The 57671-nt window shown below is 63.4% G+C and carries 31 protein-coding genes and 1 pseudogene (1 of these 32 running past the window's edge); 25 read left to right on the forward strand and 7 right to left on the reverse strand.

Features of this window, described 5'->3' with window-relative positions; genetic code table 11:
- A partial coding sequence (locus tag AC1A0G_RS05705) for a hypothetical protein (protein ID WP_476528232.1) occupies nt 1–610 on the reverse strand: 610 nt, incomplete at its 3' end.
- A gap of 225 nt (nt 611–835) precedes the next feature.
- Here AC1A0G_RS05705 and AC1A0G_RS05710 point away from each other — a divergent pair.
- The 4 genes and pseudogenes from AC1A0G_RS05710 to AC1A0G_RS05725 form a co-directional block, all read left to right on the forward strand.
- A pseudogene (locus AC1A0G_RS05710) lies at nt 836–1579 on the forward strand (lipoate--protein ligase family protein); the annotation flags it as partial.
- Nucleotides 1580–1712: 133 nt separating this feature from the next.
- Nucleotides 1713–2432 carry a Crp/Fnr family transcriptional regulator gene (locus AC1A0G_RS05715; protein ID WP_476528326.1) on the forward strand — a complete coding sequence of 240 codons (720 nt, stop codon included), beginning with the start codon at nt 1713–1715 and terminating at the stop codon, nt 2430–2432.
- Nucleotides 2433–2626: 194 nt separating this feature from the next.
- Nucleotides 2627–4981: a transglycosylase domain-containing protein gene (locus AC1A0G_RS05720; protein ID WP_476528233.1), complete on the forward strand. Its 2355-nt coding sequence runs from the start codon at nt 2627–2629 to the stop codon at nt 4979–4981.
- A 127-nt stretch (nt 4982–5108) separates the two neighbouring features.
- Nucleotides 5109–6242: an NADH:flavin oxidoreductase/NADH oxidase gene (locus tag AC1A0G_RS05725; RefSeq protein ID WP_476528235.1), complete on the forward strand. Its 1134-nt coding sequence runs from the start codon at nt 5109–5111 to the stop codon at nt 6240–6242.
- Nucleotides 6243–6519: 277 nt separating this feature from the next.
- On the opposite strand, the gene AC1A0G_RS05730 is transcribed toward AC1A0G_RS05725, so the two are convergent.
- Nucleotides 6520–7668, reverse strand: a complete 1149-nt coding sequence (locus AC1A0G_RS05730; RefSeq protein ID WP_476528237.1) for a quinone-dependent dihydroorotate dehydrogenase — start codon at nt 7666–7668, stop codon at nt 6520–6522.
- Nucleotides 7669–8068: 400 nt separating this feature from the next.
- Here AC1A0G_RS05730 and AC1A0G_RS05735 point away from each other — a divergent pair, with 400 nt between their 5' ends.
- The 12 genes from AC1A0G_RS05735 to AC1A0G_RS05790 all read left to right on the forward strand — a co-directional run bounded on the left by AC1A0G_RS05735 (nt 8069) and on the right by AC1A0G_RS05790 (nt 25914).
- Nucleotides 8069–8872 (forward strand): DeoR/GlpR family DNA-binding transcription regulator, encoded by an 804-nt coding sequence (locus tag AC1A0G_RS05735; RefSeq protein WP_476528239.1) that lies wholly within the window; start codon nt 8069–8071, stop codon nt 8870–8872.
- A 5-nt stretch (nt 8873–8877) separates the two neighbouring features.
- Nucleotides 8878–10128, forward strand: coding sequence for a galactose-1-phosphate uridylyltransferase (galT, locus tag AC1A0G_RS05740; protein WP_476528240.1), 1251 nt, complete (start codon nt 8878–8880; stop codon nt 10126–10128).
- A 33-nt stretch (nt 10129–10161) separates the two neighbouring features.
- On the forward strand, nt 10162–11412 hold the full coding sequence (galK, locus tag AC1A0G_RS05745; RefSeq protein ID WP_214373705.1) for a galactokinase: 1251 nt from the start codon (nt 10162–10164) through the stop codon (nt 11410–11412).
- Between the two features lie 265 nt (nt 11413–11677).
- Nucleotides 11678–12463, forward strand: a complete 786-nt coding sequence (locus tag AC1A0G_RS05750) for an MFS transporter (RefSeq protein WP_476528242.1) — start codon at nt 11678–11680, stop codon at nt 12461–12463.
- A complete protein-coding gene (locus AC1A0G_RS05755) occupies nt 12418–13194 on the forward strand; it encodes an MFS transporter (protein ID WP_476528244.1) in 777 nt (258 codons plus the stop codon). Before AC1A0G_RS05750 ends, AC1A0G_RS05755 begins: the two co-directional genes overlap by 46 nt.
- Before the next feature lie 150 nt (nt 13195–13344).
- A complete protein-coding gene (locus tag AC1A0G_RS05760; RefSeq protein ID WP_214373704.1) occupies nt 13345–13617 on the forward strand; it encodes an ACT domain-containing protein in 273 nt (90 codons plus the stop codon).
- Nucleotides 13618–13649: 32 nt separating this feature from the next.
- The gene (locus AC1A0G_RS05765) at nt 13650–15014 is read left to right on the forward strand and encodes a DUF711 family protein (protein ID WP_476528245.1); all 1365 of its coding nucleotides are present in this window, start codon (nt 13650–13652) and stop codon (nt 15012–15014) included.
- A gap of 524 nt (nt 15015–15538) precedes the next feature.
- The gene (locus AC1A0G_RS05770; protein WP_476528246.1) at nt 15539–16189 is read left to right on the forward strand and encodes a tRNA (cytidine(34)-2'-O)-methyltransferase; all 651 of its coding nucleotides are present in this window, start codon (nt 15539–15541) and stop codon (nt 16187–16189) included.
- Nucleotides 16190–16222: 33 nt separating this feature from the next.
- Nucleotides 16223–17122, forward strand: a complete 900-nt coding sequence (locus tag AC1A0G_RS05775; RefSeq protein WP_476528248.1) for an HhH-GPD family protein — start codon at nt 16223–16225, stop codon at nt 17120–17122.
- Between the two features lie 86 nt (nt 17123–17208).
- Nucleotides 17209–17868 (forward strand): hypothetical protein, encoded by a 660-nt coding sequence (locus tag AC1A0G_RS05780; protein WP_476528249.1) that lies wholly within the window; start codon nt 17209–17211, stop codon nt 17866–17868.
- 297 nt (nt 17869–18165) lie between these two features.
- On the forward strand, nt 18166–21696 hold the full coding sequence (gene rpoB / locus AC1A0G_RS05785) for a DNA-directed RNA polymerase subunit beta (RefSeq protein WP_476528327.1): 3531 nt from the start codon (nt 18166–18168) through the stop codon (nt 21694–21696).
- A 207-nt stretch (nt 21697–21903) separates the two neighbouring features.
- Nucleotides 21904–25914 (forward strand): DNA-directed RNA polymerase subunit beta', encoded by a 4011-nt coding sequence (locus AC1A0G_RS05790; protein WP_476528251.1) that lies wholly within the window; start codon nt 21904–21906, stop codon nt 25912–25914.
- A gap of 160 nt (nt 25915–26074) precedes the next feature.
- Here AC1A0G_RS05790 and AC1A0G_RS05795 read toward each other — a convergent pair whose 3' ends face one another.
- The 5 genes from AC1A0G_RS05795 to AC1A0G_RS05815 all read right to left on the reverse strand — a co-directional run bounded on the left by AC1A0G_RS05795 (nt 26075) and on the right by AC1A0G_RS05815 (nt 38520).
- A complete protein-coding gene (locus AC1A0G_RS05795) occupies nt 26075–28588 on the reverse strand; it encodes a transglutaminase-like domain-containing protein (RefSeq protein WP_476528253.1) in 2514 nt (837 codons plus the stop codon).
- 401 nt (nt 28589–28989) lie between these two features.
- Nucleotides 28990–30252, reverse strand: a complete 1263-nt coding sequence (locus AC1A0G_RS05800) for a DUF58 domain-containing protein (RefSeq protein WP_476528255.1) — start codon at nt 30250–30252, stop codon at nt 28990–28992.
- 8 nt (nt 30253–30260) lie between these two features.
- Complete coding sequence (locus AC1A0G_RS05805; protein ID WP_476528256.1) at nt 30261–31496, reverse strand: AAA family ATPase; 1236 nt, start codon at nt 31494–31496, stop codon at nt 30261–30263.
- Nucleotides 31481–37096, reverse strand: coding sequence for an Ig-like domain-containing protein (locus AC1A0G_RS05810; RefSeq protein ID WP_476528258.1), 5616 nt, complete (start codon nt 37094–37096; stop codon nt 31481–31483). The genes AC1A0G_RS05805 and AC1A0G_RS05810 overlap by 16 nt, the downstream gene beginning before the upstream one ends.
- A gap of 23 nt (nt 37097–37119) precedes the next feature.
- Entirely contained in the window at nt 37120–38520 is a 1401-nt protein-coding gene (locus tag AC1A0G_RS05815) for a serine/threonine-protein kinase (protein ID WP_476528328.1), read from the reverse strand.
- Between the two features lie 222 nt (nt 38521–38742).
- On the opposite strand from AC1A0G_RS05815, the gene AC1A0G_RS05820 reads away from it, so the two are divergent.
- The 9 genes from AC1A0G_RS05820 to AC1A0G_RS05860 all read left to right on the forward strand — a co-directional run.
- Nucleotides 38743–42813: a PD-(D/E)XK nuclease family protein gene (locus AC1A0G_RS05820; RefSeq protein WP_476528329.1), complete on the forward strand. Its 4071-nt coding sequence runs from the start codon at nt 38743–38745 to the stop codon at nt 42811–42813.
- On the forward strand, nt 42810–47003 hold the full coding sequence (locus AC1A0G_RS05825; RefSeq protein WP_476528259.1) for an ATP-dependent DNA helicase: 4194 nt from the start codon (nt 42810–42812) through the stop codon (nt 47001–47003). The genes AC1A0G_RS05820 and AC1A0G_RS05825 overlap by 4 nt, the downstream gene beginning before the upstream one ends.
- A gap of 146 nt (nt 47004–47149) precedes the next feature.
- Complete coding sequence (locus tag AC1A0G_RS05830; RefSeq protein ID WP_476528260.1) at nt 47150–47800, forward strand: GNAT family N-acetyltransferase; 651 nt, start codon at nt 47150–47152, stop codon at nt 47798–47800.
- A gap of 110 nt (nt 47801–47910) precedes the next feature.
- Nucleotides 47911–49092, forward strand: a complete 1182-nt coding sequence (locus tag AC1A0G_RS05835) for an MFS transporter (RefSeq protein WP_476528330.1) — start codon at nt 47911–47913, stop codon at nt 49090–49092.
- Nucleotides 49093–49299: 207 nt separating this feature from the next.
- Nucleotides 49300–50052: a 4-hydroxy-tetrahydrodipicolinate reductase gene (dapB, locus tag AC1A0G_RS05840; RefSeq protein ID WP_476528262.1), complete on the forward strand. Its 753-nt coding sequence runs from the start codon at nt 49300–49302 to the stop codon at nt 50050–50052.
- A gap of 144 nt (nt 50053–50196) precedes the next feature.
- Complete coding sequence (gene dapA / locus AC1A0G_RS05845) at nt 50197–51087, forward strand: 4-hydroxy-tetrahydrodipicolinate synthase (protein ID WP_476528263.1); 891 nt, start codon at nt 50197–50199, stop codon at nt 51085–51087.
- A 220-nt stretch (nt 51088–51307) separates the two neighbouring features.
- The gene (locus AC1A0G_RS05850) at nt 51308–53239 is read left to right on the forward strand and encodes a ribonuclease J (protein WP_476528331.1); all 1932 of its coding nucleotides are present in this window, start codon (nt 51308–51310) and stop codon (nt 53237–53239) included.
- An 87-nt stretch (nt 53240–53326) separates the two neighbouring features.
- Nucleotides 53327–55936 carry an aminopeptidase N gene (gene pepN, locus AC1A0G_RS05855; protein WP_476528265.1) on the forward strand — a complete coding sequence of 870 codons (2610 nt, stop codon included), beginning with the start codon at nt 53327–53329 and terminating at the stop codon, nt 55934–55936.
- Nucleotides 55937–56592: 656 nt separating this feature from the next.
- A protein-coding gene (locus AC1A0G_RS05860) for a hypothetical protein (RefSeq protein WP_476528267.1) crosses the window boundary here: on the forward strand, nt 56593–57671 show its beginning. It continues 1330 nt past the right edge of the window; 1079 of the gene's 2409 nt are visible here — the first part of the coding sequence; its start codon is at nt 56593–56595; its stop codon lies off the right edge, out of view.

The raw sequence follows: 57671 nt of genomic DNA on the forward strand, positions 1-57671 counted from the left end.
CGCTTCGTCGCCATGCTGATCCTGTCTTCCATAAGACAAGCCAAACAGGACCGATACCGTTCGCGCTCATTCCCGATGAGGCACCACCACACCCTACGCGCTCAAAAAACGTGAGGCACGTCGTACAGCCCCGCCGGTGACGGTGGGGCTTTATTATTGCCGCATGAGGATATTGCGGGGCGAATGCAAGACGCCGGGCGGCAAACTGGTCGCGGTCAATGTGACGGTCGATGGCGGCGGGGATATTGCCGGCGGGACGGTGACCGGATGCCGGCTGGATGGGGACTTCTTCGTCGACGGCGACGACGTGGCCGCGCGAAAGCTGATCGGGGCGATCGAACGTGCGTTGATGGACGGAGAGTCGGCGGGGCCGGTGATCGAACGATACGAGCGGACAGCCGGCGTGCGGTTGGTCGGCACCGATGCGGCGGCGATCGACACGGCGTATGCGCGGGCGGTAGGCGGCGATGCGGCGATGGGTGCGGAAGATTGCTCGACTCGGCTGCGCCTCGCTCGAAATGACAATAACGGGGAGGCGCTCGCTCGAAATGACAGTAATGAGGGAATGCTCGCTCGCAATGACGGTGGAAAGGCTGCGTTCGATAGGCATGACGATGGGACAGACCTATTGACCCCCTCAGTCGGACGCCGTCCGACAGCTCCCCCTGTCAGGGGGCGCAAGGCAAATCAGCCTGATTACCTATCAGCGGATAACCCAGCTTCCCTTATCAGGGGGCGCAAAGAGGCTTCGGGTGTTGATCGAACCGATAGGTCGTCGGGTGTTCTCTCCCTCAGTCATGCTGTGCATGACAGCTCCCTCATCAGAGGGAGCCGAGAACATGAGCGGCGCTGGGCGGTGCTGCGGCCTGACATAATCCATGATGTACCGCGCGAACCGGCCGAACAGATGATCATCGACGAACAGTGGGCTCGCGAGGTCGCATCCGGCGAACGCCCCGCGACCATCCGCTTCTGGGAATGGGCATCGCCGGCCGTGGTCGTCGGCCGCTACCAGTCCATTCCGGACGAAGTGCACGAGGACGTCGCCGCGCGCGACGGATTCGCCGTCGTGCGCCGTTGCACGGGCGGCGGGGCGATGTTCATCGAACCCGGCAATACGATCACCTACTCGCTGTACGCGCCATTGTCGTTCGTCGCCGGCATCGGCATCGAGGAATCGTATCGACTGTGCGATCACTGGCTGATCGAATCGCTGCGCGCCATCGGCGTCACCGCCACCTTCTCCGGCATCAACGACATCGCCGCAACCGACCCGGCGACCGGCAAACCGGCCGGCAAGATCGGCGGCGCAGCGCAACGCAGATTCCCCGCCAAACCGGCAGCGAACGGCAACGCAACAGCCGGCCCCGGATCGGTACTGCACCACGTCACGCTCGCCTATGACATCGACGCGGGGCACATGAGCCGCATCCTCAACACATCCGCGGAAAAACTGTCCGACAAAGCCGTCAAATCCGCGAGAAAACGCGTCGACCCGCTGCGCTCGCAGACCGGACTGCCGCGCGACGAGATCGTCCGCCGCATGATCGCGTACCTGCGTTCGACATATCGTTCGTGAACGTGGCAGGACGAACCGGAACCGACCGATTACAATATGAACAGTCGCGACCGGTCGGAGTCGACCGTGATCGGTGACGGCGGTCGCGTACGGCGGTGACATGGCGGAAAGCGGACAAGGCAAGGATGGTGCGATGAGCGCGAAAAGCCCCAACGAAATACCCGGCGAAGGCAACACACTGCTGCACACCGCGTTATTCGCGCAGGTCTCGCCCGAGCAGGCCGAGGAGCTGTTGCCGTTCCTGATGGAGGCGCACTACGACAAGGGCGAGTGCATCTTCCACGAAGGCGACACCGACCATCGCATGTACCTGCTCGAATCCGGCAAGGTCAAGCTGATCCGCACCTCGTCCGACAACCGCGTGCAGCTGCTGTCCATCCACGCCCGTGGCGAAGTGCTTGGCGAAATCCCGGTGTTCGACCCGAACGGAGGGCCTCGCACCGCATCCGCGATCGCGATGACCGACAATACGCGCGTGGTCTGGCTCGAACATGACGCGCTGTTCGCATGGCTCGACAAGCATCCGCGCGTCGCCGTCGACATGCTGCAGGTGCTGGCCCGGCGCATGCGCGACAACAACGAGCGCATCAGCGATCTTGTGTTCATGGACGTGCCCGCCCGGCTCGCCAAAACACTCGTCAACCTCGGCAGCCGCTTCGGAGAGCCGGTCGAGGAGGGGCTGCTCGTGCCGCACGATCTGACGCAGGAGGAGATGGCGCAACTGGTCGGTTCCTCGCGCGAGACGGTGAACAAGGCGCTCACCGATTTCTCGAACCGCGGCTGGATCGCCCGCAAGGGACGGTCGGTGATCATCTACCAGCCGGGCATGCTGATCCGGCGCTCGCGCAGATAGGGGCATATTGGACGTTGAATGGGCCGGAGTGTTCCACCCCTCAGTCCGCTTCGCTGCCAGCTCCCCTTCAGGGGAAGCAAAGCGAGAGCACGAGTCCAGCGAATATTCAGCAATTGTCATGATGTTGCGGGTTTTGTGACGATCGTTCGCGGGCGAGGGATAGGGGTGAGGCCCGGTAGACCCACACCTTTAGAATGAGCACCATGCCCAAGAAGAATCCTCTGACAGTATCACGTGTGTTTGCGTTGGTCCTGGCTTACCTGTCGCTGTGCGTTGCTGGTGGCGTCGTCGGCAGCGTGCTGCTCATCCCTGGCGTGTTCGCCGCCAACCGTGTGGCGCAGGCCGTCATGCCCTCGCTGCAGGTCGAAGGCATCGATTTCGATGTGACCAGCCTGCCGCAGAAGTCCACGATGTACGCGAAGGACGCCACCACGCAGATCGCCCAGTTCTACGAGGACAACCGCATCGTCGTGCCGATCAAGGACGTTTCGCTGACCATGCGCCAGGCCGTCGTCGCACGTGAGGACCGTCGATTCTTCGAGCATGCCGGCGTCGACGTGCAGGGCGTGCTGCGCGCGTTCGTCACGAACTATCTCAAGGACACCAACCAGGGAGGCTCGTCCCTGACCCAGCAGTACGTCAAGAACGTGCTCATCACCACGGCCGAAAGCAACAACGACCCGATCTCGCAGTACCACGCCTCCGAGGACACGTACGCGCGCAAGATCCGCGAGATGCTCATCGCCGTGCAGATGGAGAAGAAGTACTCCAAGCTCGAGATCCTGCAGGGCTACCTCAATATCGCGCAGTTCGGCGCGAACCGGCTCTACGGCGTCGAAACCGCCGCGCAGTACTATTTCGGCGTCTCCGCGAAGGATCTGAATCTCGTGCAGTCGGCCACGATCGCGGCCATCACGAAGAACCCGGAGAACTACGACCCGTCGATCGAGAAGAACCAGAAGGAAGCGCAGAAACAGCGCAACATCGTGCTCGACCTGATGTGGGAACAGGGCTACATCAAGGACAAGAACGAGTACGAGACGGCGAAGAACACGCCGATCGCGGACACGCTGAGCATCCATCCGATGACCTCCGGCTGCGTGAACGCCGGCGACTACGCGTTCTTCTGCGACTACGTGACCCACCGCATCCTCAACTCGTCGGAATTCGGCAAGACGCAGGCCGACCGTGAGGCGCTGCTCAAGGAGGGCGGCCTGTCGATCGTGACCACGCTGGACGTGGACGCGAACAAGCTGCTCATGGACACCGCGCGCGCCACGATCCCGCCGACCGACCCGACCGGATTCGAGATCATGATGGCGTCGGTCAAACCTGGCACCGGCGAGGTGCTCGGCTTCGGCCTCAACCGGTACTACGCCGTGGGCGACACGAGCAACGACCAGACGAAGACCTCCATGAACTACATGGTCGACCAGGTCGACGGCGGCGGCGCCGGCTTCCCGGTCGGCTCGTCGATCAAGCCGTTCAACATGGTCGCATGGCTGCAGGCCGGCCGGTCGATCAACGAGAACCTGCAGACCAGCACCGTGTACACGACCAACGAATTCGCATGCGACAACTACAACGGCAAGGCGACGATGTACTACGGCACCACCGAACCGTGGAAGGTGACGAACGCGGACGGCGGCAACGTGAACCCGGAAAGCCCGCTCAACGGTCTGGTCCGCTCGCACAACACCACGCAGGCGTCCATGGGCGCGGTCATCGGCCTGTGCCGCGTGGCCGACGCGTTCTCCGCGGTCGGCTACCATGACGCGTCCACGCTGGAGTCGATCGACAAGACCGACAAGTTCTACAGCCCGTCCATGATGATCGGTACCGTCAACGTCTCCCCGCTGACGATGGCCAACATGTACGCGACGCTGGCCGCGGACGGCGTCGAATGCACGCCGATCGCCATGACCAAGGTCACGCGCAAGAACGGCGAGGAAATCGCCGTGCCGAAGGCAAACTGCCATCAGGCCATCGACAAGGACATCGCGCAGACCGTCGCCTATGCGATGAACCAAGGCACGATCCGCTCCGACGGCGCCGGCCAGTTCGCGAAACTGACCAGCGGCCGCAAGACGTTCGCGAAGACCGGTACGAACGAGACGACCTACATGGCCACGGGCGGCTTCATCCCGAACGAGATCGCCACGTTCGTGCTCATGGGCGACGTGCAGGCCCCGTACCAGAACCAGGTCGCGAACGTCGCCATCAACGGCGTGTACCGCGGCTACTGGGATGGTGGTACGATCGCGGCCCCGGCATGGAAGTCGTTCATGGACGCCTACGCCGACAAGAAGGGCATGAGCAAGGACGTCGGCAAGGATTACGGCAACGCGGCGAGCAAGTACACGACTTCGAGCGGTGGCGTGACTTCCATCCAGGGCACCACGGTGTCCGGGTCGACCTCCAGCCGCAGCTCGTCGAACTCGAGCGGCACGACCTCGAACAACAATTCGAGCAACACAACCACGCAGGGTACGACCAGCGAAGGCACCACGTCGCGCGACAACAACAGCACCACGACCTCCGGCCAGTGAGCCGGACCACGGTCCTGGCCGTGCCGGCCTAGCCGCAGCGGTTCACCCGCCGTTTACCGAACGCCCGTCTTCGCGACGGGCGTTCGTCGTACAATGGCGTCAAAGTGGCGTTCGGAAAGGAACCGACATGAGCGATGAAGACGGCAAGGCCGCCAAGAAGACGAAGAAAAGCAAGAAGGGCGCGGATCTGTTCTCCCCGATGCCGTTGCGCGGACTGACCGTGCGTAACCGCATCTGGATGCCGCCGATGGACACCTATTCGGCCGTGGGCCGCGACGGCAAGCCGACCACGTTCCACTATCAGCATTACGTTTCACGCGCGATGGGCGGCTTCGGCATGATCATCGCCGAAGCAACGGCCGTGGCCCCGGAAGGGCGCATCTCGCCGTGCGACGTGGGCCTGTGGAACGACGATCAGGTCGAGGCGTGGCGCTGGATCGTTGACGGCGTGAAGGCGACCGGCGCGGTGATAGCCGTGCAGCTCAACCATGCGGGCCGCAAGGGGTCCACCGGCTGCTTCGGCGTCGGCTTCTCCGGCGACAGCGTCCCGTTCGAGGACGGCGGCTGGCAGACCGTGGCTCCCAGCCCGATCGCCTACGGCCACTACGCGATGCCGCGCGCGCTGGGCGTGGATGAGATTCACGGCATCGTCGCGCAGTTCCGCGACGCGGCGGCCCGTGCGGTCTCGGCCGGGTTCCAGGCCATCGAGATCCATGCCGCGCATGGCTATCTGATCTCGCAATTCCTCGACCCCTTAAGCAATGAGCGTGAGGACGAATACGGCGGCGATCTGGCCGGCCGTATGCGGCTGCTGGTCGAGGTCGCCGATGCGATCTGTTCGGTGATCCCCGGCGACATGCCGTTGCTCGTGCGTATTTCCGCGACCGATTGGGCCGCGGGCGGCTGGGATCTCGATCAGACCGTGGAGGTCGCGAAGGTGCTCAAGGAGCACGGCGTCGATCTGGTGGACGTGTCGACTGGCGGCATCGTGCCGAATGTGACGATTCCGGTCAAGCCGAACTATCAGGTGCCGTTCTCCACGCAGGTGCGCGAGCGCGCCGGCGTGCCGGTGACGGCGGTGGGCCTGATCACCAAGCCGAAGCAGGCCGCGAAGATCGTCAAGCGCGGCGAGGCCGACGCGGTCGAGATCGGGCGTGCGGCGTTGCGAGACCCGTATTGGCCGTTGCGCGCGGCCGCCAAGCTCGGCGTGCCGGTGGCCGACGCGCCGTATCAGCCGCAGTACGTGCGTGGCGCGTACTGAGTATCGCGTTGCACATATTGGGCGTATCGGAGCGGTTGTACCGAGCGTATCAAGTCTAGGGCATTGGCATCGATGCGCTGCCCATGTGCACGCGGAGCGTGACGGGGAGCGCTTGCTCCCCGTCATCAATAACCGAACATCGTTGCAATGTCAAGGTTTTTACGGGTGGCGCTGTCGGGTATGGCCGCTCCCTGTCACGCTCCGGGTGATAACAATGACGCTGGAGCGTGACAGGGATCGGGAGTGCGCTCCGATGTTTGCCTGCGGGGAGGGGGAGTTACGCGTCGGCGCCGACGGCTTCGGCGACGCTGCCGTAGCCGTCGCGGCGCAGCAGTTCGGCCAGACCGCGCTTCAACACGGTGATCTGTTGCGGGCCGCGGTACATGAGCGCCGAGATGAACATCACGAGGCTCGCGCCGCAGCGGATCTTCTCATACGCCTGCTCGGGCGTGAACACGCCGCCGATGCCGGCGATCGCGAACCGGTCGCCGTATTCGCGGTAGACCTGACGCACCAGCGCGTTGCTCGCACGGTAGGTCGGGCCGCCCGAGAGCCCTCCCTCCCAATCGCGAGGAATCTCCATGCCGGTGCGGTCCTTCTGCAGGTTCGCGAAGCTCACGCCCTGCACGTTGTGCTCGGCCAGCACGTCGAGCAGGCCGCGGAACTCATCCCAGCTCTTGTTGAGCGGCATCTTTACGAGCGTCGGCTGCGGACGGTCGATCTTGTCGAGCGCGGTGAACAGACGATCCAATGCCTCCGGCGTTTCGGTGAACGGTTCGCCGGCGTGCGTGTTCGGACAGGACACGTTCACTTCGACCATCGCGGTGCGTCCGGCGGCGCGGCGCATCGAGATGCAGTAATCCTCGATGCCCTCGTCCAGATCGCCGCATTGGTCGTCGTTCGTACGCGCGATCGACACGGAGATCTGCATGTCCTTCGCCTTCGTCCACGCCTTCTCCGCGCGCTCGATCACCTTGTCGGAACCGTCGTTCGCAAGCCCCACGTGCACCATCATCGAATCGTATTCGGGCAGACGGTGGAACCACGGCTTCGGATTGCCCTTGCACGGGCGGGCCGTGGTCGAGCCGACCGTCTCGAATCCGAATCCGGCGTTGTCCATCAGCACCGGCATGTCGCAGTTCTTGTCGAGGCCGGCGGACAGGCCGAACGGGTTGGCGAAGCTCACGCCCATCACGTTCGTTTCGAGGATCGGATCGGTGTAGTCGAGCATCTCGTTGAGCAGCCACATGAGCGGCGGGATGTTCTTGGTGACGCGGCAGAACTCGATCATCTGGTCGTGCGCCACGTCGGGTGTGTGGTTGAACACGAAATACGGCTTGACGATGTGCTTGTAGCCGAAGGTGAAGAGGTCGGTGGTGGCTTTGTTCACGGCGTCGTGCCAGAAGCTTTCAGATACATAGGTCATGCGTCCCATTGTGGCACCGGCGGGGGAGAAGCGGAACCGTGTTGTGCGGGTACGGTTTACGCGGCCGTGCGCATAAACCGTACTTGCGCGGCGCGTTCGAGTACGTTTCATGTGCGTGGACGCATGAAACGTATCGGTAGGGGGCGTGTCCAAGTACGTTTCATGTTCTCGGCCGCATGAAACGTACCGGTAGAGGTGCGTTCGGATACGGTTGATGCTTCCGATCGCATGAAACGTAACGGAAGGATGTGCTCGCGTACGGTTTATGTGGATGGTCGCATAAACCGTACGTGCTGTTTTGTGCGGTTCGGATGAATGATTTGTGTGATTGTCAGCGTGTTGTGGCGCGAAACGCTCATTTCGGTTTGGTTTGTGAGCTTATGTGTGCGATAATGTTCGAATGATTTCCTCACAACGTCAACATCTGATACTGAGCAGGCTGCGCACCCGCGGTGCGGTGCGCATCACCGCGCTGAGCAAGGAACTCGGCGTTTCCGCAATGACCATCCGCCGCGACATCGCCGAACTGTCCGACAAGGGACTGCTCAAGCGCGTCCACGGCGGCGCCGTGACCACCAGCACGTTGCTGAGCGAACCGCTGTTCTCCGTAAAGTCGCAGATGGACATCGGTTTGAAGGACGCCATCGCGCAGGAGGCCGTCAAATATGTGGCCCCCGGCGACGTGATCGCCATCGGCGGCGGCACCACGGCATACGTCTTCGCGCAGCATCTGCTCGAATCGCAGCAGTCCAGCGGCATCACGATCCTCACCAACTCGATTCCGGTGGCCGAACTCGTGCAGGCCCTCGAATCGAAGGACGTCGAGGTGATCGTCACCGGCGGCGTCATCACGCGTTCCAACTCGCTCGTCGGCCCGATCGCCGACAAGGTCGTCGCGTCCCTGCGCGTCAACACCGTGTTCCTCGGCACGCATTCCGTGTCGCTGCCGCGCGGCTTCCTCATGCCCAATTCGCTGGAGGCCGCCACCGATATGGCGATGATGGACATCGCCGATCGCACCATCATTCTTACCGATCACACCAAGTGGAGCTGCACCTCGCTGTCGTTGTTCGCGCGCTTCGACCAGGTGGATACGGTGATCACCGACGACGGGCTCGACCCCGACTCGGCGAGCAAGACCAAGGAATTGGTAAAGGAGCTCGTGCTGGCCCGCCAGAGCGAGCAAACGGAGGAAAGTGAGTGATTCACATGGCAGATTTTGCCAACTACGAACCGGGTGCATACGCGAAGGAGCACATCCGCATCACGCCGACCACGCTGGCCGACGGACGTGACTTCTTCTACCTCGACGACGATCCGGAATACGTGTCCGGCAAGAAGACGCGCGAGCTGCACGATCCGCGTCATCTGGCCTACCGCTTCGCCAACCAGCTGAACGCCGCCGGCGAGGAGGTGCCGTACGCGGCCCCCGAAATGCGCCGCGACCCGCTGACCGGCGACTGGATTCCGATGGCGACCGCGCGCATGAACCGCCCGATCACCGCCGGCCCCGGCGCCACCGCCAAGGGCAACCCGCTGGCCGCGCGCAAGCCCGGCGACCCGTATCAGGACGGCGAGGTGCCGGACACCGACTACAACGTCGTCGTGTTCGAGAACCGCTTCCCGTCGATGGTGCGCGTACCCGGCCGCTCCGAGGACGTGACCTACGTCGACGGCAACCCGCTGTGGGAGAAGAAGATGGCCGTCGGCCGCTGCGAGGTCATCTGCTTCGACCCGAACGAGCACGGTCTGCCGGCCGACCTGCCGGTGTCGCGTCTGCGCACCGTCGTCGAGGCATGGGCATTCCGCACCGCCGAGATCTCCAAGATGGACGGCATCGAGCAGATCTTCCCGTTCGAGAACCACGGTCAGGAGATCGGCGTCTCGCTCGCCCACCCGCACGGCCAGGTCTACTGCTACCCGTTCATCGCGCCGAAGATGGAGCAGGAGCTCAAGCACACCGAGGCCTATCATGACAAGACCGGCGGCAACCTGCTCAAGGACATCATGAACGCCGAGATCGAAGCGGGCGAGCGCATCGTCATGCGCAACCACAGCTGGGTCGCCTACGTGCCGGCCGCCGCCCGCTGGCCCCTCGAGGTGCATGTCGCCCCGGTGCGCGACGTGCTTACCATCGACCAGCTCAACGACCAGGAGCGCTGGGACCTCGCCTCGATGTACTCGCACCTGCTGAAGCGCGGCAACGCGTTCTTCGACAAGGGCGACGGCAAGGGCATGGACCTGCCGTACATCGCCGCATGGCATCAGGCCCCGATCCACGACCCGCGCCGCGAGAACTACCGTCTGAACCTGCAGTTCTTCTCGTTCCGCCGCGCCGCCAACAAGATCAAGTACCTCGCCGGTTCCGAATCCGGCATGGCCGCCTGGATCTCCGACACCACGCCGGAACTCATCGCCAAGCGCTTCCATGAGCTGGGCGACGTGGACATCGCCGACTGACGTTCCCGATCACACATACAGAAAGAAACACCAATGACCGCTGTTGAATTCATCGAACCGATTTCCCACGAGGCCGGCGTCGAGCAGGCCACCGCGCTGTTCACCAAGACCTACGGCGTCAAGCCGGAAGGCGTGTGGGCCGCTCCGGGCCGCGTCAACCTGATCGGCGAGCACACCGACTATAACGCCGGCCTGTGCCTGCCGATCGCGTTGCCGCACCGTACGTTCATCGCACTGTCCCCGCGCGACGACACCAAGGTGCGCCTCGTCTCGGACGTGGCGCCCGACAAGGTCGCCGAAGCCGACCTGTACGAGCTGCAGGCGCGTGGCGTGGACGGCTGGGCCGCCTACCCGACCGGCGTGGCGTGGGCGCTTCGAGAAGCCGGTTTCGACAAGGTGCAGGGCTTCGATGCCGCGTTCGTCTCCTGCGTGCCGCTCGGAAGCGGCCTGAGCTCGTCCGCCGCGATGACCTGCTCGACCGCGCTCGCCCTGGACGACGTGTACGGCCTCGGCTACGGCTCCTCCGACGCGGGCCGCGTGACGCTCATCAACGCCGCGATCAAGTCCGAGAACGAAATGGCCGGCGCGTCCACCGGCGGCCTCGACCAGAACGCGTCCATGCGCTGCACCGCCGGCCACGCGCTGCTGCTCGACTGCCGTCCGGAGCTCACCCCGCTCGAGAACGTCTCCCAGCAGGAGTTCGACCTCGACAAGTACGGCCTCGAACTGCTCGTGGTCGACACGCAGGCCCCGCACCAGCTCAACGACGGCCAGTACGCCCAGCGCCGCGCCACCTGCGAGCAGGCCGCGAAGATCCTCGGCGTCGCCAACCTGCGCGTCACCGCCGACGGCATCGCCAAGGCCGACGATCCGTTCCAGGCGCTCAAGGAGACGCTCGACGCGCTGCCGGATGAGACGATGAAGAAGCGCGTGCGCCACGTCGTCACCGAGATCGAGCGCGTGCGCTCCTTCGTGCACGCCTTCGCCAAGGGCGACATCGAGGCCGCGGGCCGCCTGTTCAACGCCTCGCACGACTCGCTGGCCGCCGATTACGAGGTCACCGTGCCCGAACTCGACGTGGCCGTGGCGGTCGCCCGCAAGAACGGCGCCTACGGCGCGCGCATGACCGGCGGCGGCTTCGGCGGCTCGATCATCGCGCTCGTCGACAAGGGCCGCAGCCACGAGGTCGCCCAGGCCATCGCCGACGAGTTCGAAAAGCAAGGCTTCCACGCGCCGAGGGCGCTGGCGGCCGTGGCGGCGCCGAGCGCGAGCCGCGAAGCGTAAGCGATTCCGCGCGACACGCCCGGGCGTACTTACGAAAAATCGAAAAACGTATTACGATCGCGTCTCGTCTTGATAATCGCATGCCATATGGTGTTTTTCCGCCGCATGGCATGCGATTTTTTGTTGCCGATCGTGACCCGGACGTTAGGGGTTGTCGGCGCTCGCCAATGAAGTCGCACACCGCAATCCCGCGGCATCGATCACGGGAACGGCGGCGCGCGATCGCATGTTCGGTCGGGTGCCGCGCGACGGCAACGACGTCGATATGAAGAAGAGGATTCCGTTGTCCGTCAACCAGACAACCATTCGTAAGAACCAACTGTCCGACGACGCGTTCGTGCCGGACGCGCACCAGCATTTCGATCATCCGCACAAGGTCATGCTCGGCCTGTACATCAGCGTGTTCCTGGGCATGCTGTCGGAAACGTCGATGAACATCACCCTGCCCGATCTGATGGCCGACTTCGGCATCTCGTCCGGCACCGCGCAGTGGATGGTCGTCGGCTATATGCTCGCCATCGGCGTGGTGCTGCCGTGCGTGGGCTTCATGCTCAAGTGGGTCAAGGCCAAGACGCTCGTGCTGTTCGCGCTGGTCTGCTTCCTGATCGGTGCGATCGTATGCACCATCGCACCCACGTTCCCGATCCTGCTGGCCGGCCGCATCATGCAGGGAATTAGCACCGGCATCGTGCTGCCCACCATGTACGCGGCGATCATGCGCGTGTTCCCGCCGCACAAGATCGGCGCGGCGAACGGTGTCGCGGGACTGGTCATCATGTTCGCTCCCGTCATCGGACCGACCATCGCCGGCGCGCTCATCGGCGCGTTCTCGTGGCGTGCGATCTTCGCGCTGTTCGCGATCGTCGCCGTGGTTGCGATCGTATGCACGGCGATGTTCTTCGTCACGCCGATCGAACGCACCCGTCCGAAGGTCGACGCGGTCTCCATCCTCGCCTCGGCGGTCGGCTTCGGCTGCCTCGTCGCCGGCGGAGCCTCATCAGCGACATGGGCTTCGCGCCGGCCGTCATCATCCTGCTCGTCGTCGGCGTGATCGTGCTCGCGTTCTACGCCTGCCGTCAGCTCACGATCGCCGACCCGCTGCTCGACCTGCACGCGCTCGGCATCGCCGCGTTCCGCACGCCGGCCATCATGATCAGCTGCTCGTTCTCCTGCACGCTCGCGTTCATGTACCTCGTGCCGCAGGAACTGCAGCGCGGCATGGGCCTGAGCTCCACCGTCGCCGGCCTGCTCATGCTGCCCGGCGGCGTGATCAACGCGCTGTGCACGCTCGCCGCCGGCCGCATGTTCGACCGTCACGGCGCGAAGCGTCTCGTCTGGATCGGCTCGGCGCTCACCGTCATCGGCGGCGCGCTGTTCTTCATGATCGGCGTCTCCACACCGGTCGCGCTGTTCCTCGCCGCGCACATCATCGTCATGGTCGGCATCCCGTTCATTCAGCAGTCCGCACAGTCCGCGGCGCTCAAGTCGCTGCCCGGTCGCATGGCCGCCGACGGCAGCACGATCATGAACACCATGCAGCAGGTGTGCGGCGCGATCGCCACCGCCGTCGCCACCTGCCTGCTCGGCCTCGGTCAGGCGAACTACACGGCCGCCGGCGGCACGAACCCCGCCCAGGGCTTCGTGGACGGCTCGCGCTACGGCTACCTGTTCGGCATGGTGCTCGTGGTGATCGTGCTGGCGTGCTCCTTCCTGCTCAAGGAGCACCACGAGGAACCGAAGCTCGTGCCGGTGCAGGTCGAGGTCGAGAAACTGGCCGCGTGACGTCGGTCGCCGGACCGTCGGACAGACGATACGGTGAGATGAACCGCATCTCGTAACGGGTGTTCCCCTATACTGGGGAGCACCCGTTTTCCGTATGCTTTCCGTATGCCCGAAACCGATTTTTCGACCATCCACCAATCAGGGAGCGCCATGAACAAGGCAATCATCACCGTCGTCGGCAAGGACACCGTCGGCATCATCGCACGCGTCTGCACCTACCTGTCCCAGCACAACGTCAACGTGCTCGACATCTCCCAGACCATCATCGACGGCTTCTTCAACATGATGATGATCGTCGACTACGCGAACTCCGACAAGGAATTCAGCGCGATGGTCGGCAACCTCGAGGATCTCGGCGATGACATCGGCGTGCGCATCCGCTGCCAGCGCGAGGAGATCTTCACCAAGATGCATCGCATCTAGTCTCGACGGACCGAACCGAAAGGAACGCAACCATGCTGAATATCATGGAGGTCCACGAGACCAACCAGATGATCGAGCAGGAAAAACTCGACGTGCGAACCATCACCATGGGCATCTCGCTGCTTGACTGCGCGGCCGACACCGTCGACGAGACCTGCGACAACATCTACCGCAAGATCACCACCTACGCCAAGGATCTCGTCGCTACCGGCCAGGCCATCGAACAGGACTACGGCATCCCGATCGTCAACAAGCGCATCACCGTCACCCCGATCTCGCTCGTCGGTGCCAGCTCGTGCAAGACGAGCGCGGATTTCGTCAAGATCGCGCACGCGCTCGACCGCGCGGCCAAGGAAGTCGGCGTCGACCTCATCGGCGGCTATTCGGCGCTCGTGAGCAAGGCCATGACCCCGGCCGAACGGCTGCTCATCGAATCGCTGCCGCAGGCCCTGACCGAAACCGACATCGTCTGCTCGTCCGTGAACGTCGGCTCCACGAAGACTGGCATCGACATGAACGCCGTCGAGCTGCTCGGCCGCGTCATCAAGGACATCGCCTACAACACGCGCGACAACGACTCGTATGGCTGCGTCAAGTTCGTCGCGTTCTGCAACGTGCCCGACGACAACCCGTTCATGGCCGGCGGATTCCACGGCGTGACCGAAGGCGACGCGGTCATCAACGTGGGCGTCTCCGGGCCGGGCGTCGTTTCACGGGCTTTGGACGCGGCCAAGGGCAAGGATTTCGAGTTCCTGTGCGAGACGATCAAGCGCACCGCGTTCAAGATCACGCGCGTGGGCCAGCTCGTCGCGCAGGAGGCGTCGCGGCGGCTCGGCGTGCCGTTCGGCATCATCGACCTGTCGCTCGCACCGACCCCGGCCGTGGGCGATTCGGTAGGCGAAGTGCTCGAGAAGATCGGCCTCGAACAGGTCGGTGCGCCCGGCACCACCGCGGCTTTGGCGATGCTCAACGATCAGGTGAAGAAGGGCGGCATCATGGCTTCCTCGTATGTCGGCGGCCTGTCCGGCGCGTTCATTCCCGTCTCCGAAGACAAGAACATGATCGACGCGGCGGCCTCCGGATGCCTCACGCTCGAAAAGCTTGAAGCGATGACCTGCGTGTGCTCGGTCGGCCTCGACATGATCGCCATCCCGGGCGACACGACCGCGGCCACGATCTCCGGCCTGATCGCCGACGAGGCGGCCATCGGCATGGTCAACCAGAAGACCACCGCCGTGCGCGTCATCCCGGTGTACGGCAAGGGCGTGGGCGAGATGGCCAACTTCGGCGGACTCATGGGCTACGCGCCGATCATGCCGGTCAACAACACCTCGTGCGAGGCGTTCGTGACCCGCGGCGGCCGCATTCCCGCTCCGATCCACTCCTTCAAGAACTGACGCTTGCGCTTGTCCTCCCTGCGCTTGTCCCTTCCCTCAGTTTGGGTACCGGCTGAGGTAAGTAGCAGCTGAGTTCAGTTCCAGCGTACGTGACCGTGGTGCGGCGGGGTATATGTATCGTGACCGTAAGACTTGGGCGAGCGCCCCGGAGCGTGTCACGATACATATACCCCGCCGCACCACTGGTTAAGTGCGACATCATTACTTTGCTGTGAAAGTATGTACGCAACAAGAATTGCTGAATCTAAGATCACGATACGTATATCCGATCTGTCGCTGGCTAGTTGTGCACCTGCGTTCGCTGAAATTACGTAACGATATCTACGAAACGAGCGTGGGTGCGGGGTATGTGTATTTCGACCGTAAGACTTGGGCGAGCGCCCCGGAGCGTGTCGAGATACACATACCCCGCACCCACGCGGACGCCGGAACAAACTTGATCAAACTGAGCGCAAAGCCTTCGGGCAGGGGCTGTTTTATGCTCAGGTGTCGGAAATCGTATACAACAACAGACGGTGGATGATATGACGGAACAGGCGGAAGCGCAGCAGAACCCGGAAGCCAAGGTCGAGAAGATGTTCGAATACGGATATCGCAAGTCGAACTATGGGCCAGACGAGCTCGTGACCGACGCGCACGGCAACCCGATCTCCGTGGTCGACGCGATGCTGTCCGCCGAGGACGCCGCCAAGGCCGAAACCGCCACCCCGCACCTGTGCTACTACAGCCCACGCATCCCCGGCAACACCGGTTCCGCGATCCGCCTGTGCGCGGTGACCGGCACCATCCTGCACCTCGTGGAGCCGCTCGGATTCAACCTGCGCGACACGAAGCTGCGTCGCGCCGGCCTCGACTATCACGACATGGCGCACGTCGTGCTGCACCCGAACTTCGACAATCTCGTCGAATCCATGCCGAACTCGCGCATCATCGCGTTCACGGCCCACGCCACGAAGCTGTACACCGAAGTCGAATACAAGCCGACCGACATTCTGCTGTTCGGTCCCGAACCGGGCGATATTCCCGATCCGATGGACATCATGGCCGGCCCGCATGTCGCCGAGCAGGTGAGGCTGCCCATGCGTCCGTCGCTGCGTTCGCTCAACCTCACCAATTGCGCGTCCATCGCGATCTACGAGGCTTGGCGGCAGCTCAATTTTGCCGGCGGCAGATAAACAGTCGACGACCGGTAAACGATTTCGCATCGTATGAACGATCTTCAACACAGCGAATCCGTCCGCCGCAAGCTCGCCGCATGGTGGGATGCGAACGCGCGCGACCTTCCGTGGCGGTTCGGCCGTGCGACGCCGTGGGGCGTGCTCGTCTCCGAGGTAATGAGCCAGCAGACGCAGATGAGCCGCGTCGTGCCGTACTGGGAAGTTTGGATGCGGGCATGGCCGGACGCGGCGGCGCTCGCGGACGCGTCGACGGCAGAGGTGATCACCGCGTGGGGTCGGCTCGGCTATCCGCGTCGCGCGTTGCGGCTGCAGGAGTGCGCCCACGTGGTGCGAGACCAATATGCCGATGATCTGCCGCGCACGTACGACGAGCTGACCGGGTTGCCCGGCATCGGCGACTATACGGCGTCGGCGGTATTGAGCTTCGCGTTCGGCGAGCGCATCGCGGTGATCGACACGAACATTCGACGCGTGCTGTCACGCGTGTTCCTCGGCGTGGAGTCGTTGGGCGGTTCCGCGAAACCGGCCGAGCGCGAGCTGGCGAATCGCGTGCTGCCGGCCGATGCGGCGCGATCGGTGACGTGGAACCAGTCGGTGATGGAACTCGGCGCGACCGTATGCACCGCGAAGAACCCGCTGTGCGACAGCTGCCCGGTGCGGGACGATTGCGCGTTTCTGGCGGCCGGACGGCCCGGACTGGGGGAGCGGCGCACGCGGCCGCGGCAACGGTTCGCCGGAACCGACCGACAGGTGCGCGGGCTGGTGCTGAACGCGCTGCGCGGACTGCCGGACGGCGAACGTGTGCTGCCGCGAACACGGATCGAAACGTTGTGGATGGACCATATCCAGCTTGACAAGTGCATCGCGTCGCTGGATGAGGACGGATTGATCGACATATTGCCGGATGGCGGCGTACAGCTGCCGCAGTGAGTGCTGGTCGGCGTGCGACCGCGTCGATGACAGCGTATGCATTATGCGGTCGGTCGTTCAAGAGTCGTGGTATAGACTGAGGGACTATGGTACAGCGGAAGTCGGGGCGGCCTATCGGACAGCGCACACCGCGCAAACGTAAGCTCAGCAAAAAACAACGGGCGATCTATCGTCGCCGTCGTGTCGTGGTCGCGCTGGTGCTGGTCGTCGTGGTCGCGCTGGTCGGCTTCTGCGGATACAGTCTCGTGCGCGGCATCGGCGCGATCGGAGCGGCGATCAACCACGACGAGATCTATGCGATCTCACGCAAGGCCGTACCCGATCCGCCGAAATCAAGTGGCATCAAGGATTGTGCGAAGAATACGGTGAGTCTTACGCTCACGCCGGCCGCGCAAAGCGTGCCGGTCGGCGGATCGCTGAACTTCACCGCGACGATCACGTACACCGGTTCCAGCAAGGCCGGCTGTCTCGTGGACGGATCGAACGAGAACCGTGTACTGACGATTTCGTCGGGCGACAAAACCGTGTGGAGATCCGATTCCTGCCCATCGGATTCGCGCATGCTGCTGATGAGCAAGGGCGACGCCGACCAGCAGCAGATCACATGGAACGCGAACGCGACCGGCTCTCAATGCGCGGACGACAGCACGCTGCCCAAGGTCAACGCCGGCACCTACACCGCACGGCTCAGCCTCAAGGACCAGCCCGAAGTCGTCAGCGACCCGGTGACGATCACGGTGCAGTAGAGAACCCTCACTATCGTTATGCTGAAACAGGCGGAACCAGAACCGATTCCGCCTGTTTCAGCATAAGTGCGGCAACACGCAGGAGTGTTGTGCGATTGCGATGCCTGTGCTATACTCTGAAATTTGCGTATATGCATGTCATATTGCGGGCATGCTGACAAAGACGGAGCGCCCGCAGTTTCAGGCATATGGCGGCCTGAGCGGCGCTTGTCGGGGAACACATACCGAGTATCGAACGAACAAGCGAGCGATAAGGAACGTCCATTGGCTACTGAGTCTACGACGAATACCACCACCATGATCGCACGCGCCGACCAGCACGACATTGACGTGCACAAGGCGTCGGACCGTGTGAACTTCGGCTCCATCCGCGAGCCCATTGATGTGCCCTACCTGCTGGGCGTGCAGACCGACAGCTTCGACTGGCTGATCGGCTCCGACCGCTGGAAGAAGCGCGTTGAAGAGGACGAGAAGAACGGCACCAACACCGTGCCGCACATGTCCGGCCTCGACGAGGTCTTCAACGAGATCTCCCCGATCGAGAACTTCGCCCAGACCATGAGCCTGACCTTCTCGGACCCGTACTTCGAGGAGCCGCGCCACACCGTGCAGGAGTGCAAGGAGAAGGACTACACCTACTCCGCGCCGCTGTACGTGAACGCCGAATTCGAGAACGGCGACACCGGCGAGATCAAGTCCCAGACCGTCTTCATGGGCGATTTCCCGCTGCAGACCCCGCACGGCACCTTCATCATCGGCGGCACCGAGCGAGTCATCGTCTCCCAGCTCGTGCGCTCCCCGGGCGTCTACTTCGACCGCTCCACCGACCGTGCGTCCGGCAAGGACGTCTTCGGCGCGAAGATCATCCCGTCGCGCGGCGCGTGGCTCGAGTTCGAGATCGACAAGCGCGACGTGCTCGGCGTGCGCGTCGACCGCAAGCGCAAGCAGTCCGCGATCGTCTTCCTCATGGCCATCGGCATGACCAAGCAGGAGATCCGCGACGCGTTCGAAGGCTACCCGCTGGTCCTCGACGCGCTCGACAAGGAGACCGTCGACACGCAGGACGAGGCCCTGACCGATCTCTACCGCAAGATCCGCCCGTCCGACACCGCCACGCCGGAGGCCGGTCGCAACCTGCTCGACTCCTTCTACTTCAACACCAAGCGCTACGATCTGGCCCGCGTCGGCCGTTACAAGATCGACCGCAAGCTCGGACTCGAGCACGAGATCAACGATCGTTCGCTCAAGCGCGAGGACATCATCGCCACCATCAAGTACCTGGTGACGCTGCACGCCGGCGAGGCGACCTTCCCGGGCAAGCGCAAGGGCCAGGACGTCGACCTGCGCGTCGAGACCGACGATATCGACCACTTCGGCAACCGCCGCATCCGTCAGGTCGGCGAGCTGATCCAGAACCAGCTGCGCACCGGCCTGTCCCGTATGGAGCGCGTCGTGCGCGAGCGCATGACCACGCAGGACGCCGAGGCGATCACCCCGCAGTCGCTGATCAACATCCGCCCCGTGAACGCGACCATCAAGGAGTTCTTCGGAACCTCCCAGCTGTCGCAGTTCATGGATCAGAACAACCCGCTGGCCGGCGTGACCAACAAGCGCCGTCTGTCGGCCCTCGGCCCCGGTGGTCTGTCGCGCGACCGCGCGTCCATGGAAGTGCGAGACGTGCACCCGTCTCACTTCGGCCGTATGTGCCCGATCGAGTCTCCTGAAGGCCCGAACATCGGTCTGATCGGCTCGCTGGCGACCTTTGGCCGCGTCAACCCGTTCGGCTTCATCGAGACCCCGTACCGCAAGGTCGTCGACGGCCAGGTGACCAACGAGGTCGAGTACATGACCGCCGATCAGGAAAACGATCACGTGATCGCGCAGGTCAACCAGAAGCTCGACAAGAACGGCAAGTTCGCTACCAACATGGCCCTCGCCCGAGCCGACGAGGAAGAGGCGGTCGACGTTCCGGTGAGCTCCGTCGACTACATGGACGTCTCGCCGCGCCAGATGGTCTCGATCGGTGCCTCGCTGATCCCGTTCCTCGAGCACGACGAGGGCCACCGAGCGCTGATGGGTACCAACATGCAGCGTCAGGCCGTCCCGCTGGTCGAGTCCGAGCGCCCGCTCGTGGGCACCGGTTCGGAATGGCGCGTCGCGTACGATTCCGGCGACGTGATCATCGCCGACAAGCCGGGCGTCGTGACCTACGTGTCCGCCGACCTGATCCGCGTGATGAACGACGACGGCACGCAGTCCAGCTACAAGCTGGCCAAGTTCCAGCGTTCCAACCAGACCACCTGCTACAACCAGCGTCCGATCATCAAGAGCGGCGAGCGCGTCGAGGCCGGCACCGTCCTGGCCGACGGCCCGGCGATCGAGAAGGGCGAGATCGCGCTCGGCAAGAACCTGCTGGTCGCGTTCATGCCGTGGAACGGCTACAACTACGAGGACGCCGTGATCATCTCGCAGCGCCTCGTGCAGGACGACACGCTCTCCTCCATCCACATCGAGGAGTACGAGATCGACGCCCGCGAGACCAAGCTGGGTGCCGAGGAGATCACCCGCGACCTGCCGAACGTGGGCGAGGACGCGGTGGCGAACCTCGACGAGCGCGGCATCATCCGCATCGGTGCCGAGGTCGAGGCCGGCGACATCCTCGTCGGCAAGGTCACGCCGAAGGGCGAGACCGAGCTGACCCCGGAGGAGCGCCTGCTGCGCGCCATCTTTGGCGAGAAGTCCCGTGAGGTGCGTGACACCTCGCTGCGCGTGCCGCACGGCGAGACCGGTACCGTGATCGCGGTCAAGGAGATCACCCGCAAGGATGCCGAGGAGGACGGCGACGAGCTGCCGAACGGCGTCAACCAGATGATCCGCGTGTACATCGCGCAGCACCGCAAGATCACTGTCGGCGACAAGATGTCCGGCCGTCACGGCAACAAGGGCTGCATCTCGCGCATCCTGCCGGAAGAGGACATGCCGTTCCTCGCGGACGGTACTCCGGTCGACATCATGCTCAACCCGCTGGGCGTGCCGTCTCGAATGAACCTCGGCCAGGTGCTTGAGCTGCACCTCGGCTGGATCGCGCACTCCGGCTGGGACATCTCGCTTGACCCGGATCTCGAGGCCGAGTGGAAGAAGTACGTGCCGGCCGGCGCCGAGAAGGGCGATCCGTGCACGCCGATCGCTACCCCGGTGTTCGACGGCGTCAAGCCGGAGGTCATCAAGGGCCTCATGAAGTCGACGCTGCCGAACCGCGACGGCGACCAGATGGTCGGCGAGGACGGCAAGGCGTGGCTGTTCGACGGCCGTACCGGCGAGCGTTTCGGCAAGCCGATCTCCGTGGGCTACATGTACATGCTCAAGCTCCACCACCTGGTCGACGACAAGATCCACGCGCGTTCCACCGGTCCGTACTCGATGATCACGCAGCAGCCGCTGGGCGGCAAGGCCCAGTTCGGCGGCCAGCGCTTCGGCGAGATGGAGGTGTGGGCCCTCGAGGCCTACGGCGCCGCCTACACGCTGCACGAGATGATGACCACCAAGTCCGATGACGTGGACGGCCGCGTTCGCGTCTACGGCGCGATCGTCAAGGGCGATAACCTGCCGCCGGCGGGCATCCCCGAGTCGTTCAAGGTGCTGCTCAAGGAAATGCAGTCCCTGTCGCTGAACGTCGAGGTCCTGAACGCCGAGGGCGTGGCCATCGACATGAAGGACGAGGACGACGACCCGGCCTCCGCCAGCGACGATCTGGGCTTCAACATCGGCGCGCGTCCTGACGCGGCCGCGAAGGAAGACCAGAAGGCCGAAGAGCCGGAATACCAGTGATCCATATGGCCGCCTACCGGACCTGCCATTTCGGCCGATCGATCGGGCATCCGTTTCGGGTGTCCGTCCGATCGGCCGGCGGTCCTGGCCGGCAGCCATCCCGCGCCTACCGCGTGAATCCGCATGATTCCGTACGAATCAGCGCGAACCACGCAACGATAAACGTATCGATAAGCAAATCGACAGATTTACAGACAGGACAATAGAGTGCTGGACGTCAACGCATTTGACAAGCTTCGTATCGGCCTGGCCACCGCCGACGACATTCGCGGCTGGAGCCACGGCGAGGTCAAGAAGCCCGAAACCATCAACTACCGTACCTTGAAGCCGGAGAAGGACGGTCTGTTCGGCGAGCAGATCTTCGGCCCGACCCGCGACTGGGAGTGCGCCTGCGGCAAGTACAAGCGCGTGCGCTTCAAGGGCATCGTGTGCGAGCGATGCGGCGTGGAGGTCACCAAGTCCCGTGTGCGCCGCGAGCGCATGGGCCACATCGAGCTGGCCGCCCCGGTGACGCACATCTGGTTCTTCAAGGGTGTGCCGTCCCGACTGGGCTACCTGCTCGACATCGCGCCGAAGGACCTCGAGAAGGTTATCTACTTCGCCGCATACATGGTCACCAAGGTCGACGAGGAGCAGCGTCACCAGGACCTGCCCGACCTGCAGGACGAGTTCGACACCGAGATCAGCCACCTCGCCAAGCGTCGCGACAACGAGATCGAGGAGCGCGCCAAGAAGGTCGAGGCCGATCTGCACGAGCTCGAGGACGCCGGCGAAGCCACCGGCGCCAACAAGGCGAAGCTGCGCAACGGTGCCGAGCGCGACATGGCGGCCATCCGCCAGCGCTACGACGACCAGATCCAGCGTCTGAACGCCGTGTTCGACCGCTTCAAGAACCTGAAGGCCGGCGACATGGAAGGCGACGTGGACCTGTGGCGTGAGATGGAGGATCGCTACGGCGACTACTTCGAAGGCTGCATGGGCGCCGAGGCCATCAAGAAGCGTCTGCAGGACTTCGACCTCGAGGCCGCGTCCAAGCAGCTGCGCGAGGAGATCGAGACCGGCACCGGCCAGCGCAAGGCCCGCGCCCTGAAGCGTCTGAAGGTCGTCAACGCCTTCCTGACCACCAAGAACAAGCCCGAGGCCATGGTGCTCGACGTGATCCCGGTCATCCCGCCGGATCTGCGCCCGATGGTCCAGCTCGACGGCGGCCGTTTCGCGACCTCCGATCTCAACGACCTGTACCGTCGCGTGATCAACCGCAACAATCGTCTGAAGCGACTGATCGAGCTCGGCGCCCCCGAGATCATGCTCAACAACGAGAAGCGCATGCTGCAGGAGGCCGTCGACTCGCTGTTCGACAACGGACGCCGCGGCCGCCCGGTCACCGGCGCGTCCAACCGTCCGCTCAAGTCCCTGTCCGACATGCTCAAGGGCAAGCAGGGTCGTTTCCGTCAGAACCTGCTCGGCAAGCGCGTCGACTATTCGGGCCGTTCCGTGATCGTCATCGGCCCGTCGCTGCGCATGCACCAGTGCGGTCTGCCGAAGCCGATGGCGCTCGAGCTGTTCAAGCCGTTCGTCATCAAGCGTCTCGTGGACATGAACTACGCGCAGAACATGAAGAGCGCCAAGCGCATGGTCGACCGTGGCGACACCGAGGTGTGGGGCGTGCTCGAAGAGGTCATCTCCGAGCATCCGGTGCTCCTCAACCGTGCGCCTACGCTGCACCGTCTGGGCATCCAGGCGTTCGAGCCGATCCTGGTCGAAGGCAAGGCCATCCACCTGCCGCCGCTCGCCTGCGCCGCGTTCAACGCCGACTTCGACGGCGACCAGATGGCCGTGCACCTTCCGCTGAGCGCGGAGGCGCAGGCCGAGGCCCGTTCGCTCATGCTCGCGTCCGACAACATCCTCAAGCCGGCCGACGGCCATACCGTGACCATGCCGTCCCAGGATATGATCCTCGGCCTGTACTGGCTGTCCACCGTGCTTGACGGCGCGAAGGGCCAGGGCCGCGTGTTCTCGTCCATCGCCGAGATGCAGATGGCGCTCGACCTGCACGAGATCGACATGCAGGCCAAGGTGCTCGTGCGTCTGCCGAAGGACTTCGTCCTGCCGACCAACTGGGAGCCGAGCGAGGTCGAGGTCGTCGATCCGGAACCGGGCAGCCCGGCCGTGGTGCGCGAGGAGCGCTTCTCCGACGGCACCGTGCTGTTCGCCACGTCGATGGGCCGACTGCTGTTCAACGAGACGCTGCCGACCGACTACCCGTTCGTCAACGAGCAGGCCCCGAAGAAGGTCCTGTCCCGTATCGTCGACGACATCGCGACCCGCTACTCGACCGCCCAGGTGGCCGTCACGCTGGACGCGCTCAAGGATCTCGGCTTCACCCGCGCACCGTGGTCCGGCGTGACCTTCGCGTTCTCCGACGTCACCGAGCCGCCGGAGCGCGAGGCCCTCGTCGCCGAATCCGAGGCACAGGTCAACAAGATCAACCAGCAGTACGACCTCGGCTTCTTCACGGAGGAGGAGCGTCGTCAGGCGATCATCGACGAGTGGACCAAGTGCACCGAAAAGGTGTCGGACGCGGTCGTCAAGCACTTCGACCCGCGCAACAACCTGGCCATCATCGTCCAGTCCGGTGCACGAGGCAACATGACCCAGATCAACCAGATCGCGGGCATCCGAGGCCTCGTGAACAACCCGAAGGGCGAGGTCATTCCGCGACCGGTCGAGTCGAACTACCGTCAGGGTCTGTCCGTCCTGGAGTACTTCATCTCCGAGCACGGCGCGCGTAAGGGCCTGGCCGATACCGCACTGCGTACCGCCGAGTCTGGCTACCTGACCCGTCGTCTGGTCGACGTCTCGCAGGACGTGATCGTGCGTGAAGAGGACTGCGGCACCATGAAGGGCCTGCCGATGCAGGTCGGCGAACGCGACGCCGACGGCACGCTGCACCTCGTCAAGGCCGCCGACGGCGGTCCGTACTCCCGTCTGCTCGCCGCCGACGTGGTGGACCCGTCCGACGGCACGACCGTGCTGTATAAGCGCGGCGACGCGCTGAGCATGGACGTGCTCAAGGACCTCGTGGCGCACGGCGTCGAAGAGGTCAAGGCCCGTTCCGTGCTGACCTGCGAGTCCAAGCGCGGCGTGTGCGCGAAGTGCTACGGCTGGTCGCTGGCCACCAACAAGCTGGTGGACGTCGGCGAGGCCGTCGGCATCGTCGCGGCCCAGTCCATCGGTGAGCCTGGTACCCAGCTGACGCTGCGTTCCTTCCACTCTGGCGGTGTTGCGGCGGCTTCCGATATCACCCAGGGTCTTCCTCGTGTCACCGAGCTTTTCGAGGCCCGTACCCCGAAGGGCGAGGCGCCGATCGCCGAGTTCCCGGGTGTGATCAAGACCGATGTGGAAGCCGACCACGTCTACCAGATGACGCTGACCCCGGACGACCAGACCGTTGAGCCGATCGTCTACACCGTGACCCGTCGCGCGCCGCTCCTCGTCAAGGACGGCCAGCACGTCGAGGCCGGCACCCAGCTGACCGAAGGCTCCGTGGACCCGAAGAAGATCCTTCGCATCCTCGGACCTCGCGCCGCTCAGGTGAACATCGTCGAGGAAGTGCACACCGTGTACCGCTCGCAGGGCGTCGACATCCACGACAAGCACATCGAGGTCATCGTGCGCCAGATGCTGCGTCGTATCACCGTCATCGATTCCGGCGACACTTCGCTGCTGCCGGGCGAGCTGGTCGATCAGGCGCGCTTCAAGGAAGCGAACAAGGAAGCCGTGAAGAACGGCGGCAAGCCGGCCGCGGGACGCCCGGAGCTCATGGGCATCACCAAGGCCTCGCTGGCCACCGACTCGTGGCTGTCCGCCGCCTCCTTCCAGGAGACGACTCGCGTCCTTACCGAAGCCGCCCTGAGCCAGAAGGTCGACGACCTCAAGGGCCTCAAGGAGAACGTCATCATCGGTAAGCTCATCCCGGCCGGTACGGGCCTCGCCCGCTACCGCAACGCCGTGGTCGAGCCGGACAAGGCGATCCGCGACACCATCTACCCGAACTTCGGTTTGAGCAATGGCACTGACACGGACACCGACTTCTCCGATGCGGACCTGTCCGATGTGGACTTCGCCAACATCGACTTCGGCGATCTCAAGCTCGGCGACGACTTCAACCCGGACGACTACATCGACGATCAGGGCGGTCAGGGCGACTTCGAGTGATCTCGAACCGCGTCTGACAGAGGCCTGATAGCTGGCCGGCCGTTCGGCAGATCGGCCGGCCGCTGATCCGACGGAGCCGATTGTCCGGTACCGGAGTGGCTTCCTTCCTCCATGCGGGGGAAGGAAGCCACTCCGGTACCGGCTGGATTGCGAGCCTAACTCACCACGCCAATCCCAGCATGCCGCGCAACGACAACTGCGCCCACCAACGGCGGGGCCGTGGGCAATGCAACAACATTCGTCTCCTGGCCTCCTGCACGGATGCCCAATATGCCTTCGCATCGGCAACGTCGGCCATATCCGCGGAAAACAACGTACGGTCGGCTCTCCGAGCCAGTGACCACAGAATGTCGTTCAAGGCGCTGATGCCTTCGACAATGCTCGTGTCGTCGCTCGCGCCCGTGACCCCACCGGCGACTGCCGTGTTCATGCTCCGCCGCGGAATTTCCTCGGCTTCGCGACGTATCGGCAATACGCCGAGTCGCGGAAGACGCCGGGCGGCTTTCCGCTTGGCTGGTTGCTCGTATCGAATTCGGCATCGGTCCATAATGGCTTGGACCGTTTCGGTTCGCGTATGAGAATCCATTCGTAAAGACGACAGCAGACCGCACTGCGCCGCATGAACCAACACCGCAGACCAGCCGGTCCGCACTCGTTGCCGAGGAGAACCACGGCAGCGGGCCAATGCGAATACCACTATCTTGAGCGTTCGCAGGATCAATGCCACAACCATCAGCATCCAGAACGGACTGCCGTATTTCAGGATCATCATGATCATGCGGGCGAATCGGTCCCATTGCGAAGGCGGCTTTTCCGGCTCGGCCTCTTGCCCGCCTATCGTCGACCGCCCACGTGGAGCGGACTCGTCGCGCGGCGGATCGATCAGCGGTATCGATGGCTGACGTATGGTCGGTTCGGTATTCGCACTTGCCGCAGCACCATGCTCCATCGTGCGGGATTCATCCGGCGTGGGCCGGAACATCACCCATCCCCATCCTTGCAATTCGATCTCCACCCACGCGGCGATATCATTGCCGGTGAATAGCGTCGGTCCGTCACGCTCGGCATGCTGGCGGTCCTGAGTACCGCTCATGCCCATTGCTTCCTTTCTGCGGACGTTGCTCGGCGTCTCATCGTCGGTGTCGTGAAGGAATCCCAACACCACTCGGGACGGCAACCCCACATGACGGGCCATGAGCGCCATCGCGGACGCATACTGCTCATCGTCTCCGACCATATGGTCGCCCGACATCATGTCGTCGAGCCGGCCGCTGCCGTGCCCCGGCGGTGACGGATACTCGCCGTCGCCACCATGGGAGAACCAGCCATGCTCATGGAGCATAACGGCCAGTCGTTGAGCTGCGCAGCCATTGGCGTGATGCGGGGATGCCGCGGCCGTGGCCAACCGTTGCAATGATTCAGGCACGGCATCCGCGGCGGGCATCATGGTATCCGTCGCCGCGGCATCACAGATAGCGGATTCGTCTGGCATTGCCGTCACAACACCGCTCAGCGTATAGGTGAGTCCCTGCCGGACTCCTTGGGGCAACAAGGCTGCATCGGTATCGGCGTTGTAGAAGACGGCATTGTCGCCGTCAGCTTGAACGGAAGACGGATCAATCGTGACGGCTGCCGTCTTGCCGGCGGTCGGTAGCCAGATATCGCCGAAATTCGCGCCGATCGTGAACGTTGCGGTGAATGCTGTTTCGCCGTCGTTGTCGTCTTGCTGTTCATTACCGTTGTCGCCTCCGCTCGATGCGAAGATCGCCGGTGCCGCCCCGTGCCTTAGCCGTCGATATTCGTCGCGCCCGGCATCACGTTGGGCGTCGGCCAGATTCCAGACATTGCCGTCGAATGTTTCCATGACCGCCAATCTGATTGGCGTATGATCGGGCAAGCCCGCCACGGTCAGCACGACATCGTCGCGGAACCGGTGGAGATACGACCGCATGCCGCTGAGCGGACTGGCGTAATCACGCACGCTGACCGGTGGATCGTAATGGTCGCGAGCGGTCATACGGCCATCCGAGACGTAACGGCACCCCATACTTGCGCACAGGCCGGCGATGAGCAGCATGACGATGGCTCGAATCGACAATCCGGCTGCTTGCGGATGCGCCAATAATGATTGCCTGACAGTGGTCTGCGCTGTACCGTCGCTGCTTGCCGGCACACGCGTTGTTGCCGAGGTTCTGACCCGTGTATGGACGATATCGAGGGGAGCGACATGCAGGACCAGCAGCGCTGCTACGCCGATCCCCGTCGCAGTGCGATGAAACCCCTCCGACGTCCCCAATACCGCGCATAAGGCGAATACGGCAACCGTCACGGCTGCACATCGGATATGCCCCGGTAACCTAGGTCTTCGGCATCGTCGCCGCTTCGATCGATGAGCCGCATCCGGTGCCATACAGGACCGCAGGTTCCATCCCAGCAACAGCGCCGACCACAGACAGATCGTCCATAGAGCCATGAGCCCGCCATTGCCGTATCCTATCGGCGGTTCGACGGCTATCAGATAGGAGAACGAGCCGAATATGGCTTTCCATCCTTGCCGCAGGATCTCTGCGACGGACGGTATGACATACGTCGAACCGTCTGCCTCCAACATGGGGATGACGCCGATCGTCAGAACAGGCCCCAGCACGGCTTGAATCACGGCCACCGATGCCATGATGACCCATACGCGGGCGTCATGTGCGTGCACGTCCGGTATCCATCGGACCGGTTTTCGCGCATACTGCCGTCCACGCCGCCGCACATTCCCGGGCAGACGCCGCCGAGCGGAAACTGCACTATGGGCGTCGTCAGCCCCATCTGCATGTGACGGCTCATCACCGCAATTGCCGAGCGAGCACGCTCCGCTGCACGCCGCCGCGAAAACCGCTCCGATTGCCGTGGCCGGCAATGCGGCGCACGCCCATATTGATACTGGTCCATATACGTCAATCAGGTTCGCTACGGCCAACAGCGTCAACGTGCAGGCCAGCGCCGTTGCATGGAGAACAGCACGCCAATCCGCTGGCAGTTGGCGTATCCGGAACGCTTGAGATAGGACGATGTGTTGCGGAACCGTCATGGGACCACCGCCAATGCCGTATTGAGATCCTGCAGCGAGCCGGCAACGATCATGGTGCATGATGGCAACGGGATCACCGTGCCGGCCTCTTCCGCACATGCGCGGATCACCATGCGGTACGGGGAAGAGGACCGTTCCGGCAGCAATGCGGTGATCCGTTGAAACGACGCCTTCGACCCGACGACCAGAAACTGGCAGGACGCCTGAGCCATCGTATCGGCAGACGAGGCGGAGGCGGCGTAGTCGTCCGCCGAACAGTGTTCGACAGTCTGATCGATCGTCGTCGGCTGCGGTTGCTCCGTCAGAACGATCTCGCTGCACTCGTCAAGAAATGATGCCGCATGCGATGCGGTCACGATGCGGCCCCCGACCGATACGGTCAATGACCGTTGCCGTGCAAGACAGGTCACGCCGATCGACGCATACATGGATATGGCGAGCTCAAACTCGTTCTGATCGGCATAATCATCAGGATCGGTGCTCAACGCCAACGCGGTATCCGTACGCCGAACGGCCGCATACTGCCGTACCATCAGGGAACCGGTTTTGGCGGAACTGGACCAATGGACGGTTCTTGGATCATCCCCGGGACGGTATGGCCGCAGCGATTGGAAATCCATGCCGATATTGGCCGTATGTCCGGTGCATTCGCCTTCCGGATCATGCATGAATCCGATGCGAGGCAAGGAGAGCGGGATCGTAAGCGGGTGTACGTGGACGCGTATCGTATTCGAGAGTTCCGTTTGCCGTTGCACGAAGCCGAATGGGTCGTGCGACTGCATGCGTACCGGGCCGATGGTCAGCACGGAACGTGACAATGCGGCGAATTTCACATCGATGGAGACCGATTCGCGCGGCTGCATTGCGGGTACATCAAGCGTCCTGTCCTGTACCGTTGACCCATCGGACACCGGCATCAGACCATACCGGTGCAAACTGCGGCGGCGGGCATTGTTCGTCACGGTAACCGGTATGGCGATATCGTCGCCCGCCGTCACGGCGTGTGCCGGCATGCCGATGCCGATCCGTAGCCGATGATGTACGGCCGACGAGACCATCGACAGCAACGTCACGGATTCCAACATGATGGCGATCGCCAGAAACTCGCTCCACTGGGTGGGCAGCCAAAGCATCATGCAGCTTATACCCAGCAACGCCGCGAACCATCCCGATGCGGACAGCCTCGGCAATCCGAGCAATCCCGAACGCAATGCGGCATATGATCGCGGCACGCTCACCGACAGCGAAGACGTCATCATGCACCTCCCTATGCATCCGAAGACGGTACGGGCACGGTATCCAACGCGTGCAGCACGACGGATTCGCCGGTATGCCCGGTCATCAGCGCATCGGCGCGCAACGTCAGGCGATGCGCCAGCACGGCGGACGCCAGAGCCTTGACATCATCGGGAATCACGTAGCCGCGTCCGTCAGCCGCAGCCCAGATCCGAGTGCAGCGGACCAAGGCAAGCATGCCGCGGGTCGAAGGGCCGGAAGCCACCATGTCGGAGCGTCGCAGCTCCTCGATGATACGGACGATATAGTCAAGCAGGTCGTCCGCCACATGAATGTCACGAGCCAGAGCACGCAACGCCATGATTCGGTTTGCGTCCGCTACCGGCGTGACGGATGACGAACGATCCTGCATATCCACATGCCGGGCAATATTCAGACTCGCCTCATGACCGGGATGACGAATCGACGTCTTGATCATGAACCGGTCCAATTGCGCGTCCGGAAGCCGGTAGGTGCCAGGCTGGTCGATCGGATTCTGCGTGGCGATCACCATGAACGGTTCGGGAACCACATGCATCTGCCCGTCCACGGTGACCTGATGCTCTTCCATGACTTCCAAAAGCGCCGACTGGGTCTTCGGGGACGCCCGATTGATCTCGTCGGCCAGAAGAATGGAGGCGAACACCGGGCCGGGACGGAATACGAACGTCGCTTGTTTGCGGTCGTACACGGTCACGCCCACGATGTCCGACGGCAGCAGATCGGCGGTGAATTGTATGCGGTTGTACGATGCGGCGACCGATCGGGCCAATCCCTTCGCCAACTGCGTCTTTCCGGTGCCTGGCTCGTCCTCCACCAATACGTGACCGCCGGCCAGCAGAGCGGTGACGCACAGTCGAATCGGCATCGGCTTGCCCACGACGACCTGTCCGATGCTGCCGACCAGCTCGTTGAATCCCTGTTGCAGCTGGTGTACGGCATCGCCTGGTTCGGCATGTTCGGACGAGGCGGATGCCGTGACGCGGGCATGCTGGCTCGGTGCTGATTGCGCAATATCTCGTGGCAATGCGGCTGAAGATTCCGGCGTGGCGCGCTGTCGTATCGGCGGCGCGTGCCGGGTGGGCGGCTGCGATGCGCGTATGGCATCGGAACGTACTTGTGTCGCATCCTGCGCAAGCCAAGTGGCGTCATCGTAATCGGGGTCGCCACCGGAATCGTCGCGCCGGAGAGAAGAGACGGAGGGAACCATGGTCATGAGATCACGCATGAGTGCTCCTTTCGCGCGAAACGTGCGGTGACGTCTGTGGACCGCGTCGATGCGGGGACTATGACGAACGGAACTGAAATCGAGGATCGTCGTTCGGGCCATGACGCGGCGACGGAAGAGACCGGTGCGATCGAGATGGTGTGCGCTGCCGTGCTTGCCGGCTGTTGTATGGGATGCACGGTCACGGTGAACGACATGGTGTCGCCTGGCATATCATGCCCTCCATCCGGGGTCTCGCCGCCAGTGCCGCTGTCGTCGCCGGTATCGGCGTCAGGCTCGTCCGCGGGTCCCTCCTCGCCGTTGCCGGGGTCTTCTTCATCGGGATTCGTCGGATGCCGGTCCATATCCTCGCCGGTGCCGTGCAACACGAACGATGCGGTCGTCTCGTCGCATGCCAACGTCCGGGATTCATATCCGGTTATCGTCATACGTGAGCATCCGGCGTTGCGCATGTCTCCCAACACAATATTGAGGGTGATCGTATCGTCCTGCTGCTGTGATGTCACCGACGGCGCATCGGGGTCGGACCAGGGGCGCGCCGTGCCGGACGATGTGCCTCCGGGACCGGTTCCCGCACGATTATGCGCTTTGACCGTCGCCGTAAACGTGATTCCGTCACGTATCGCATCGTGAGGTATGCCGAACGTGCTGTCGGTCGACGTGCTGGACTGCGTGCCATGTGTGCGCCCGGCGGAATCCGACAGGGTCACGACATATCGGTCCGGGGGACTGCCGACATAGTTCGGCCGGTTCCACCGTACCGATACCGTACGGTATCCCGCGTCCACCGTAATGTCTTCCGGCGCAGTGGGCACCGCATCCGGGAATCCGATGACCGCTGCCGACATATCGGACCAGCCGACCGCGTTACGCGCCCTGACCGTAAACGAATACCGTCGGCCGTTCGCCAGATCATTGACCTGACAGCTGGTCGCCGTACCGCAGGACAACACGCCGTCTTCCCACTGCACCTGATATTCGACGATCGGACTGCCATTGGCATTGCCCGGTGCCCATGCGAGCGATACCGCCGCATTGCGTGGCTGGTCGTCGACCGGCAGCATAACCGGCGGGGAAGGACGGCCGATCACCGTCACGGATATCAGTGCGGATACCTGCCGTTCGGCTCTCGACGTCGCATCCTGCACGCTTACCCGTATGCTGCCGTCAACCGGCCCCGTGTCTCCGGCGGCCGCCACTCTCACCGCGCTGGCGCCGGAACACTCGGTGACGGTGATCGACGCAGGGGCGTCGACCGAACAATCGACGATGGATAAGGGCGTATCCGGGAACGGGTTATAGGAATCCCGCAATAGATCCACTGTGGTGTTGGCTCCGGCGTGAAGCACGATCTGCGTGTGATTCACCCGTGCCAGTGGGCGCGATGAGGCCACGGTGCGGATGGTCACGGTGCCGGAGACGGTCCCTCCGGCGTAGCCGATGGCGACTGGCACGATGCAGGTCGTACCGGGTACGCCATCGTCGGGAACCCGTATGGTCGTCATGCCCGATGAGTCCGCCGATACCTTCACCGAACCGGACGCGCATGCCGCAACCGTAAACGTGTATCGCTTGGTGGTCGCAGTGTCGCTGCCTGCAGCGCTCATCATGCCCGTACCGGTCAGCGTGCCGTCGACGGATCGATCGGTGACGGTCGTGTCGTCCCGTATCATCGTCGCGAGGCTGATCGTCGACTGTTCGCCCGAAGCCACTTCGATCACCGGCGATACGAACACCGGAGGAGAGACGGCATTGCCGACCACGGTGATCGGCAATGTCAGCACGGCGGTGCTGACGATGCGGGACGTATGACCCGCATCGGAGTCGGTGGCCAGGAACGTGATCGAAGCCGGCCCTGAATAGTCAGGATGCGCCACAAATCGCAGGGTCTGGTCGTCGATGACAAGATCGGTGTTTGCCGCCTTGGTGGCATACACCGTATCCCTCGCCGCCATATGCGCGGTTTTACCCGCGCCCACCCGCACATGGTCGGCGATGCTGATCGTCAGCGTCTCGCCGGAACGAACCGTGAGCGTTGGCGCATTCGGTCGGAGCATCGGTGGGAACACGCCATATGCCGGTACATGGATGAACGCAGTGGACGATATGCCATGCGTCATGTTCGTCACGGTGTACGCGATGGCCCGGGCCGTGTGCGACAGATCGATTTCGATGATGGTCGAATCCTCGTCTCCGATCCGGCGTGCCTGATCGGTCGCCGACGCATCGACATCCACGGTCAATTCATTCGACAAACCGGAAGGATTCGCGATAAACGGTGAGACATCGACCTGAACCGACCGCTTATCGATCGTATCCGACGGCGGCACCCGATAGTCGGCAACGGTCGGAGGAACGATCGGAGCCTGATCGTCCACATGAATGGTCAAAGTGGCCGTGCCGGATATGCCGCTTGCATCGCTGACCCGATACACGATATAGGCGGTGCACGCTTCTTTCGGCGTAGTGAACGCGACGCCGTCCCGATCGATGTCGACGTCCCCCGCCAGACGAACATCGATCAGCTCCTGAACGGTCAGATCGCTTCCATCCGGTGCGATGTCATTTGCGGTCACTTGGACGCTGGCACGGGTATCGGGGCGCAAAGTCACCTCGTCGTCCCGAGCCATGATGCTTCCGACGGAGTTCACCGGCAACACGACGACCTGAACCGCTGCCTGCACCCGTTGCCCGGTCCAATCCTCGACCGCATAGGAGAACGAGTCCGTGCCTTGGGAATCCGCGTACGCCTCGTATAGCAGATAGTCCGCTCCGACCGTGAGAATCCGACCCATCGTAGGGGAGAGGTTTCCCAATCCGGACAGCACGACGTCATCGCCATCCTCATCGATTCCCGACAACGGAATCATGATACGAACGGTATGGCCGGCCGTGACCTGGGTCTGCACCGGCTGTGCGGCGGGTTTGGTCTTGCGTTCCGGGTCCTTGCGGTGCACCAGTATCGTGATACGGCCGGTTGCGGTGTTCCCCGAGAGATCACGTACCGTGTACGACGCCTCAAACCGTCCCGGTTCGTCCCCGGCCTGATAACGGACGACGGTGCCTGCGATGAACAGCAATCCGCGGACCGGATTCGTTTCCCAATGCGGTTCGTGATCCACCGTGACCGTCGTGCCGGACGAATACCGGACATGATCGAGTATGTCGGCCGACGTGATGCCGCCGGTCCTGACACGCAGCGTGATCTCGCCGGCGGACAGTATCCCGGAACGTTGCGTTGACGGCGGATACACGACGATCTGCCCCTGCGCGGTGCCGCCGTCGCTCATCGCCTCATAGCCGACGGTCACCGGCATGTTCGGGATTCGTGTCGCACGGATGTACACACGAGAACCGGAAACCGCCATGACCAATCCCGACTTGGAACGGTCAAAGACACGAACCAGGCCCAAGGCTCCTCCGGACAGGTCCAGGTCGTTGGCCAACGGGTCGACAATGGCCGTACCGCGGTCGTCCAACACGGCGGTGTCATCCACGATCAGAGGTTTCAACCCATCCGCATCGGGGGAACGAACCTCGATGCGAGCCAATCCATCCGTAGACACCGCACCCTGCTTCACCGTGAACGAAACATAATAGGTTCCTGCCACGGGGGCCATAAACGAGAAACCCAGACCATGATCCGATATGGATGTTGTCGCATCATGTTCCGCCCGAACCTCGGTGATGTTCGCCGGATACGCCGATACGATGCGCACGTGTCCGGCCAGATCGACCATGCTCACGACGTTGGGCGTCGCGGAACGCGTGATCGGTTCGATCTGGGCCGGCAACGTATCCGGCTCATGCACGGTGACATACAGCGTTCCCACGCCGACATCGCGTCCATCGGACACGGATGCCTCCACGCGAATACGACCGTTGGAGCCGGCCGCGGCGGCGAACTCGAGCCGACCATCGGGACGAACGGACACGGTCGCATTGTCCCCATCCGCAACGGATGCGGACATCAGCATCAGCGGATCGCCGTCGGGATCATCAAAGAAACCCAGCATATTGCCTTCCCATACGCCGCCCTGCTCGACGGCGACTTCGAACGGGACTCCGATCTGTACCGGAGGATGGTTGCCCTCGGCGCCGGCAATGCTCACCGTGACGGTCGCCGAGGAGACCTGGCCTCGCCCGTTGTCGATGCTGTAGGACAATCGCAATGCGTCGCCCACATCGCGGTCCGTGGCGGCGCTCGCATCCACTCTCAGATATCGGTCGTTATGGATCGAGGACGCCGTCACCACATCTGAGCCGGCCAATGCGGTGACCGAGACGATTCTTACGATTGAACAGTCGGTCTGCTCATCGTTGCGCAACACATCAACGACACGGATGCTGCCCGCCCGAACCGTGGTGCGGTCGTCCACTGCCCGAACCGTACCGGATCGTGACGAACAGTCCGCGTCGTCGCCGCCATTCCTGCGGCTGACGGACGCCGTGCCATCCGTTTGGCCGTCGGCCTCATGCTGCGGCGGGGCCTCCCACTGCACATCGATGGCCTGTTCGGACACCTGCGGTTCCCATACCGTCCCCTGCACTGCATCATTGAGCAGCACCAACCGATGATTGACACGAAACAGCAGATGGGAGGATGATGCCACCGCTTCCAGACTGTGGAAATCACCGGTCGCATTGCTTCCGTCCCCGCCTTCCGGATCACAGACACGACGGTAGTTCCGCGCCGGCAGACTCCAAGCGGCATACACGCATCCCGCAGCGGACACCGGTCGAGTCGGCTCCGCCTCGCCGCCCGTCGGCAAGGCGACGACCTGCTGTCTGCTTGGCCTGAGCTGTGCCAGAACCAGTCCTTCACGATGAACGGCGACGACCCATGCTCCCTGCTCCCCGTCGACATCGGGAGACTGCAACGTCATCGGCCCTTCGATACCGGTATCCGCGAAGCCCGAAGGCCAATGGATGATGCCGTCGGCCACCATGACCGGAATCTCGCCGATCACGGTGAAATCATCGGCCTGGCATGGCTTCCCGCCGCTGAGCGACCCATGCTCGACCAGCACTCCATTCCGCCCCATCGACAGCACCATGCCGTCGGACGGCCGGTACCCGTATGCCACGCCGTCATGCGACATGGCGATCTTGCCGCCGTCGCCCAATGCCATGTCGGGTTCGGACGACAACCCAACCCCGTCCAGATCGGATACGCCGCCGATGCGCACATTGCCGTTGGCCTGGTCAAGCACGGCCACGGTACCTGACGCGGTAGCCGTCAACGCCCGACCTGCAACGGTCACAGTGGAAGACTGCAGCGTCGTGGCGGCATCCACACTGGACACCACGCCATCCTCGACCAGCAGCATGTCATTGCCGTGTTGCGCGACATCGAACGACGTGGAGGAAACAGGCACCATCGCGTCGGCCTGGCCGACCCGCACGTTGAATCGCATCGCCGCATGCCGTTTCAACGACGTGACCCATACCGTCCCGTCATGCAGATGCACCCGCTGCCGCATGGTCGAAACGGTCGTCACCGCGCCGATGATGATGACGGCAAGCGTGATGGCGACCATCAGCGGCATGATCGGCAGATGAACGCGGCGACCGGTATCCCGGTGCTGTTGCGAGGTCATGGCGGGTTCCTTTCATGTAATGGTCAACCGGACAACAGCGCGGAGTCCGGCATCGGTGCATCGGGGGCGGGAACAGCGTCGAATTCACGGTTGTCCTGCACGTTGCCGGCAACATCGGTCTCGGCGGCATCGTCATACGACACACGTATCGGGCCGTGAGCGCTTATGACGGTGAGCGCAGTGATGATGGCCAGCAGTATCAGCGGAATGCGATATCCGCTGTCGTCGTAGGCGCTGTGAGCCGGCGGCTGTCGCGCGACCTGCCTGGTCCCGATGAACCGGCCCTTCCGCCGGGAACGGCGGCGTGCGGGAACGGATGCTCTCCGGCGCTTCGTCGGGAACGACACCGTGATTCGGCGGAATGACGTGCCGCCTTCGTCGGTTCGTAACCGTGACAAGGCGCATGCGAACTCATGCATGGACCCGTGGCGTTCATCCGGATGGGGATCGAGCGCCTTGAGCAGCACCCTGCCCAAGGCGGGGGAGACGGCAAGGGGTAAGCCTAGGCCATTGAAGACTGGGCCAGCGGTCTTGGCCGGGTCCGCGATGCATTGCCCGGTGCGTGAGCCTTGACGCGGAGGCTCGCCCGCGAGCATGGCGAACAACGTCGCTCCCAGCGAGTACACGTCGGACAGATCCGTGCCTCCGGTCAGACCGGCCAACACCTCCGGAGCGGACCATAGCGGCGAATAGCCGGTCATATGCGATGGCTGGTACAGCTGCGCGCAGACGCCGAAATCGGCAAGCATCGGTACACCGTGCCGGTCAAACAGCACGTTGGACGGTTTCACATCGCGATGCACGATGCCCTGTTGATGCGCGGCGTGCAAGGCCCGTGCGAGCAGGATGCCCATGTCGATCACGCGATGCTCGGGCAGCGGATGCTTGCGCAACAGATCCTGGCACGAGCCGTTCGGGGCGTATTCCAGCAGAAGACATCCCCTGCCGCCATCGACGACCATAGAGTCGTACACCGTCAGGATGTTCGGATGCTGGCCCAGCACAGCCATCGCGCGGGCCTCGTCGCAAAAGCGCTCGCGGGTGTCTCCGGAGAGTGGAGCGCGGGTGACTTTTGCCGCTACCATGCGATGATGCGCGTGATCGTGGTACAGCTGCACGTCGGCACATGCTCCCGATCCAAGATGCCGGATGAAGGTGCATTCCGGCAGCGGCGGAGGGGAAGACATCGGCGATCCGGCGGAGGTCGCCGTGCTGCAGGTCGCTGCTGAATGATTCATGGGCCACCTCCTCGTGGATCGCGTCGTTGACTGTGGGTCCGGCGAGCATACATGATCGGCGGAGTTTGGCCAACGATTTTCGGGGTATGTGGTCGAACGGTCGCGGATCGTTGCAATCATGCGATTATGAAGAAATTGTGTAGAGAAAAATGTGGATAACTTCGCGTGAAGGCATTGCAAAAGCATTGGGAAATCAACCTTTGCGAAGGTCTGTAATGCGAACGTTGGCGGCGCTGTCGTGAGCGTCGCGAATTGTTTCTCGGCGTGTCGCAGGCGCGACACGTCGAAGGTTCTCCCGTGCCGCAAGGGCTGATCGCATAGTGGACGCGGATACCGGGGAGGGGCTTCCTTACCCTGAATGGCATGAACGGGAACGAGCCTGAACTTCACTACGAGCTGCACGACGGCATGCGGCGCGACGACGCGGTCGTGACGGTGGACGACGTCCTCGGTCTGCTGGACGGCAAGCGCGGGGAAACGCTGCTGGTGGCCGGCCCGCCGGCAAGCGGCAAAACATCGTTCGCGTTCGACGTGCTTGTTCACGGGCTTCTGCGTGGCGCCGGGGCGTCGGTGATGACGGTATCCGACCGCCACACGGCGGATCTGCTCAGCGACAACGTGATTCGACGCCTGGGCTCATCCCAACAGGCACGTCCGGTCACCACGCTGTCGGCGGTCGCGTTCCGGCTCATCTCGTCGGTACGCAAACGCGAAGGCGAGGCATTGCCAAGACTGCTCAACGGCGCGGAACAGGATGCGCTGCTCAAGCGGGTGACCGAAACGCACCACAGTCACGTATTGACCGGAGAACTGTGCGATACCTGCCTGTTGCTACGGGACTATTTCGGTGCCGACGACTGGTCGAATGTGATGTTCGGCGGTCTTGGCAAACGGCAAGCGGGCAACGGCTCGGACGGGGATGATGAGGAGCCGGGCGCCAGCCGGGGCGTCGGGGATTCGTTCGTCATGCAGTTGCGAGACATGATCTCGCGCATGAACGAATTGGGCGTCACGGAATCGGCCGAGCCGAACATCCTGAATGCGCTGGGGAACTGGTCGCCCCATATCGAACGTCTTCGGGTGCAATGGAGACTCGCCTTCGCCTTGAGGCGGCAATACCGGCAGATGGTCGAACAAGCGTATCCGCACGAATTCAGGCTCGATTCGTCCAGGCTGCTGGTGGAAGGGGCCGTCGCCGCGGCCAGGATCACGGAAGACGAATTGCCGCGCCTCATGGTGATCGACGATTTCCAGGACCTCACCTTGGCCGGATTCGGCTTCCTGCACACGCTCCACGAACGCGGAACGAACCTGGTCCTGGTCGGCAACCCCGATGAATCGGTGCAGACATTCAGAGGCTCCTACCCGGAGTATCTGTTCGCCCAGGCACGAGAACGGTTCGGCGCAAAGGCGCTGCGCATCGACGAAGCGAGGGCCGGCGACTCCGTCGCAATCGCCACGTACAAAGACCTGGTCGAATCACGCGTGTCACTGTCCATCCATTCCGCCGTGGACGACGACGTGCCGTTGCCGTCCCGCCCCGGCAAACTGCCGCAGCTGCCGGGCAGCCTGCCCATCGAAACGTTGGACGGCGCCGATCCCATGCCGCGCGACCACAGCATCGTCACGTCGATGTACCGCAGCGAAAGCGAGGAACTCGACGATGTCGTCTGGCATATCAAGCGGGCGCATCTGCATGATGGCCAGGCATGGAACGACATGGCGGTGATCGCGCACGACAACGCCACCATACGGCGCTTCGGAGAACGATTGCGCCGGGACGGGGTGCCTGTCCGGTATTCGTCGGTGACCAGGCCGCTCAAGGACGAACCGTTCGTCCAAGGACTGTTCGCGCTGCTCGAACTCGCCGACCTGCGCAACCGGCCACCGGGCGACATGACGATGAGCCTGTCGCAGACGTCCGCATTCATCCGATCCCGCGTCGCCACGCTGATGGGCAGCCCCCTGATCGGTATAGGCGTCGATCGCAACCATGAAGGACGCCCTGCACGACTGGCCGGGGTCGAAGCCGCAATGGGGTCCCTCGGAGCATTGTCGGGCGTGCTCGACGATGATTCCGACTCGTCGGACGAGCAGCAGATTCCGCTGCGATCACTGGTCAAGCAATGGGATGCGTTACGCGACGGTGTGACGGAAACGCATGACGCCAAGCCGGTGGCCTACGATGATTCGCTGGTGGACGAGACCGCGCTCGCCGGAGACGACCTGCCGTTCGGCATGGACGCGCTGTATCTGATGCTGGAATTCGGCGATGCCGATGCCGTGCTTGCATCCATCCAATCGGTGTGCGGCGGCGATCCCCATGCCAAGGCGTTCGCCCATGTGTGGAATCTGGTGCGACGTGTGGCTGCCGGGTTGCGCGACCTGCCGTCACGGGAACCCCAGTATGCCTTGGCGTTGGCTTGGGACGCGTGCGGTGTCGCGGCACGCTGGCAACGTGAGGCGCTCAACAACACCGATGCCGGACGGAGCGCCAACAACCGTCTGGATACGGCGATGCGCCTGTTCGATTACGCCGCCGGTGCCGCCGCCGGAGACTGGCGTGATTTTCTCGACCGGATACGGCAGATGCGCATCGAGGCCGATTCGCTGGCCAAGGTCGCGCCGGTCGATCAGGCCGTCACGCTCACCACTCCGGCCGGAGCGGCCGGCCGGTACTGGCAGCTGGTGTGGATGCCTGCGTTGCAGCAGGGAATATGGCCGAATCTCGCCGCACGCAACACCATGCTCGGCGGCGAGGACCTGGCCGACATGATGCTGTTCGGACATATTGCCGACGGCACTGGAGGCCAGTTCGATTCGGGACTGGCCGTCGTGTTGGCCTCGGAGCAGAAAAGCCTGCTGGTCGCCTTGACCCGCAGTCTTCGGCAAGTATCCATCAGCGCCGTATACAACGACGATCTGACCCCGTCCGATTTCCTCTACGGTTATCTTCCGGAACGGTTCGACCGGCAACGCGACGCCCAGCCCGGCCAGCGCGAATATACGTCAATCGCCGAAACCGATCGATTCAACGGTCTGGACTCGACCGTGCGAGGCATCGTGGCATCCGCTCGAACGGCATTGGTGACCGGCTCGGAACATTCCCCGGAACACAGGGACGCAATCGACGCGCTGCGGCTGCTCGCCGAACACGGTGTCGATGCCGCCGATCCTCGCACTTGGCCGTTCGTGAACGCCGATGGCATCGCATCCGACCGTCATGCCGGCGGCAAGGAAACCGCGACGGCCGACGGCACCGCGGCCAAGCCGCCCGTCGTCGTATTGTCGCCTTCCGACGTGGACAACATCTGGGCCTGCCCGGTGTGCTGGCTGATGGACCGCCGGTTCACCGGTCCTCGGGCCGGCAGCGTCTCCGCATCGTTCGGTTCGCTGATCCACGCCGTCGCCCAACGGGCCAGCGAGGAAGGATTGGACCTGCCGTCGGCGTTCCCCGATCTGACGGCCGATCAGCGTCGGCAAGCCGTGGCAGATCGCATGATGAGCATCTATCACGAGCTGGCGGAGCCGCCGTCGACCTTCATGGATGCGGTCAGCCGATACAACGCCCTGCACAAGGACGCTTCCGCGCAAACGGTGCTCGGCAACATCGCCGCATACTTCGTGGCTTCGAACACCACGGAATATCCGTCCGGCAACGTCGGGACCATCGAGGTCGGCACTTTGCGGTCCGCCGAATGCGAACGCTCCTTCTCCGCACGGTTCTCGCTGGACGACATCGTCGCCGCCTACAATGCCGTCAACGGCGCGGTGCCGGTCGACTCAGACGAGCTGATGGCCATCATGGGTGCTCTGGTCGGCGGCTGGCCCGAGGCGATGGACAAGTCCATGACGATTCGTCTGACCGGCCGTATCGACCGGCTCGAACACCGTATATTGCCGGACGGCAGCGAACAGATACGTCTGATCGACTACAAGACAGGATCGGTGCCTCCGGTCAAGGCGATATTCAACGATCTGCAGCTGGTGTGCTACCAGCTGGGCCTCGCGTTCCCGGAAGGTCGCATGCCGGACAACGGCAGCCGCAGCGGTGCGCCGCGTGTCGCGCAAAGCGTGCTGTTCCACGTGATGTCCAACGATGCGCCGGCCAAGAGCTACGGTCAGGAAAGCCTGTATCAGCCGGCGTTGTTCCAAGGCCGGTCGCTCAACGCCGACGTGTTCGCCGGCCGATACCATTACCAGAAGCCGTCGGTGGTCATGGATGTTCCCGAACTGCCGCAGGAGCCGCCGGCGGGAGTCGGGGAAGCGGCGTGGAAATCGTTCCTCGAGCTGCGCGGCACCCAGGCGGTATGGTCGCTGACCATGATCGCCCGCGTGTTCTATGCCGCGGCCGCCAGTCGATCCACGGTATTGGAAGCACGGCCGCAGCCGTCCCACGTCAAGCATTGCCGTCTGAAGTCGGTGTGCCCGGCCTGCGCAGGACAGATCGACACCGTCTTTGAAACGAGGCAGTCATGAGCCGATTCACCGATAGCGCCGAACAGTCGCGGATCATTCATGCGCCCGTGAACGAGAACGTGCTGGTGGTTGCCGGTGCGGGCAGCGGCAAGACCTACACGATGACGCGGCGCATCACCACGCTGATCGAACAGGGCGTGTCCCCGGAGCGCATCCTCGGCCTGACCTTCACCCGCAAGGCCGCTTCCGAACTGTTGGCTCGCGTATCGGCACAGACCGGTGCCTTAGGCGGCGCATCGCGTCCGGGCGGCATGTTCCTCAAACCGGAGGTGATGACATACGACGCGTTCTTCCAGTCGATCGTACGCCAATACGGTCTGCTGGTCGGATTCGACCGGGATACGCAGCCGTTGAGCGACGCCGGAGCGATCAGTCTGGCCTCCGTGGTGATCGACCGGCATCAGGATCTGCTGCTCACCTACGATTTCGGTTCGTTCAACGCCGTCGTGAGCAAGGTGCTTGATCTGTCGCATGCGATCGGCAATGCGATGATCGGCGGCGACGTCTCCACCGTGGACGAGGCGATCGCTCGTATCCGCACATGGGATCAGGACTTCCTGCGGCAGCTGGACGAGGCGATCGGCGCGCGGCCGGTGCCGCAGGACATGCCCAAGCCCAAGGCGCCCAAACCCGGTAAGAAGGGCAAGGACGCCAAGTATCTCGCCAAGCTCGAGGCCTACCGTGCCGATCTGGAAGACCTATGCGTATGGCGGTGCGACGCCTTGCGCGAGGTCGTACGCCGGCGTGAAGCCCTGCTCGGCCTGGTGGAGGAGTACGAACAGGAGAAACGTCGTCAGAACATGGCGGAATTCAGCGATTTCACGGTCGCCGCCTACCGTCTGGTGTCGCGGTTCCCCTCGATCGCGGCCCGATACCGCCGTCGGTACACGCATGTGCTGCTGGACGAGTATCAGGACACGTCCACCACACAGGCCATGCTGCTTGCCGCGCTGTTCCATGCGGATGCGGCAGCCGGAACCGATACCGCACGCGCGACGAAGACGCCGGCGGACGCGGCGTCCCTGGCCGTTGCCGCGCAGACGGCGGGGGCGAGATCCGGCGTCTCATCCTGCGTGAGCGCGGTCGGCGATCCGTTCCAGTCGATCTACGCGTGGCGAGGAGCCAGTCCGGGCGCGTTCCGCATGTTCCAGCAGGATTTCGACATGCCGTCGGACGTGCGGCCGTACCCGCTGAGCGTGACGCGACGCAACCCGCGCATCGTGCTCGAGGCGGCCAACAATCTGACGCTTCCCCTGCGATTGCCGGCGAAACGCGTCAGCAGTTCGATGATGCGCGAAGTCGACGTGACCGAACTCTCACCGGTGAACGACGCGCCGACCGGTACGATCGGCGTGCTGGGATTCGACACGTTCGGCCAAGAGGTCGACGCGGTGGCCCGATTCGTGCGGCAGGCGGTCAAGGCCTACGCGTTCCGTGACAAGGACGGCAGTCCGACCGACACGCAGGATACGCATCCCCATGTGGCCGTGCTGTTCCGCGGCAAAAACCGGATGGCGGCATTCGCGCAAGGATTGGAACAGGCCGGGCTGACGACGCTGGTCGTCGGACATTCCGCGTTATTGGAACGCCCTGACATGCAGGATCTGATGGCGGTCCTGCACGCGGTGGCCGACCACACCGATGCCGACGCGATGATGCGGCTGCTCGCCACGCCGCGTTTCGGTCTCGGTGCCGAAGACCTGACCGCGTTGGCGTCGCTGGCGGACCGACTGGACACGCAGTACCGGTATCGCGCATTGATCGAAGCCGGACTGATCGAACCGGAGACGGACGGCGACGCGACGGATCGTCGTCGTCAGGCCGACGTCGTGCGCGAATACCGCGACCGTGTGCCTCACGCGGTGTTCCTGATCGATCTGCTGCTGCGTGGCGATCTCGATGACCTGCTGCGGCAGGACGATGCCGTCGACGATGCGGCAGCGGCGGCCATCGGTCGTGCAGGTGCCATGCTCAGACAGGTGCAGGCCGTCGCCAATCACCCGTTGAACGAGGTGATCGAAACCGCGGTGCAGGCCCTGAACCTCGACATCGACATGATCGTCGCCCAAGCGATCGCACAGCCGGACAAACCGATCAGTGCGGCCGCCGTACGTTCCGGAGTGGATGCGATCGTCTCGCTGGTGAATACCTACACGCAGGAGATCCTCGAAGGGCAGAACCCGACCCTGAGAGGATTCATCGCATGGATCGACTCGCTCAAACAAGTCGAGGAGGAGCAGTCGACGGTGCCGGATGCGCCGGCCGACGTGGTGCTGATGACGATCCATCAGGCCAAAGGCTTGGAATGGGACGCAGTGGCCGTCGTCGGCATGGCGGCGAACGCCTTCCCCAGCGGCAAAAGCGGTCTGCGTATCAGCGAGGATGCCGATCACCCCGGTGGATGCTCACCGACGACCGGGCGTTGGGACCCACCCGAGTATCACACCGGCGTACCGACATGGCTGGACGATGAATCGGCCGTGCCGGTGCCGGTGAGGGTGGACGCCGGCATCCTGCCGAGGTTTCCGCACGACGCGGACCCGAGCGCCAGTCCGAGCGAGGCGCTGCGCATGCTGGACGACGTCGTGGTGATCGACGACGAGATCTACGGCGACATGCGCGGCGCCGACATCGGCGACGGCATGGACGAGGCCGATCCGGACAACTGGTATCTGACGCAATCCGAGGAATACGGCCGGCGGCTGCTCGCCGACGAACGGCGTCTCGCCTATGTGGCGTTGACGCGAGCCAAAAACGATGCGCTGCTCACCTATAGCCGGTACGGCGAGCCGGGACGCGATCCCCGTCCGTTGTTTGAACGGGACGGTCGTAAACCGGTCGCCGCCGGGCCGTCGCTGTTCTGGAATGAGGTGCACGATTCGTTGTGCCATCACGACGATCTGGTGCCGGTCGTGCATGCATCGCAGACGGCAGCTCAATCGCATGACGACGAGAACGTTACGGAATCGCCCTCGGAACGTCAGCAAGACGTGACGGTGCTTGCCGAAGAGACGCTGGATTCGATCGGAGCGGCCCGACCCGACGGGTTCTTCGTCGGAGAGCACGCGGCCGAGTACGAGCGGGCGATCGTGGAACAGGCATGGGCCTGTCCGTTGGAAGGACATGCCGACGACGTCGTTCTGCCATGGCCGGCTTCGCTGTCGGACGAGATGCTGGCGCGTCTGCGCTCCGGTGTCGCGGAATTGGAACGCGCATTGGCCGATGACCATGCGAAACGCGGGCAGACCGCCGATGCCGGCCTCGACATGGAGGACGAGAGCGGTTCCGTACGCGACGGCACATTGCTCTCCCGGGCGGAAATGCTGGTTGCGGACCCTGATCTCATGCCGCGTTCATATGAGAATGACGCCGAACTGGACGAGCAGGTACGCCGTCGGGCCACACATCTGCTGGCGCAGAGCCGCCAATCGGTCACCGCGCTGCAGACGAGAGCCGGACATTTGGGCAGGAAGCAGACGAGCAGCCTCTGGCGCGGCATCGTCCGGCCCGTCCCTCGCGTCGCATCCCCGGCCGCCGAAGCGGGAACGCTGTTCCATGCGTGGGCGGAACGCTTCATCACCGCGTATGACGACGAGAACACGCCCGATGATGCCTTCATTGTTTCCCCGGCCGATTCCGGCGGCGATACCGCGTTCGCGACGACGCCGGCACCGCCGTCGCGTGACATCATGCTTGAGGAACTGGCGGAGCGGGAAGCAGCGATACGAGAGGAAACCGGGGTTCCCGCCAAGGAACGTCATCTGGCCGTCTGGGAACGTCGCCTCGCCGACTCGACATGGGCGCGGCGCAGCCCGGTCTACGCCGAACGTCAGATCGTCGTCTTCATACCGCAACTGGGAGGCGGCATCGTCAACGGCAAGCTCGATGCGGTGTTCCGGGGAGGGCTCGACGAGACAGACACGACGAAACGGTTCACGATCGTCGACTGGAAAACCGGTGCCAGGCCGGTCAAACCGGACGACATCGCCGCAAAACTCATCCAGCTCGACTGGTATCGGCTGCTGCTGTCGCGGATCGAAAACCTTCCGCTGGACAGTATCGACGCCACCCTCTACTATCTGAGTGAGCCCGATGAGGGACGGCGCGAGCTTCATGCTCGCGCGAAAACTGAACAGGAGATCCTTGCCGAGTTGAGCTCCGGCATCCCGGAACAATCCGACAACGACTGACACCGCGACGAGCGCGTCGCGTGTTGCCCGCGGGAGAAAAACGCACCGCGGGCGTCGTGGACGGAGGGATGGCGCGACCCTTGGCCGGCATGTGTGGGCGGGCACACGTGCAGGACAACGACAACAATATAAGGAGCAGGAATCACATGGCTGCGACGAACGCAACCGTAACCTACCGGCGCATGGTCTGGGACGACTGTGACGCCATAGTCCGCGAATTCGACAACACGTGGGGAAACTGGTCCAGTGCGGCAGGAACCCCGGCCTCTATGGAACTGTCACGCCATTTCGTGATGCATTATCTGGAACCGGCCACGCATGCGACCATCGCCGAGCGCGACGGTCAGTTCATGGGCGTGCTGATCTCCCGCATCGCCGGCATGCCGGTCATGTTCCCCGAAGCGGGGCGTGCGCTCGCCGCCGTCGACCAATGGCTGGACCAGGACCGGAACGGCACGGACGCGCTGCGGGAAACCCTGCAATGGCATGCGCTGGAAACCGATCTGGAAGACGAGGCCCACGTCAATGAGACGACACAGGCCGAAATCGAACTGTTTCTGGTATCCGGCGCGGCCCGAGGCCACGGCGTGGGCGGCACGCTGTGGCGTGATGCGATGAGCCGTTTCGCGGCATCGGGCGTCGAACGCTACTACCTGCACACCGACTCCAGCTGCGACGTGAGCTTCTACGACCACAAGGGCCTGGATTGCCTGATCTCATGGCGCGCGGCCGACCATCCGCAATACGGCGACGACATGGACGACATCTTCATCTATGCGGGGGAGGTGCACGCGTGACATCGGCAATCAGAACGCAGGTGGCGCAATCGCCGTACGCCAGACTGTTCCGCATCCCCGGAACCAAGGCGTTCTGCGTGTGCGGCGCGGTCGCCCGTCTGCCGATCTCCATGATGGCGCTCGGCATCGTGCTCGCGCTCAACCACCTGTACGACAACTGGACGGTCGCCGGTTCGATGAGCGCCGCGTACATTCTCGCGGTCGCCGTCGTCACGCCGTTCTACGCGCGCATGTTCGACCGGTTCGGCCAACGCCGGGTCGGCTCGGTGGCCCTGACCATCCAGGTGATCGCCATGCTCGGCTTCGCCTGCGCCGCGTTGGGACGAGTGCCGATCCCCGTGCTGTTCGCACTGGCCGTCGTCATGGGCTTCACCCAGTTCTCGTTCGGCGCGCTCGTGCGCACCCGATGGGCGTACGCATTGCGCGACTCCGGCAACGAATCGTTGCTGAACACCGCGTACGCGATGGAATCCGCGATCGATGAGATCGTGTTCATCGTCGGGCCGATCCTCGCCGCGTTCCTCGCCACGTCGGTGCATCCGGTATCCCAGCTGTTCGTGCCCACCCTTGCGTGCGGCATCGGAGGCGCGGTCTTCTTCTCGCTCAAACGAACCCAGCCGCCGGCGCTCGAACAGGTCGACGTCGCGCCGGTCCGTGCGCAGGTCGGCTCGCAAGCGGACGAACTGACCATGCGCCAGCTGCGCACCGGCGCGCCGAAGGCGAAAAGCGCCCTGCTTTACCCGGGCGTCCTGCCGATCCTTGTCGTGTTCCTCGTGTTCAACATGAGCTTCACCGCGTTCGACGTGTCGGTCACCGCGTCGATGAAGGCGGCCGGCGTCGAACAATGGCTCGGCCTGCAGCTCGCCATGTTCGCCGTCGGCTCATGCATCGGCGCGGTGATCTTCGGCTCGCGCGAGATGAAAGGCTCCCACTGGCGGCATATGGTCATGTTCCTGTCCCTGCTCACGGTCGGATTCGTGCTGTTCCGCATCATGATGGACGATTTCATCGTGCTCGGCGTGCTCGAAGTGCTCGCCGGCCTGTGTGTCTCTCCCCTGTTCGCCACCGGCAACCTCATCGTCAAGGACGCGGTCCCCGCACGGTCCCTGACCGAAGGACTGTCATGGCTGACCACCGCCGGCTCGGTCGGCACTTCGTTCGGTTCGACGTTCGCCGGCACGGTACTCGACGTGGCCGGCACCCACGTGAGCATGATGATCCCGTGGATCGCCGTCGCCTGTTCGGTGCCGCTCGCCCTGCTCGGCTGGGCGCTCGCCCGCAAACGCGGCTGATCCGCGACCGCGAAGACTGACAGCGAAGAGAGACAGAACGGACAAACAGATTCGTGCAGCCGGTCATGCCGCCGGATACGAACGGTATTGACGGATGATACGTACGCCGACCGCCGCGCGTGCGGACGATACGATGGTGCACGTACTGGTACAGACGAACACGGGCCGTCGCTCACGCGGCGACGGCCCGATCCCAAGGAGGACAACATGATTCGAGTTTCCGTGGTCGGAGCCAAGGGCCGCATGGGCTCCCACGTGGTCGACGCCGTCAACAACGCCGACGACACCGAACTCGCGCTCGCGCTCGATGCGGGTGACGACCTGACCGCCATCACGCCCGACAACACCGACGTGACGGTCGAGTTCACCGTGCCGAGCGTGTCGCTCGACAATGTGCTCGCACTCGTCAAGCAGGGCGTTGACGTCGTCGTCGGCACCACCGGCTGGACCGACGACAAGCTCGCGCGGGTCAAGGCCGCGCTCGCCGAATCTCCGCGCGAGAACCAGACCGTGTTCATCGCGCCGAACTTCGCGATCTCCGCCGTGCTCGCCGACCATTTCGCCAAGGTCTCCGCCCCGTACTTCGAGTCCGCCGAAGTCATCGAACTGCATCACCCGACCAAGGTGGACGCTCCTTCCGGCACCGCCATCCACACCGCCAAGGCCATCGGCGAGGCCCGCCGCGAGGCCGGGCTCGGCGAGATGCCCGACGCGACCCAGACCGACGGCGGATCGCGCGGCCAGGTGATCGACGGCGTGCACGTGCACGCGGTGCGTCTGCGGGGCCTCAACGCCCACGAGGAGGTGCTCTTCGGCAATGCCGGCGAGCAGCTGGTCATACGCGCCGACAGCTTCGACCGCATCAGCTTCATGCCCGGCGTGCTCCTCGCCGTGCGCAAGGTGGCCTCCGGCGCATACCCGGGACTCACCGTCGGCCTCGACCACTTCCTCGACCTGTAAGCCACAGGTCGGCATACGGCACAACACGCATCGGCCGTGTCCCCGCGAGACGATATCCGTCGGGGCATGGCCGTTTCGCGTCTTGAGACGAATCATCCTCCCGCGTCCCGGCCGAGAAGTACCGTAAATCTTATGAGTGAGACGATGCATCTTCTTGATCCGGCCCCGTTCGGGCGCATTCTGCCGGCCATGGTCACCCCGATGAAATCCGATGGCTCCGTCGACTTCGACGCGGCGCAGAAACTGGCCAAGCAACTGGTCGCGGACGGTGCGGACGGCATCGTCGTCAACGGCACCACGGGCGAGTCGCCCACCACGCATATGGATGAGAAGGTCGAACTCGTCAAGGCCGTGCGTGAGGTCGTCAGCGTGCCGATCATCTCCGGTGCCGGCTCCAACGACACCGCGCACACCGTGCGTATGGTCGAGCAGACCCAGGAGGCGGGTGCCGACGCGGTGCTCGTCGTCGCGCCGTACTACTCGCGTCCGTCCCAGGAAGGTGTCTTCCAGCACTACAAGGCCGTCAACGAGTCGGCCGACAAGCCGATCATCATCTACGACGTGCCCGGTCGCACCGGTCTGCACATCCAGCTCGAAACCTACCGTCGCATGGCCGAACTCGACCACGTTACGGCCGTCAAGGACGCCACCGGCGACATCGCCGGTGCGGTCCGCAAGCGCATGGAGACCGGCCTGACCTGGTACTCTGGCGACGACGGCCTCTTCCTGCCGTTCCTGTCGGTCGGCGCGGTCGGCATCATCTCCGTGATCGCCCACGCGGCCGCCGGTCCCATGCGCGACCTCGCCAACGCGTTCGACCGCGGCGACATCCACGAAGCGCAGCGCATCGCCGTGCAGCTCGCGCCACTCGTCGAAGCGATGAACGGCAACGGCTTCCAGGCCGTCATGGCCAAGGCCGCGCTCAAGGTGCGAGGCGTCCTCGACGACACCACCATGCGCCTGCCGAACGTCGGCCCTGGCCCCGAGGAGTTCAGCCGCGCCGAAAACGGCATGAAAGCGTCCGGCCTGCTGTAAGCCATGTCGCAAGGCGGTCCCGCGAAAAGCCGGTACCGCCTTCTTTTTCTCCGTCGTTCCCAGCACAGGCGGGAACACCAAGTAACAGAAAACCAACTAGGAAATGGTCACAGAACAAGAAACCACACAACATACCGCGCGCAAGCGCACCACCAAGCGCTCCGGCGCAACCCAGCCGAGCGAATCCGAGCAGATGGCCGCGGCCCAGGCCGCCGTCGACCTGCTCGACGACCTCGGTCTCGACGATCGCAAGACCGCCAAGTCCACCCGTACCCGCAAGTCCACGAAGTCGGCCAAGTCCGCCGACCGCGAGGAGCGTGCGGAACGTGGCGAACAGTCGGAGACCAAGACCTCCGGCCGTTCCCGCTCGTCCCGGTCCTCGAGCCGCTCCCGTTCCGGCAACGCCGGTGGCCGCCGCGTCTCGCGCACCAGCCAGCCCACCGCGCCCCAGCAGGACGCCGTGCTCATCGCGCCCCCGAAGTACCGCAAGGGATCGCTGCGCATCGTGCCGCTCGGCGGCCTCGGCGAAATCGGCCGCAACATGAACGTGATCGAATACAACGGTCACCTGCTGCTCATCGACTGCGGCGTGCTCTTCCCCGAAGAGGAGCAGCCGGGCGTCGATCTGATCCTGCCGGACTTCGACTACATCAAGGACCGTCTCGACAAGGTCGAGGCGCTCGTGCTCACCCACGGCCACGAGGACCACATCGGCGGCGTGCCGTACCTGCTGAAGCTCCGCCCGGACATCCCGCTCATCGGCTCCAAGCTCACCCTCGCGTTCGTGGAGGCCAAGTGCAAGGAGCACAACCAGCACCCGACGATGGTGCCGGTCGCCGGCCGCGACAAGATGAAGGTTGGCCCGTTCAACCTCGAGTTCATCACCGTGACGCATTCGATCCCGGACGCGCTCGCCGTGTACGTGAAGACCCCGGCCGGCACGCTCATCGACACGGGCGACATCAAGCTCGACCAGCTGCCGCTCGACCATAAGATCACCGATCTCGTCGAGTTCGGCAAGATCGGCGAGCAGGGCGTGGACCTGCTGATGATGGACTCCACCAACGCCGAGGTGCCGGGCTTCGTCAAGCCGGAGACCTCGATCGGCCCGGCGCTCGACCAGGCGTTCGCGCAGGCCAGCCGCAAGATCATCGTCGCCAGCTTCTCCAGCCACGTCCACCGTGTGCAGCAGGTCGTGGACGCCGCGCACAAGTACGGCCGCAAGGTCGTCTTCGTCGGCCGTTCGATGGTGCGCAACATGTCCATCGCCGCAGACCTCGGCTACCTGCATCTGCCGGAGGACACCGTCATCGACCTGAAGCAGGCGCACGACGTGCAGGACGACAAGATCGTCTACATGTGCACCGGTTCGCAGGGCGAGCCGATGGCCGCGCTGGGACGCATCGCGGACGGCAACCACCGCGACATCACCATCAACGAGTTCGACACGGTCATCCTCGCCAGCTCCCTGATCCCGGGCAACGAGCACGAGGTGTACAAGGTCATCAACAAGCTCGTGCAACTCGGCGCGCGCGTCGTCAACCGCGACAACGCCGCAGTGCACGTCTCCGGACACTGCAACGAGGGTGAGCTGCTGTACATGTACAACATCGTCAAGCCCAAGTGCGCGATGCCGATCCACGGCGAGAACCGCCACCTGGTCGCCAACGGCCTGATCGCCGTCAAGACCGGCGTGGATCCGGACAACGTCGTGCTCGCCGAGGACGGCGACGTGGTCGACCTGTACCACGGCAAGGCCGCGGTCGTCGGCTCCGTGCCGTGCGGCTACGTGTACGTCGACGGCGACTCGATCGGCGAACTGACCGACGAGGAGCTCGAGAAGCGCCGCATCCTCGGCACCGAGGGCTTCGTGTCGAGCTTCGTGGTGGTCGATACCGACAACCGCGAAGTCGTCTCCGGTCCGAAGATCTTCCTCAACGCCGTGGCCGAGGACGAAAGCGAATTCGACAAGGTGCGCCACCAGATCGTCGAACAGTTGAACGACGCGATGATGAGCGGCACCCGCGACACGTACAAGCTGCAGCAGATCATGCGCCGCACGCTCGGCGGATGGGTCGCCCGTCAGCTGCACCGCAAGCCGATGATCGTGCCGGTCGTGGCGGACATCGCCACCGACGTGATCGAACGGTAGCCGGCGATCCACAAGTAATTTTGCACATAATCGAGGCGGCGTGACCGACACAACCGGTCACGCCGCCTCACGTTGACAAGGAGTGACATGCCAGGAGCAAATCTCACCCGCATCGAGGCCGAGGAGCGAGCAGAACTCATCCTCAAGCCGATCCACTACACCGTCGCGCTCGACCTGACCGTCGGCGCGAAGAACTTCGGTTCGACCGCCACCATCGAGTTCGACGCGAAGCCGGGCTCCACCAGCTTCCTCGACCTCATCGCCGACGAAGTGAGCGCCATCACGCTCAACGGCCAGTCCCTCGACCCGGCCACGGCCTACGCAGACAGCCGCATCGCACTGCCGAACCTCGCCGAGCACAACACGGTCACCGTCACCGCGCTGTGCCGCTACTCGAACACCGGCGAGGGCCTGCACCGCAGTGTCGACCCGTCCGACGGCAACGTGTACCTGTACTCCCAGTTCGAGGTGCCGGACGCCCGCCGCGTCTACGCCGTGTTCGACCAGCCCGATCTCAAGGCCACGTTCGACTTCTCCGTGCTCGCCGCCTCGAGCTGGATCGTCACCTCGAACATGCCGGTCAAGTCCGTCACCGCCACCGACCGCACGACCGCGGAAGGCGCGCTCGGCGACCATGAGGCCGAAACCGCCAAGGAATGGGTGTTCGAGACCACGCCGACCATGAGCTCCTACCTGACCGCGATCTGCGCCGGCCCGTACGCCGAATGGCACACCGCCTACCGCAACGAGGACGGCCGCGTCGTGCCGATGGCCCAGTACTGCCGCCGCTCGCTCGCCGACGCGTTCGCCAAGGACGTCGACTACCTGTTCGACATCACCAAGAAGGGCTTCGCGTTCTACGACAAGACGTGGGGCGTGCCGTACCCGTACGCCAAGTTCGACCAGATCTACGTGCCCGAATACAACGCGGGCGCGATGGAGAACATCGGCATGGTCACCATCCGCGACTCCTACGTGTTCGACTCCAAGGTGACCGACGCGCTCGCCGAACGCCGCGTCGTCACCGTCCTGCACGAGCTTGCCCACATGTGGTTCGGCGACTACGTGACCATGAAGTGGTGGAACGACCTGTGGCTCAACGAGTCCTTCGCCGAGTTCACGTCCACGCTCGCCACCGCCGAGGCGACCGAATGGCATGACGCATGGGCCACGTTCTGCTCCGGTGAGAAGAGCTGGGCGCTGCGTCAGGACCAGCTGTCGACCACCCATCCGATCGTCGCCCCGATCAACGATCTCAACGACACGTACGTCAACTTCGACGGCATCACCTACGCCAAGGGTGCCTCCGTCCTCAAGCAGCTCGCGTTCTACGTGGGCCGCGACAAGTTCTTCAAGGGCATCAACGCGTACCTCAACAAGCACGCGTATTCCAACGCGACGCTCGCCGACTTGCTGGGCGAACTGGAACTGACCTCCGGCCGCGATCTCAAGGCGTGGAGCGCGCAGTGGCTCGAACAGTCCGGCATCAACACGATCACCACGCAGGTCAAGACCGCCGCGGACGGCACGATCGAGCAGCTCACGCTCAAGCAGACCGCGCCGATCGAACATCCCGTGCTGCGTTCGCACCGTCTCGCCGTCGGCTTCTACAACGAGGACCCGGCGACTGGCAAGATCGTGCGCACCGACCGTTTCGAACTTGACGTGGACGGCGAGACGACCGTCGTCGCCGAGGCCGCCGGCAAGGCCCGTCCGTCGCTGATCCTCGTGAACGACGACGACCTGACGTACACCAAGCTGCGTTTCGACGACGCGTCGCTCAAGTTCGCGATCGAGAACCTGCACCGCTTCGACGACGCGCTCGCCCGCGCCGTGATCTGGCTCGCGCTGTGGGACATGACCCGTGACGGCGAACTGGCGGCGACCGAGTTCGTCGACACGACGCTGCGTCTGCTCGCCACCGAAACCGAGTCGACCACGTTCCGCTACGCGCTCGCCTGCATGAGCACCGCCGCATGGCACTACACCGCGCCGCTCGCCCGTGCGTCCGTCATCGAGCATGTCGCCGCCGAGCTGTGGAAGCTCGCCTCTGCTGCGCCGGCCGGCTCCGACCAGCAGTTCCAGCTCGCCACCGCCTACCTCGGCTACGGCGAGGAGGGCGACGAGGCGTTCGCCGCGAACGCGAAGGGTCTGCTCGACGGTTCCGTCAAGCTCGACGGCCTCGAGATCGACAACAACTTCACGTGGACGCTCGTCAACGCGCTCGCCTCGGTGAACGTGTTCGGTGAGGCCGACATCGACGCGCAGCTCGCCAAGCGCGACACCACCGAGAACCGCGAGTTCGCCTACGGCGCGCGTGCGGTGCGCGGCACGGCCGAGGCGAAGGCGTGGGCGTGGGATCAGGCCCTCAACAACGACGAGCTGACCAACTCGCAGCTCGAGGCCGTGGCCCGCGGATTCGCCGCGACCCCGCGCGCCGACCTGGCCGAGCCATACGCCGAGCGGTACTTCGCGACCGTCGACTGGATCTGGGAGCACAAGACGTTCCACATGGCCGAGGCGCTGCTCGAGGGCCTGTACCCGGGCTACGCCGATCCGGCCGCGCTGGTCGAGCTCGGTAACGAGTGGCTCGCCAGCCACGAGACCGCCGACAACGCGCTGCAGCGCATCATCCGCAGCAACGTCGAGTCCTCGCAGCGCACCCTCAAGGTCCGCGACTTCAACGCGGCGCTGTAATTGAGTCTACGGCTGAAAGTGGCCGATGAACTGAGATGACGGCGTTGCCGGTGTCGATCGATGCCGGCAACGCCGTTTTTTGTTGCCGAAAGGGCCGATACGACGGCGATGAGACAAAGATCGCATGATAGTTCTCGCCGGTTGTGTCATACTTCGTCGGAATGACGGGAAACCGGCAGGGTGTGGCATGATACGGTGTCACGCCTCGGAGATTGTGCAGGTTTTCTCGGTTGTGTGACAGGAACGCTGTCTGCAAGGAGTAGAGGCTCTGTGCCAAATTGGCGTAATTCCAAGGATTCTTGGTTTTCGACTCTGTCACGCTTCGCTGCTTTCACGCCAATCCGACATGGCGTGACAAATCTGCTGTCACACTACGTCAGCATCATCCGTTTTCCCTAAAGTGTGACAAGGCGATTCAGTGTCTTCGAAATATCATGTCCGCGGATACTACCGTGACTGCAACAAGTCCTGGTAATTCCTGGAACTCTTTTCACTCAGCATCGGCTGTGAAGAGCAGGGCATTCGTCAGAGCCGACATGCTTACTGATAATGCTTGTGAGTCAAGTTGCCGCCGCTTTTTGACTTGCATTCGTTATCTGTGTGCTGTTATATGGATGAAGCGGATGTTTGTTAGCTCGACGTGGAGGTGAACGAATATGGCTTCAAGCGAATTAGAAGCATGGTCTGGCCGACGTGTCAGCTTGCCTATGACGTATGAGATTCGTCCGCTGGGCAAGAAGCAGCTTCCTGCCGGGGCAATGGCTGATGCCTATGTACCAGATGACGGCGTGCATATCGAATATATCGAGGAAACCATCGATCGATCAGTTACGGATGATGATTCGCTTGATTATAAGATTGCCGCAGCCTGCGGCGTGCTTTCCGGCGCGATCGATTCGTTTTTTACTGGTGCCTTTTCCTTGGACCGGGCTAATGAATGGGGAAGCACAGTAGCGGATGAAATCGTTATACGTATAGCCAAGTATGAAGGATTTCCAGGTGACGCCCTTGCTGGCGCAATCTCGTTTTTAGAACGCAATCATCCATTTGCTGGAGATGCGGCAACCGCTGAATTCGGAGGTGGTCTACAGCATCATCTGCGTGATTTTTCGCATCATTTTTCAGTGGGAGGGCTGTTCTTTTCACTGCTTACGCAATTTACCGGACGGGTATTCGGAACGGACGCTCATGGCGTATTTATTGCCGTTAATGTTCAAGATTCGTCACTTATCGGCAAGGATCTGACACAAAAACTATTTTTAGGCACAGTCAACTGGCTCCTGCATATGGCCAGTGATATGGCAGGATCAAGCGGCACTCCGGGGAAGGGCACTGGTATTCCAGGGCCGCTGCTGTCTCTGATCAAAGAAATGTCCACATTGCCGATCTTCAAGGATGCCATGCTTAAGGACGGCGGATTACGTCAATATGTAGCCAAACTATTTAACGGCACGTTGTTGAAAACTGTTAGTGAAGACGGAGAAAAGACATATCGACGATTTAACCTGCGCACCGAGATTGGACTGATTGGTGAGATCGGACGTCAAGCCATTCCAGTGCTTTGCTGCGAATGCATGGTACGGGCATGCTATGCAGTACATCATCTGTATCATGAAATCCAAACGTCAAATGTACGGTCAATTTCTGATTTAAACGGCCTTAATTGGGAAAAGGTGCTGCCGTTCAACAATCATCAGGTTGCACGGATGATCACCATTGCATCGGGTGTATTCAG

Source organism: Bifidobacterium sp. LH_230 (genome assembly GCF_056357555.1).

What these genes read in the sequence shown, in the direction of transcription:
- AC1A0G_RS05800 (WP_476528255.1), bottom strand. Translation starts at nt 30,252, where the DNA reads ATGATGACGTCTTCGCTGTCGGTGAGCGTGCCGCGATCATATGCCGCA.
- AC1A0G_RS05725 (WP_476528235.1), top strand. Translation starts at nt 5,109, where the DNA reads ATGAGCGATGAAGACGGCAAGGCCGCCAAGAAGACGAAGAAAAGCAAG.
- AC1A0G_RS05805 (WP_476528256.1), bottom strand. Translation starts at nt 31,496, where the DNA reads ATGCGTGATCTCATGACCATGGTTCCCTCCGTCTCTTCTCTCCGGCGC.
- galT (WP_476528240.1), top strand. Translation starts at nt 8,878, where the DNA reads ATGGCAGATTTTGCCAACTACGAACCGGGTGCATACGCGAAGGAGCAC.
- AC1A0G_RS05750 (WP_476528242.1), top strand. Translation starts at nt 11,678, where the DNA reads ATGAAGAAGAGGATTCCGTTGTCCGTCAACCAGACAACCATTCGTAAG.
- galK (WP_214373705.1), top strand. Translation starts at nt 10,162, where the DNA reads ATGACCGCTGTTGAATTCATCGAACCGATTTCCCACGAGGCCGGCGTC.
- rpoB (WP_476528327.1), top strand. Translation starts at nt 18,166, where the DNA reads ATGATCGCACGCGCCGACCAGCACGACATTGACGTGCACAAGGCGTCG.
- AC1A0G_RS05815 (WP_476528328.1), bottom strand. Translation starts at nt 38,520, where the DNA reads ATGCTTTTGCAATGCCTTCACGCGAAGTTATCCACATTTTTCTCTACA.
- AC1A0G_RS05770 (WP_476528246.1), top strand. Translation starts at nt 15,539, where the DNA reads ATGACGGAACAGGCGGAAGCGCAGCAGAACCCGGAAGCCAAGGTCGAG.
- AC1A0G_RS05715 (WP_476528326.1), top strand. Translation starts at nt 1,713, where the DNA reads ATGAGCGCGAAAAGCCCCAACGAAATACCCGGCGAAGGCAACACACTG.
- AC1A0G_RS05820 (WP_476528329.1), top strand. Translation starts at nt 38,743, where the DNA reads ATGCGGCGCGACGACGCGGTCGTGACGGTGGACGACGTCCTCGGTCTG.
- AC1A0G_RS05825 (WP_476528259.1), top strand. Translation starts at nt 42,810, where the DNA reads ATGAGCCGATTCACCGATAGCGCCGAACAGTCGCGGATCATTCATGCG.
- AC1A0G_RS05760 (WP_214373704.1), top strand. Translation starts at nt 13,345, where the DNA reads ATGAACAAGGCAATCATCACCGTCGTCGGCAAGGACACCGTCGGCATC.
- AC1A0G_RS05735 (WP_476528239.1), top strand. Translation starts at nt 8,069, where the DNA reads ATGATTTCCTCACAACGTCAACATCTGATACTGAGCAGGCTGCGCACC.
- AC1A0G_RS05765 (WP_476528245.1), top strand. Translation starts at nt 13,650, where the DNA reads ATGCTGAATATCATGGAGGTCCACGAGACCAACCAGATGATCGAGCAG.
- pepN (WP_476528265.1), top strand. Translation starts at nt 53,327, where the DNA reads ATGCCAGGAGCAAATCTCACCCGCATCGAGGCCGAGGAGCGAGCAGAA.
- AC1A0G_RS05810 (WP_476528258.1), bottom strand. Translation starts at nt 37,096, where the DNA reads ATGACCTCGCAACAGCACCGGGATACCGGTCGCCGCGTTCATCTGCCG.
- AC1A0G_RS05795 (WP_476528253.1), bottom strand. Translation starts at nt 28,588, where the DNA reads ATGGCATCGGTGGCCGTGATTCAAGCCGTGCTGGGGCCTGTTCTGACG.
- dapA (WP_476528263.1), top strand. Translation starts at nt 50,197, where the DNA reads ATGCATCTTCTTGATCCGGCCCCGTTCGGGCGCATTCTGCCGGCCATG.
- AC1A0G_RS05830 (WP_476528260.1), top strand. Translation starts at nt 47,150, where the DNA reads ATGGCTGCGACGAACGCAACCGTAACCTACCGGCGCATGGTCTGGGAC.
- AC1A0G_RS05835 (WP_476528330.1), top strand. Translation starts at nt 47,911, where the DNA reads ATGATGGCGCTCGGCATCGTGCTCGCGCTCAACCACCTGTACGACAAC.
- AC1A0G_RS05775 (WP_476528248.1), top strand. Translation starts at nt 16,223, where the DNA reads ATGAACGATCTTCAACACAGCGAATCCGTCCGCCGCAAGCTCGCCGCA.
- dapB (WP_476528262.1), top strand. Translation starts at nt 49,300, where the DNA reads ATGATTCGAGTTTCCGTGGTCGGAGCCAAGGGCCGCATGGGCTCCCAC.
- AC1A0G_RS05755 (WP_476528244.1), top strand. Translation starts at nt 12,418, where the DNA reads ATGGGCTTCGCGCCGGCCGTCATCATCCTGCTCGTCGTCGGCGTGATC.
- AC1A0G_RS05730 (WP_476528237.1), bottom strand. Translation starts at nt 7,668, where the DNA reads ATGACCTATGTATCTGAAAGCTTCTGGCACGACGCCGTGAACAAAGCC.
- AC1A0G_RS05780 (WP_476528249.1), top strand. Translation starts at nt 17,209, where the DNA reads ATGGTACAGCGGAAGTCGGGGCGGCCTATCGGACAGCGCACACCGCGC.
- AC1A0G_RS05720 (WP_476528233.1), top strand. Translation starts at nt 2,627, where the DNA reads ATGAGCACCATGCCCAAGAAGAATCCTCTGACAGTATCACGTGTGTTT.